The following is a 56803-nucleotide window of genomic DNA, read 5'->3' as shown; positions in this document are numbered from 1 at the left end:
GAAGGTCATCGGCAGCGATCCCGAAACCGATCTCGCGGTGCTGAAGATCAACATGACGAACCTGCCGACGATCACGCTCGGCCGCTCCGACCAGTCGCGGGTCGGCGACGTCGTGCTCGCGATCGGCAACCCGTTCGGTGTCGGCCAGACGGTCACGATGGGGATCATCAGCGCGCTGGGCCGCAACCACCTCGGCATCAACACGTTCGAGAACTTCATCCAGACCGATGCACCGATCAACCCCGGCAACTCGGGCGGCGCGCTGGTCGACGTGAACGGCAACCTGCTCGGCATCAACACCGCGATCTACTCGCGCTCGGGCGGCTCGCTCGGCATCGGCTTCGCGATCCCCGTGTCGACCGCGCGCACGGTGCTGGAAAGCATCATCACGACGGGCTCGGTCACGCGCGGCTGGATCGGCGTCGAGCCGCAGGACGTCACGCCGGAGATCGCCGAGTCGTTCGGGCTGACGCAGAAATCGGGCGCGATCGTCGCCGGCGTGCTGCAGGGCGGCCCGGCCGACAAGGCCGGCATCAAGCCGGGCGACATCCTGATCTCGGTCAACGGCGACGAGATCACCGACACCACGAAGCTGCTGAACACCGTCGCACAAATCAAGCCGGGCACGTCGACCAAGGTGCACGTGGTGCGCAAGGGCAAGGCGTTCGACCTGAACGTGGTGATCGGCAAGCGCCCACCGCCGCCGAAGCAGGCGCTCGACGAGCAGGACAGCGATACCGAGTAACGTCGGGCGAGCGGCGCACGGCCGCATGCCCGGCACCGTCGGAAATGAAAAAGGGCAGCCGGTTGGCTGCCCTTTGTTTTGTTCGAAAGACCCTTGTCGCCGGGCAGACGGCCCCGCCATCCGCTTTCCGACCGACTACGCCACCGGGTTTTGCTCAAGCCCGGTCGCCGCCATCAACTGGCGGCTTCGCCGTTCTCCGCCTCGCCTTCCTCGGCCGGCTTCTTCGGCACGAAGAAGCGCGCCGCCAGCAGCCCGATCTCGAACAGCACGACCAGCGGCAATGCGAGCATCAGTTGCGAGAACACGTCCGGCGGCGTGACGACCGCCGCGACGACGAACGCGCCGACGATCACGTACGGACGCATCTCCTTCAGCTTCTTCAGCGACAGCACGCCCATCCGGACGAGCAGCACGACGACGATCGGCACCTCGAACGTGACCCCGAACGCGATGAACATCCCGAGCACGAAGCTCAGGTAATTGTCGATGTCGGTGGTCATTTCCGCGCCGAGCGGCGCGTTGTAGTGCGCCATCACGCGGAAGATCGTCGGGAACACGAGGAAGTACGCGAACGCCATCCCGCACAGGAACAGCAGGTAGCTGCTGCCGACGAGCGGCGCGACGAGCTTCTTCTCGTGCTGGTACAGCCCCGGCGCGACGAACGCCCAGATCTGGTACAGCACGATCGGCAGCGCGATCACCAGCGCGACGAGCATCGTGACCTTCATCGGCACGAAGAACGAGCCGGTGACGTCGGTGACGATCATCTTGCCGTCCTTCGGCAGGTTCTCCATCAGCGGCCGCGCGAGCAGCCGGAAGATGTCGGGCGCCCAGTAGACGAGCCCGAGGAACACGACGATCACAGCCGCGCCCGCGCGAATGATGCGATCGCGAAGCTCGACGAGATGGGAAATGAAGGTTTCTTCCGGGGCGTCGCCCGGGTTCTGCTGGGGGTCGCTCACACCGGCCCTCGGTAGGATTGACGAGCGAGCATGCGCTCGGCTCAGAAGAAGCGCGTCGGCCGGCGCAGGCTGGCCGGCTGGTGGCGCGCGACACGCGCGGCGCCCGACTGCACGTGCGTACGGCGGGTGGTCGCGCGCTTGTACCAGGCAGGCGCAGCCGCCTGCTTGACGCGCCAGTTGCGGCGCTTCGGCGCGAGCGCGGCCGCACCGCTGCGCCACGACGGCGCGGCGGGCGTGTCGGAACCCGTCGAACCGGCGTCGCCCGCCGCTTCGTTGAGACCGCCGACCGCGGAATGCCACGTGTCGTTCAGGTCCTTCTCGTGCTCACGCAGGTTGTCGTGAATCGTCGTCTCGACATTGCGCGCAGCCGCCTCGAAATCGGTCTTCATCGTGCGCAACGCGTCGAGTTCGATTTCGCGCGAGACCTCGGCCTTCACGTCGTTGATGTACCGCTGCGCACGGCCGAACAGCGCGCCTGCCGTACGCGCAACGCGCGGCAGGCGCTCGGGGCCGAGCACCACGAGCGCGACGACGCCGATCAGCGCCATCTTCGAAAGACCGAGATCCAGCATCGCGAATGCCTGTCAGCGTACCGGCGTTACGCCTTGTTCGAGTCGGAACGCGTCGTTTCCTTCGCGTTGACGTCGACCGAGCCCGAGCGCGGCAGTTGCTGCGCGTCCGCCGGTGCTTCGCCGTCCTTCATGCCGTCCTTGAAACCCTTCACGGCGCTGCCGAGATCGTTGCCGATGTTGCGCAGCTTCTTCGTACCGAAAACCAGCGCGACGATCAGCAGCACGATCAGCCAGTGCCAAATGCTCAATCCACCCATGATGAAACCTCTCCTCAACCACGCCGCGATGCGGCGTAAATCGCCGGCAACGCGCCGGCTTCGACAATCGATGCGGGGAAACGCCCCGCGCCGTCAACCCATCCGATGCCAGGGGCGCGGGCCGGCCAGGATATGCGCGTGCAGGTGGTAGACCTCCTGCCCGCCGCCCGGGCCCGTGTTGATCACCGTACGGAAACCGGTTTCGCCCCCCGTATACGCGACGCCGAGCTGGCTGGCCAGACGCGACACGAGCAGCATCAGCCGGCCGAGCATCGGTGCATCGGCGTCGCTCGCCGCCGACAGCGTCGGCAGATGCTGGCGCGGAATCACGAGCACGTGTGTCTCGGCCGCTGGGCGGATGTCGCGGAACGCGACGAATTCGTCATCCTCGTGCACCTTCGTGCTCGGGATCTCGCCTGCCGCGATCTTGCAGAACAGGCAATTCGGATCGTGACTCATGTTGCTCCTGCAGACGCCCGCCCGCGGCCGGTCAGAACCAGGCCTGCGGATCGAGCGGCTTGTTGTCGTTCAGGTACAGCCAACCCTTGATGATACGGTACAGCGTCCAGATCCATGTGACAAACATGATCGCGAATCCCACCACCACGAAGGCCAGCGCGAACCCGATCACGTAAGCGATCAGCGCGCGCCAGAACGTGCGGATCTGCCACTCGAAGTGATCGGCGTACGGCGTGCCGGCCACGTCGCCGCGCTTCACGTAGTTGATGATGATCGCGATGATGCCCGTGACACCGCCCGTCAGCCAGTGAATTGCATAAAGGCCGTACAGCACGTGGGTCAGCGTGCGCAGCCCGTTCAGGCGTTCGGCATCCGCTGCCCCCGGCACCGCCGGCGTCGGGAACTGGTTCGACGTATCGTTCATGATGCTACCCCCGTTAGATGACAATTCTTACAGCTTACCGCACTGTTGCCACCGCGGCGGGGTCTGCCTGTCAACCGCCGTTTTCCTCGCGCTCGCGACGCTTGCGCAGGGCCTTCTCCTCGATACCCGACAGCCCCTCGCGGCGCTCGAGCTCGGCGATCACGTCGGCCGGGCTCAGGTCGAAATGCGACAGCATCACGAGGCAGTGGAACCACAGGTCGGCCACCTCGCCGACGAGCGCGGTCGGCGCGCCGCCCTGGCGCACGTCCTTCGCGGCCAGCACGACTTCCGTCGCCTCTTCGCCGATCTTCTTCAGCACCGCGTCGTCGCCCTTGTGGAACAGGCGCGATACGTACGATTGATCGGGATCGCCGCCCTTGCGGCTATCGATTACGGCCGCGAGGCGCAGCAGCGTGTCTTCGGTCGATTGCGTCATTTGTAGATGTGTTCGGGGTCTTTCAGCACCGGTTCGACCGCGACCCAGTCGCCGCTGTCGACGGTACCTTCGAATTTCTGGAAGAAGCACGAATGCCGACCGGTGTGGCACGCGATGCCCGACACCTGCTCGACCTTCAGCAGCACGACGTCCTCGTCGCAGTCGAGCCGCACCTCGTGCACGTGCTGCACGTGGCCCGACTCCTCGCCCTTGAACCACAGGCGCTTGCGCGAGCGCGAATAGTAGACCGCGCGCTGCGTCTCGATCGTCTTCGCCAGCGCCTCGCGGTTCATCCACGCGAACATCAGCACGTCGTTCGTCGACGCCTCCTGCGCGATCACCGGCACGAGGCCGTTGTCGTCCCAGCGGACCTTGTCGAGCCACGCGGGCAATGCATTCGTTTCCGTATTCATCACAGCCTCACCGGGATGCCCTGGTCGGCCATGAAGCGCTTCGCCTCGCCGACCGTGTGCTCGCCGTAGTGGAAGATACTCGCGGCCAGCACCGCATCGGCGCGGCCGTCCTTGATGCCGTCGGCCAGGTGCTGCAGCGAGCCGACACCGCCCGACGCGATCACCGGCACCGGCACCGCATCCGACACGCCGCGCGTGAGCGCGAGGTCGAAGCCCGACTTGGTGCCGTCGCGGTCCATGCTCGTGAGCAGGATCTCGCCGGCGCCGAGCTCGGCCATCTTGCGCGCCCATTCGATCGCGTCGAGGCCCGTGTTCTTGCGGCCGCCGTGCGTGAACACTTCCCAGCGCGGCGTCTCGCCGTCGGCCGACACGCGCTTCGCGTCGATCGCGACGACGATGCACTGCGAGCCGTACTTGTCGGCCGCGTCGCGCACGAGCTGCGGGTTCGCGACCGCCGACGAATTCATGCTGACCTTGTCCGCGCCCGCGTTCAGCAGGCGCCGCACGTCCTCGACGGCGCGCACGCCGCCGCCGACGGTCAGCGGAATGAAGACCTGCGACGCGACGGCTTCGATGATCGGCAGGATCAGGTCGCGCTGGTCGGACGTCGCGGTGATGTCGAGGAAGGTCAGTTCGTCGGCACCCTGGTCGTCGTAGCGGCGGGCGATTTCGACGGGATCGCCGGCGTCGCGCAGCTCGACGAAATTGACGCCCTTGACGACACGCCCGGCAGTCACGTCCAGGCAGGGGATGATGCGTTTAGCTAGAGCCATGATGTTGCGCCAAATGCCGCGATGGGACGGCCGGTTGCGGAAAGCCTCGCGCGAGGCTTCCGGTCGGGGCCGCCTGCAGGCAGCCCCGGCGAGCGGGACAACCGCGCTTACGCGTTGTCGAGTTCGCCGTTCAGTTCGTCCGCGCGCTTTTGCGCGGCCGCGAAATCGAGATCGCCGGAGTAGATCGCACGGCCGCAGATCACGCCTTCGACGCCGTGCTCTTCCACTTCGCACAGGCTCTCGATGTCCGTGAGGTTCGACAGGCCGCCGCTCGCGATCACCGGGATGCCGACCGCCTGCGCGAGCTTCACGGTCGCGTCGATGTTGATGCCCTGCAGCATCCCGTCGCGGCCGATGTCCGTGTATACGATCGATTCGACGCCGTAGTCCTCGAACTTCTTCGCGAGATCGATCACTTCGTGGCCGGTCAGCTTGCTCCAGCCGTCGGTCGCGACCTTGCCGTCCTTCGCGTCCAGCCCGACGATGATGTTGCCGGAGAACGCGGTGCATGCGTCCTGCAGGAAGCCCGGGTTCTTGACGGCCGCCGTGCCGATGATCACGTAGGACAGGCCGGCGTCGAGATATTTCTCGATCGTCTCGAGGCTGCGGATGCCGCCGCCGAGCTGTACGGGGATTTCGTCGCCGACTTCGTCGAGGATCGCTTCGATCGCCTCGAGATTCTTCGGCTTGCCGGCGAATGCGCCGTTCAGGTCGACGAGATGGAGCCGCCGGGCGCCGAGATCGACCCACTTGCGGGCCATCGCCGCCGGGTCCTCGGAAAAAATCGTGGCCTGGTCCATATCGCCCTGTTTGAGGCGCACACACTGACCGTCTTTGAGGTCGATGGCCGGAATCAGCAACATAGCAATCGGGTGTCGTCGTGGAAAATGAAAAGAATCAGGCGCGTACCGGCCAAACCGGTGCCGCGCCGTCTCGCTAGTTTAGTACAACTCTTTCGGCGCTTAAGCGCGAGCGCGCCACGCGACAGGCCGTTCGGCCAGATCGACTGTGGCTCGCGCACCACGTTTTACGGTTTCCAGTGTACGAAGTTGCGATACAGACGCAACCCGACTTCCGCGCTTTTCTCCGGGTGGAATTGGGTCGCGAAGATGTTGTCCCGCGCGACCGCGGACGTAAACGGCGCGCCGTAGGCCGTTTCGCCAACCGTATGCGCCGGGTTGTCCGGCGTCACGTAATAACTGTGCACGAAGTAGAAATACGCGTCGTCGGGCACGCCGTCCCACAGCGGGTGCGGCTGCGACTGGCGCACGCGGTTCCAGCCCATCTGCGGCACCTTGAAGCGCGAGCCGTCGTCCTGCAGACGGCCGTCGAGCGCGAAACGCACGACCTTGCCGGGCAACAGGCCGAGGCCCTTCGTGTCGCCTTCCGCGCTCCAGTCGAACAGCATCTGCTCGCCGACGCACACGCCGAGCAGCGGCTTCGTGCGCGAGGCCTCGATCACGGCCTCCTGCAGGCCCGAATCACCGAGGCTGCGCATGCAGTCGGGCATCGCGCCCTGGCCGGGCAGCACGACACGGTCGGCCGCGCGGATCGCGGCCGGCGTGTCGACGATCGCCACGTCGGCGGCCGGTTCGGCCTTCCTGAGCGCCTGCGCGACCGAGCGCAGGTTGCCCATCCCATAATCCACAATCGCAATCGAAGTTTTCATCTCAGTGCAGGCAGTAGCGCCCTCAGTCCATTGACGATGAATTCCACCGCCAGCGCCGACAGCATCAGACCCATCAGCCGCGTGGCGATGTTGATGCCCGTGCGGCCGATCCAGTTCGCGATCGGCTCGGCGAGCCGCATCGCGACGAAACACAGAAAAGCCAGGACCGCGCCGATCGCGACCAGCCCGGCCCGCTCATACCAGTGATGCGAGTTCGCCGCATAGATGATCACCGTGCTGATCGAGCCGGGGCCCGTGAGCAGCGGAATCGCCAGCGGCACGACCGCTATGTTGTCCTTCAGCTCAGCCTCGTGGCGCTCCTCCGGCGTCGATCGCGTGTTGCCGATCTGCGCGTTCAGCATGTTGATCGCCATCAGCAGCATGATGATCCCGCCGCCCACTTCGAGCGACCCGACCGAAATGCCGAAGAAGTTGATGATCTGCTGCCCGAGCAGCGTCGTCACCGTGATCACGCAGAACACCGATACCGACGCGATCCGGATCGTGCGCCGCCGCTCGGCATCCGTCTGCTGCGCCGTCAGGCTCAGGAAGAACGGCACCGCGCCGACCGGGTTGATCAGCGCCAGCAGCGAAATGAACGATTTGAGCAGATCCATCGCAAGCCGGCGCCGCGCGCCGAAGCCGTGAGGTTGTCCTTGACGCTCCGTCCGGTCAGTTCAGGTTCAGAGACTGCCCTTCGTCGACGGGATCTGCCCCGCCGCCCGCTCGTCCAGTTCCACCGCCGCACGGAGCGCACGGCCGAAGGCCTTGAACACCGTTTCGAGCTGATGGTGCGCGTTGATCCCGCGCAGGTTGTCGATGTGCAGCGTGACGCCCGCGTGGTTCACGAAACCGCGGAAGAATTCGATCGACAGGTCGACGTCGAACGTGCCGATCCGCGCCCGCGTGAACGGCACGTGGAATTCGAGGCCCGGCCGGCCGGAGAAGTCGATCACGACGCGCGACAGCGCCTCGTCGAGCGGCACGTACGAATGGCCGTAGCGGCGGATGCCCTTGCGGTCGCCGATCGCCTTCGCGACGGCCTGGCCGAGCGTGATGCCGACATCTTCGACCGTGTGGTGGTCGTCGATATGCGTATCGCCATGCGCTTCAACCTCGAGATCGACCAGACCGTGTCGAGCGATCTGGTCGAGCATATGGTCGAGGAACGGCACGCCGGTGGCCAGCTTCTGCTGGCCCGTGCCGTCGAGATTGAGCTTCACACGGATCTGCGTTTCGCTGGTATTGCGAACGACTTCCGCCACACGCATGGCAATTCCTTGACTGAGTCGATGTAAATGGGGATTGATCGTTTCGCGCTGCGGCGCCCAGAGGCTCAACCGGGCAGTGCGAGTTTCAAAGCGGCCAGCAGGCGCGCGTTTTCGTCGGGAGAACCGACGGTCAGCCGCACGCATTCAGCCAGCAACGGATGCATTTTACTCACGTTTTTGACCAAAACCCGCTCGGTGAGCAGCGCGTCGAACACGGCGGCCGCGTCCGGCACGCGCACCAGCAGGAAATTGCCGGCGCTCGGGAACACCGTCGTGCCCGGCAGCGCGGCCACTTCCTGGGCGAGACGCGTGCGTTCCGCTCGCAGGTCGGCCGCCTGCGCGTCGAGCACGTCGAGGTGGTCGAGCAGGAAATCGGCGGTCGCCTGGGTCAGCACGTTGATGTTGTACGGCGGGCGCACCTTGTCGAATTCGGTCAGCCACGCGGGCGAACCGACCAGATAGCCGAGGCGGATGCCCGCGAGGCCGAGCTTCGACACCGTGCGCATCACGACGACGTTGTCGAATTCGGCGGCGCGCGGCAGCCACGAGCGAACGGCGAACGGCTGGTACGCCTCGTCGATCACGACCAGGCTGTGCCGTGCGGCCGCGACGATCCGTTCGATGTCGGCATCGTCGTACAGCGTGCCGGTCGGGTTGTTCGGGTACGCGAGATAGACGAGCGCCGGACGATGCTCGGCGACAGCCGCGAGCATCGCGTCGACGTCGAGCGTCAGGTCGGCCTTCAGCGGCACGCCGACGAATTCGAGCTGCGCGAGCTTCGCGGACAGTTCGTACATCACGAAGCCCGGCACCGGCGCGAGCACCTTCGCGCCCGGCTTCGCACAGGCCATCGACATCATGCTGATGATTTCGTCCGAGCCGTTGCCGAGCAGCACGTCGCAGCCGGCCGGCACGCCCATCGCATGGCGCAGCTTGTCGAGCAGCGCGGCCGGGCGCGGCGCCGGGTAGCGGTTCAGCGCGACCTGCGCGAGACGCTCGCCGAGCGCCGCGGCGAGCGGTTCGGGCAGCGGGTACGGGTTCTCCATCGCGTCGAGTTTCACGAACCCGCTCGCGTCCGGCACCGGGTAGCTCGTCATCGCGAGCACGTCGCGGCGGATGATGTCTTGTGGCGTCGTCATGGTCTCAAGCCGGCGTACGTCGCGCCGGCGTCAATGGGTCGACAGGGCGGCGGCTGCCGCCCTGCACAGGTGTCTCCAGCCCCGGCCTTCGGGGGCGGCCCGGGCCGCACATCGGCGCCAGCCGCGGCCCCGCGCGGCGTGCGGTCAGTGCTTCATCCGGAACTCGGCGCTCTTCGCGTGCGCCTGCAGCCCTTCGCCGTACGCGAGCTCGGATGCGATCTCGCCGAGCGTCTGCGCGCCTTCCGCGCTGACCTCGATCACGCTCGAGCGCTTGATGAAGTCGTACACGCCGAGCGGCGACGAGAAGCGTGCGGTGCGCGACGTCGGCAGCACGTGGTTCGGGCCCGCGCAGTAGTCGCCGAGGCTCTCGCTCGTGTAGCGGCCGAGGAAGATCGCGCCCGCATGGCGGATCTGCTGGCCCCATTGCTGCGGCTCCAGCGCGGAAATTTCCAGGTGCTCGGGCGCGATGTCGTTCGCGATCCGGCAGGCCTCGGCCATGTCGCGCACCTTGATCAGCGCGCCGCGGCCTTCGAGCGACGCGCGGATCACGTCCTGGCGCGGCATCGACGGCAGCAGCTCGTCGATCGCCTTTTCGACGCGCTCGAGGAACGCACCGTCCGGGCACAGCAGGATCGATTGCGCGAGTTCGTCGTGCTCGGCCTGCGAGAACAGGTCCATCGCGACCCAGTTCGGGTCGGTCGTGCCGTCGCACAGCACGAGGATTTCCGACGGCCCGGCGATCATGTCGATGCCGACCGTGCCGAACACGCGGCGCTTCGCCGACGCGACGTACGCGTTGCCGGGGCCGCAGATCTTGTCGACGGCCGGCACCGTCGCCGTGCCGTATGCGAGCGCGCCGACCGCCTGCGCACCGCCGATCGTGAACACGCGATCGACCCCGCCGAGCAGCGCCGCGGCGAGCACGAGGTCGTTCTTCACACCGTCCGGCGTCGGCACGACCATCACGATCTCGCCGACGCCCGCGACGCGCGCGGGAATCGCGTTCATCAGCACCGACGACGGATACGCGGCCTTGCCGCCCGGCACGTACAGGCCGACGCGGTCGAGCGGCGTGATCTTCTGGCCGAGCACCGTGCCGTCTGCTTCCGTGTATTGCCAGCTATGCGTGCCGCACTCGATCTTCTGCTTCTCGTGGTACGCACGCACCCGCGCCGCAGCGGCTTCCAGCGCCGCGCGCGCCTTCGGCGCGAGGCCGTCGAGCGCCGTCTGCAGCGCGTCCTGCGGCAGCTCCAGCGCGGCGACGCTGTTCGCGTTCAGCCGGTCGAAGCGGTTCGTGTACTCGAGCACCGCGGCGTCGCCGCGCGACTTCACGTCGGCGAGGATCTGCGCGACCGATTGCTCGATCGCCGCGTCTTCGCCCGCCTCGAATGCGAGCAGCGCGCGCAGCTCGGCGCCGAAGCCTTCGCTCGTCGAATCGAGCTTGCGGATGGTGATGGACATGGGAGTTCCGTTACGGTGATGCGCTCAACCGCCATTCTGCGACGCGCGTTCGAACGCGTCGAGGATCGGCTTGAGCGCCGTGCGCTTCAACTTCAGCGCAGCCTGGTTCACGACGAGGCGCGACGAGATCGCCATGATCTCCTCGACCTCGACCAGATTGTTCGCCTTCAGCGTGCCGCCCGAGCTGACGAGGTCGACGATCGCGTCGGCCAGCCCGACCAGCGGCGCAAGCTCCATCGAGCCGTACAGCTTGATCAGGTCGACGTGCACGCCCTTCGCGGCAAAGTGTTCGCGTGCGGTTTCGACGTACTTCGTCGCGACGCGCAGTCGCGCGCCCTGCCGCACGGCGCTCGCATAGTCGAAACCGGCCGACACGGCCACCGACATCCGGCAGCGCGCAATGTTCAGATCGATCGGCTGGTACAGGCCCGAGCCGCCGTGCTCGACCAGCACGTCCTTGCCGGCCACGCCGAAATCGGCCGCGCCGTATTCGACATAGGTCGGCACGTCGCTCGCGCGCACGATGATCACGCGCAGGTCGGGGTTCGTCGTCGGCAGGATCAGCTTGCGCGACGTTTCCGGATCCTCGGTCACCTGCACGCCGGCCGCGGCCAGCAGCGGCAGGGTTTCCTCGAAAATCCGGCCCTTCGACAGGGCAAGGGTCAGCGGCGCGGTCATGCTTGGCTCCCGGAAAGGCGGCGCACGTTCGCGCCGACGGCGGTCAGTTTGGCTTCCATGCGGTCGTAGCCGCGGTCCAGGTGATAGATGCGGTCGACCAGCGTTTCGCCGTCGGCGCGCAGCCCGGCGATCACGAGGCTCGCCGACGCACGCAGGTCGGTCGCCATCACGTTCGCGCCCGACAGCTTCTCGACCCCCGTCACGAGCGCGGTATTGCCGTCGATCGTGATGTTCGCGCCGAGCCGGTTCAGTTCCTGCACGTGCATGAAACGGTTCTCGAAAATGGTTTCGACGACTTGCGCGGTGCCCGTCGCGACCGTATTGAGGGCCATGAACTGCGCCTGCATGTCGGTCGGGAACGCCGGGTATTCCGACGTGCGGATCGTCACCGCCGACGGGCGGCGGTCCATCTTCACGCGCAGCCAGCTGTCGCCTTCCTCGATCGACACGCCGGCTTCGCGCAGCTTGTCGATCACCGCGTCGAGGATGTGCGGGCGCACGCCCGTCAGCATCACGTCGCCGCCCGCCGCCGCGACCGCGCACAGGAACGTGCCGGCCTCGATGCGGTCGGGGATCACCGAATGGCGTGCGCCGTGCAGCCGCTCGACGCCCTGGATCACGAGGCGATCGGTGCCGATGCCGTCGATTTTCGCGCCCATCGCGACCAGCAAGTGTGCGAGATCGCTCACTTCCGGCTCACGCGCGGCGTTTTCGATCACCGTCTCGCCGTCGGCGAGCGTCGCGGCCATCAGCAGGTTTTCCGTCCCCGTCACCGTGATCATGTCGGTCACGATGCGCGCGCCCTTCAGGCGCTTCGCGCGGGCTTCGATGAAGCCGTGCTCGATGCTGATCTCGGCGCCCATCGCCTGCAGGCCCTTGATGTGCTGGTCGACCGGACGCGCGCCGATCGCGCAGCCGCCCGGCAGCGACACCTTCGCCTCGCCGAAGCGCGCGAGCAGCGGCCCGAGCACGAGGATCGACGCACGCATCGTCTTCACGAGCTCGTACGGCGCGACGAGGTTGTCGACGCGCGACGCGTCGAGCTGCACGCGGCAGCCGTCGGTCTCGCTCTTCACGCCCATCTGGTTCAGCACCTTCAGCGTGGTCCGCACGTCCTTGAGATTCGGCACGTTGTCGAGATCGACCGGGTCACCGGTGAGCAGCCCCGCGCACAGGATCGGCAGCGCGGCATTCTTCGCGCCCGACACGACGATCTCGCCCGACAGGCGGTGGCCGCCTTCGATCACGAGCTTGTCCATCCCATGGCCATGCGCTTCCCCGTTGGCGGCCGGGTGTGCCGTGGCGACGCTCTGGACGGCGTCGCGCTCGTTGACGGTGACTTGCACTCAGTGATTTCCGTTTATGCGTTCTGCCATTCGGCGGGCGTCAGCGTTTTCATGCTGAGCGCGTGAATTTCCTGTTTCATGCGATCGCCGAGCGCCGCATAGACGAGCTGGTGCCGCTGGATCGGCCGCTTGCCTTCGAAGGCCGCCGACACGATCGTCGCGAAGAAATGCTGGCCGTCGCCTTCGACTTCCAGATGCGTGCAGGCGAGACCGCCGGCGATGTATTGCTTGACCTGTTCGGGAGTCGGCAACATGGTGTAAGGCTCCTGTCGGCGCGCGCCGCCCGGATGGCGGCCGCTGCCTGTCGATATCAATGACGCAGTTTGTAGCCGGTCGCGAGCAGCCGCATCGCAATCAGCGCGAGCAGCACGAAGAAACCGGTGACGATCGCGAGGCTCGCGAACGGGTTGATGTCGGACGCACCGAAGAACCCGAAACGAAAGCCGTCGATCATGTAGAAAAACGGATTGAGACGCGAGATCTCGCGCCACACGGGCGGCAGCGAGTGCGTCGAATAGAACACGCCGGACAGGAACGTCAGCGGCATGATCAGGAAGTTCTGGAACGCGGCGAGCTGGTCGAACTTCTCGGCCCAGATCCCGGCGATCAGGCCGAGCGTGCCGAGGATCGCCGAGCCGAGCAGCGCGAATGCAATGATGAACAGCGGCGCCGCGAAATGCATCGGGATAAACCAGATCGTCACGACGAACACGCCCGTGCCGACCGCGAGGCCGCGCACCACGGACGCGAGCACGTACGCGCCGAAGATGTCGCGATACGACAGCGGCGGCAGCAGCATGAACACGAGGTTGCCGGTGATCTTCGACTGGATCAGCGACGACGAGCTGTTCGCGAACGCGTTCTGCAGCACGCTCATCATCACGAGGCCCGGTACGAGAAAGCTCACGTACTCGACGCCCGGATAGACCTCGACGCGGCCCGACAGCGCGTGGCCGAAGATCGTCAGATACAGCAGCGCCGTGACGATCGGTGCACACACCGTCTGGAACGACACCTTCCAGAAACGCAGCAGTTCCTTGTAGAACAGCGTTTGAAACCCGCTCATGCCAATCCCTCGATGACCTCTGCCCCGTTCATCACCTGGACGAACACATCTTCGAGGTCAGCCTTGCGGACCTCGATCTCGTCGAACGTACAGCCCGCCGCGCGGCATTGCGCGAGGATGCGCTCGACATCGTCGTAGCTCGTCAGGCGCAGCAGGTGCTCGCCCGGCGCGCGGGCAGCCGGGTCGGACTCCAGCCCGCGCAGCTCGGACGGCAGCGCGCCGGTCGCGAGGCGCAGGTAGAGCTGCAGCCCCGCGAAGCGGCGCAGCAGCGCATCGGTGCGGTCGAGCGCGACCACCTCGCCACGGCGCAACATCGCGATGCGGTCGCACAGCGACTCGGCTTCCTCGAGGTAATGGGTGGTCAGCACGATCGTGTGGCCTTCGCGGTTCAGGCGCGAGATGAATTTCCACAGCGTCTGGCGCAATTCGACGTCGACGCCGGCGGTCGGTTCGTCGAGCACGATCACGGGCGGCCGGTGCACGAGCGCCTGCGCGACCAGCACGCGGCGCTTCATCCCGCCCGACAGCGCGCGCATGTTCGCGTCGGCCTTCTCGGTGAGGTCGAGATTGGCCATCACTTCGTCGATCCAGTCGTCGTTGCGGCGCAGCCCGAAATAGCCGGACTGGATCCGCAGCGTCTCGCGGACGGTGAAGAACGGATCGAACACGAGTTCCTGCGGCACGACGCCGAGTGCGCGGCGCGCGCCACGGAAGTCCTTGACGACGTCGTGACCACGCACCGAGATACTGCCTTCGTCGGCCCGGGCGAGCCCGGCGAGGATACTGATGAGCGTGGTCTTGCCTGCGCCGTTGGGGCCGAGCAGACCGAAAAACTCGCCTTCCTCGACCGACAGGCTGACGCCCTTGAGCGCCTGAAGCGACTTGTAGCGCTTCTTGACGTGACGGATTTCTATGGCTGACATGACTGTGCGCGACGCAAGGGCCGCGACGCCTATTCTGTGCTTGCTGCGAATGAAAATGGGGGCCGGACGCCGATTGGCTGCCCCGCAAAACGCTTGATTATAGGGCAAACCGGCTGGGGGAGCCGGTGCCGGAGGCACGCGGCCTGAAGCGTGCGCGCGCCGGGCGGCGCGGCAGGCTCCGGTCGGACAGGGTCAATGTCGCCCGGTGCCGTCGATGAGCGCGTCGACGCCGTAGGCGCGCGCGAGACTGGCGAGCTTCGGGGGGAGATTGTGGATGTCGAGGGTCGCGCCGCGCGCTTTGGCGGCACGTTGCCATGCGAGCAGCACGGCGAGCGCGGACGAGTCGAACTGCGTCAGCGCCGCGCAATCGACGGCGGTTGCGCCCGCGCCGATGCGCGCAAGACCGTCCGCGAGCGCGGACTTCGCGCTCGCGACGGTCAGCGAGGAGCCGGCTTCGAAGCCGCTCACGACGCTTGCTTGCCGGCGGCAAGTTGCTGGTTGCGCTGCGTGAGGAACTGGATCAGGCCTTCCACGCCGCTTTGCTGGATCTTCTCGTTGAACTGCTGCTGGTACGTCTGGATCAGCCACGCGCCGAGCACGTTCAGGTCATACACCTTCCAGCCGTTCGCCGTCTTGTACAGGCGGTAATCGATCTGGACCGGCTGGCCGTTGTTCATCGCGACCGTCTTGACCACGACGTCGGTATCGGCCGGATCGGCGCGGAACGGCGGGTACTGGATCTGCTGGTCCGGCTTCAGCTGCGCGAGCGCGCCCGAATACGTGCGGATCAGCAGCAGCTTGAACTGCTCCTGAACCTGCTGTTGCTGCTCGGCCGTCGCCGTGCGCCAGTTGCGGCCCATCGCGAGCTGCGTGGTGCGGCGGAAATCGGTGTACGGCAGGATGTCCTTGTTGACGATCGTGATGATGCGGTTGGTGTCGCCCTGCTTGATCGTCTGCTGCTTGACTTCGTCGAGCACCTGCTGCGTCGCCGTCTTGATCAGCGCCTGCGGGTTCGACTGGTCGACTTGCGCGTGAGCTGCGCTGCCGAACGAGAACAGCGCCGCGAAAACGGGGATCAGGAACAGTTTTTTCATCATAGTAGCCTGCATGAATGAGTCGATGCGAAGGTTGGAGCAGGTAGCTTACGCGCAAGTTCGCATACGCTACCGACTGAATCGTTTCCGGCTGTAACGAATGTAAATCCGTCAGTGCAGCCGGATGCTCGGGAACCGGAACCCGCCCGGCGACGGCGGCGCCACCTGCATCGCCGGCACGTTCGTCTCGCTGGCCGGGTTCGGCGATTCGGCCGTGCCCGAGGCCGGCGCAGCAACCGCCGCGCCCGATGCCGGCGCGGGCGCCGGCGCCGCGCCGCCCACCGCCGCCGCGCCCGCCGTACCGGCCGCGCCGGCTGCCGCCGGTGCCGCACCGTCTTCCGGCAGGTCGTACTTCGGCAGCGCGTCGTTGCTCGACGTCGCGGCGGCCTCGCCGCGCGCGTTGCTGATCAGCATCTGGCGGCGTTGCAGGTACGCGTTGCGCACGAACGAATACTTGTCGAGCGCCGCGGCATCCAGCACGTCGCCCGCGCCGAGCAGGTTCGAACGCGTGTTGACCAGGTTGACGCCGAACAGGCCCCAGCTCAGGCCGTCCGGCTTCACGTACGTGAGCGGGTTGCCGACGTAGTCGACGCCCAGGCCAGCCGTGTCGCGCAGCGTGCTCGGCCCGAGCAGCGGCAGCACGAGGTACGGGCCCGACGGCATGCCGTAGCGGCCCATCGTGATCCCGAAGTCGGCCGTGTGCTTCGGCAGCTTCGCGATCGTCGCGACGTCGAACAGGCCGCCGACACCGAACACCGTGTTGATCACGACGCGCATGATGTCGCCGACGCCGTCCGCGATCCGCAACTGCACGATGTTGTTCGCCGCGATGTAGACGTCGCCGATGTTCGAGAAGAAGTTCGTCACGCTGTCGCGCACCGGCTGCGGCACCACGTACTGGTAGCCCTTCGCGACCGGCTTCAGCGCATACGTGTCGACCGTGTCGTTGAACTTGTACATCGACCGGTTGAAGCCTTCGAGCGGATCGCCCTTGGTCGGCGTCTGCACGGTCGCGCAGCCGCTCAACGCGGCGACTGCCGCTACCGCCAGCGCCGCCTGCCTGATGCGGATCGTGTGCATGGTCATTCCCTCTTGTTTTCTCTCGTGTGGTTATTGGCCGGCCGAACCGGACACCGCCGACGCCGGCACCGCCACCGGTGCGGGCGCGGCGGGCGCGGTGGCCGATGCGCCGGCTGCCGGCTTCGCACCGCCCGCATCGGCGGCCTTGCTGTACAGGAACTGGCCGATCAGGTTCTCGAGCACGATCGCCGATTGCGTCATCGTGATCGTATCGCCCGACTTCAGCATTTCGGTGTCACCGCCCGGATCCAGGCCGATATATTGCTCGCCGAGCAGGCCCGACGTCAGGATCTTCGCCGACGAATCCTTCGGGAACTGATACTGGCCGTCGACATCGATCGTGACAAGCGCCTGGTACGTATTCGTGTCGAAGCCGATCGACTTCACGCGGCCGACCACGACGCCCGCGCTCTTCACGGCCGCGCGCGGCTTCAGACCGCCGATATTGTCGAATTTCATCCTCACCGAATAGGTCGGCTGAAACGACAGCGAGCTCATGTTGCCGACCTTCAGCGCCAGGAACAGCACCGCAAGGAAGCCCACCACCACGAACAGGCCGACCCAGAAGTCGAGAGCAGTCTTTTTCATCGTCATCCCAAAATTTGGCTTGGCTGAGGCTTAGCTGAACATCAGCGCGGTCAGCAGGAAATCGAGGCCGAGTACGGCGAGCGACGCGAACACGACCGTCTTGGTGGTCGCGCGCGACACGCCTTCGGGCGTGGGCTTCGCTTCATACCCTTGAAACAGTGCAATGAAGGTCACGGCGAACCCGAACACGATGCTCTTGATCACGCCGTTGCCGACGTCGGCCCAGACCTGGACCCCGCCCTGCATCTGCGACCAGAACGCGCCCGGATCGACGCCGATCAGCACGACGCCGACGAAGTAACCGCCGAGCACGCCGACCGCGTTGAAGATCGCGGCCAGCAGCGGCATCGCGATGATGCCCGCCCACATGCGCGGCGCGATCACGTTCTTGATCGGGTCCACCGCCATCATCTCGAGCGCGGTGAGCTGCTCGCCGGCTTTCATCAGGCCGATCTCGGCCGTGAGCGACGTGCCCGCTCGGCCCGCGAACAGCAGCGCGGTGACGACCGGCCCGAGCTCACGCACGAGCGACAGCGCGACCAGCAGGCCGAGCGCCTGCTCGGAACCGTAGCGGTTCAGCGTGTAATAGCCCTGCAGACCGAGCACGAAGCCGACGAACAGCCCCGACACGGCAATGATCACGAACGAATAGTTGCCGAGGAAGTGGATCTGCTTCGTGACCAGCCGCGGCCGGCGCAGCAGCGGGAAGAATTCCAGCACGAGGCGCACGAACAGCCGCGTGCCGTAGCCCGCGCGCTCGAGGCCGCCGATGACGTAACGTCCGATCGCGCTGATCATGCGCGCCCTCCGCCGAGCCCGAAATCCGCTGCGAGCGGCGGGCTCGTGTAATGAAATTTGAACGGGCCGTCCGGCGCGCCGTCGATGAACTGCCGCACGCTCGGATCGGTCGACGCGCGCAGCTCGTCGGGCGTACCCTGCGCGAGCACGCCGCCGTTGGCCAGGAAATACACGTAGTCGGCGATCGCGAACGATTCCGGCACGTCGTGCGTGACGAGGATCGACGTCGCGCCCAGCGCCTGGTTCAGCGTGCGGATCAGGTTCGCGGTGATGCCGAGCGAGATCGGATCGAGGCCCGCGAACGGCTCGTCGTACATGATGAGCTGCGGATCGAGCGCGATTGCGCGTGCCAGCGCGATGCGGCGCGCCATCCCGCCCGATACCTCGGACGGCATCAGGTCGCGCGCGCCGCGCAGCCCGACCGCGTTGAGCTTCATCAGCACGAGGTCGCGGATCAGGTCTTCGGGCAGGTCGGTGTGCTCGCGCAGCGCGAATGCGACGTTCTCGAACACCGACATGTCGGTGAACAGCGCGCCGAACTGGAACAGCATGCCCATCTTGCGGCGCAACGCGTACAGGCCGTCGCGCGTTTGCGCGCCGACATCGGCGCCGTCGAACAGCACCTGGCCGCGGCGCGCGCGCACGAGGCCGCCGATCAGGCGCAGCACGGTCGTCTTGCCGCAACCCGACCCGCCCATGACCGCAACAACCTGCCCACGCCCGAAGCGCAGGTTCAGGTTGGACAGGACGAGGCGGTCGCCGTAGCCAAAGTCGACGTCGCGAAGTTCCAGCAGTGTCTCGGTAGGAGTGGGGCTCACGGAGCTGACAGTCCTTTTACGCAGAACGCCGAATTATAGGGCCTGCATTGGAATGATGTCGTGAAGCCGTTCCGGGCCCGGCGGTCAATGATTGTCAAATTGTCCGGGAAAGCATTGCTGCAACGCAGCAATGGCGGCCCGATAGTCGGTCGCGCCCGTCACCGCACTGACCACCGCGACACTGCCGACGCCCGTTGCCAGTACGGCCGGCAGCGCGTCGAGCCCCACCCCGCCGATCGCGACGAGCGGCGCCTGGGTGCCCGCGAAGCGCGCATAGCGGGTGATCCGCGCGAGGCCCTGTGGCGGCGCAGCAACGGCCTTGGTCGCGGTCGCGTACACGGGGCCGAGCGCGAGATAGCTCGGGCGCTCGTGCAATGCCCGCAACATTTCGTAATAACCGTGGCTCGAAAGTCCGAGCCGCAGGCCCGCGCGCGCGATCGCGGCCAGATCGGCCGTTTCGAGGTCTTCCTGGCCCAGATGAACGCCGTACGCCCCCGCTTCTGCAGCGATCTGCCAGTGATCGTTGATGAATACGCGTGCATCGGGATAGCGACGTCCGGCCGCGACCGCGCGGGCGATTTCCCGCCGCAAGGTGTCCGGCGTCGCGCCTTTCACACGCAGCTGCACGGTCCGCACGCCGCAATCGAGCACGCGCTCGACCCATTCGGCGTCCGGCACGACCGGATACAGGCCGAGTTGCGCGGGGCACGGCGCGAACGCGGGTTCGGGCGCGGCCGGCAGCCCGGCGACCCGCGGGAACCGCGCGGCGTCGACCGGCCACGCATCGGCGGCGCGGGTTTCATCGCCGTCGCGCCAGGCCAGCGCCAGCACCAGCGCGTCGATCGGCGCAAAGCCGCAATCGAGGAACGCCGCGAGCGCGGCGATCCAGTCGTCCCCGAGCGGATGCGCGGCGTCGAGCGCGTAACGCGCGCCCGCCGTGTGCAGTACCGCGCCCTGCTCGTCGAATTCGATCGCGACCGCGCCCGGCGCCGCGGGCCGCGATGCGGCCGACGCGCGCGCCTGCGCGGCGCGGTCGCCAGCCGAGACGATCAGCACGTCGCCATCGGCCGGCAGATCGGGCACCGCGACGCAGAGCCGCCACGGCGCCGCCCCGCCGGGCCAGTCGCCGAGCCGCGCGCGAATCCGTTCGGCCGCTTCGGCCAGTTCGTCGGCCGGCGGCCAGAATGCATCGGCGAAACGCGCGCTCATGCGCCGCCTCCGTCCTGGTGCCAGAACGGCATCCCGACGACCGGCGTGCTCGCATGCGCGGTCTCGCGCGCATCCATCGGCCCGGCAAGATACGCGGCACGGCCGGCCTCGACGCCCTGCGCAAACGCGCGCGCCATGATTTCGGGGTGCGTGGCCTGCGACACGGCCGTGTTCAGCAATACGCCGTCGAAGCCCCACTCCATCACCTGGCATGCATGCGACGGCACGCCGAGGCCCGCGTCGACGATCAACGGCACGTCCGGCAGCCGCTCGCGCAGCACGCGCAGGCCGTACGGGTTCACGACGCCCTTGCCCGTGCCGATCGGCGCGCCCCACGGCATCAGCGCCTCGCAGCCGACGTCGAGCAGGCGTCGGCCGATCACCAGATCCTCGGTGCAGTACGGCAGCACCTTGAAACCGTCCTTGACCAGTTGCGCGGCCGCTTCGATCAGGCCGACCGGGTCGGGCTGCAGCGTGTAGTCGTCGCCGATCAGTTCGAGCTTGATCCAGTCGGTGCCGAAGACCTCGCGCGCCATGTGTGCGGTCGTCACGGCTTCGGCGACGGTCTGGCAGCCGGCCGTGTTCGGCAGCAGCGGCACCGCGTGGCGCTTGAGCAGGTCGAAGAAGCCGGCTTCGGCCGTGCCGCCCGTCATCTGGCGGCGCAACGCGACCGTCACCATCCCCGGCCGCGACGCGGCGATCGAATCGGACAGCGACTGCAGCGACGGATAGCGCGACGTGCCGAGCAGCACGCGGCTTGCGAAGGTTTCACCGTACAGCGTCAACGCGTCGGCGGAAGTGAGGGACGTCATGTCGTTTTCCTGAAAGAGCGGGGACGAAGCGTGAACAACACGGCGGCGCTCAGCCGCCCGCGACCGGGTGCACGACGTCGAGCTTGTCGCCCGCCGCGAGTGCACGCGCCGCGTGCTGCGTGCGCGCGACGAAGTTGCCGTTCAGCGCGACCGCGTACGGCGGACGCGCGCCGTACGCGGCGAGCGCGTCGGCCACCGTTGCGCCGTCGGGCAACGTCAGGTTCTGTTGGTTGATCTGGATATCCATGAGGCTTCGTCGAATTCGGTCGGCAGCGCGCGTCAGGCCGGCTGGCGCGCGTCGTTGCGGTGATGAAGGAGCGTCGGCCAGCGCGCGGCGTCGCGCCACGCGGCGAACGCATCGGCGTCGCCGAACGCGCCGCCGAGCGCGGCTTCGGCGACCGCGACCGCCGCGTGCGCGACTTCCGGCGCGATCATGAAGCCGTGCCGGTACAGGCCGTTGACGGCGAGCGTCGACGCGCCGTCCCAGATCACCGCCGGGCGATGATCGGGCAGCGTCGGCCGGCACTGCGCATTGAGTTCGAGGATGCGCGCCTCGCCGAACGCCGGATGCACGGAGAACGCCGCGCTCAGCAGTTCGAGCGCGGAGCGCACGCTGACGGGCGACATGTCCTCGCCCTCCACCTCGGTCGCGCCGATCACATAGAGATCGTCCTGCTTCGGCGCGATATACAGCGGGTAGCGCGGATGCAGCAGCCGCACGGGCCGGGTGAGCCCGATGCCGGGTGCACGCACGCGCGCGACTTCGCCGCGGATGCCGCGCAACGCGGGCAGCGCGGGTTTCGCGCCGAGCCCGCGGCAATCGATCGTGAAATGCGCGGCGGGCAGGTTCGCATCGTCGATGGTGACGTGCCAGTGCAGGTCGACGCCGCGTTCGACGAGGCCGGCCGCGAGCGCACGCAGCGCCTGGCGATTGTCGAGCTGGCCTTCGTTCGGCAGCAGCAGGCCGCGCGCAAAGCGGCCCGCGAGCACCGGCTCGGCCGCGTCGACCTGCGCGCCGGCGAGCGTCACGAAACCGCGGTCGAACAGGTCGGCCGGCGCGTTCGCGCGCACGCGCCGCTCGAACAGCGGCGCCTCCGCGCGATCGGCGTGATGCCAGACGACGAGCGTGCCGTGATGCTGGAAGAAGACGGGTTCGGGCAGTTCCGCGAGCCACTGCGGCCAGCGCGCGAGCGACGCGGCGCCCAGCTCGGTGATCAGCAGCTCCGCGCTCGCGGCTTCCGCGAGCGGCGCGAGCATCGCGGCCGCGATCCATGCGGCCGACTGCTCGCCGTCCGGGCCGCCGCGCTCGTAAAGCGCGACGCGATGCCCGTCGCCCGCGAGCCGCCAGGCGATCAGGCGGCCGACGAGGCCGCCGCCGAGCACCGCGAAATCGGGTCGGGAATCCCGGGCGTTCATCGCGCGCCCTCCGCGCGAGCACGCACGACGAGCGTCGACGCGCACGCGCCGCCGCACGCGAACGCACGCGGCATCGGACCGGGAACCATGCAAAAGACTGAAGATTGTGCGGTCATCATTCCTTCCGTAACGCGCAAAGCGCGTACCCAAAAGGACGAAACCGGCAGCAAAGGCCGGCCGGGCGGGACAAGGGCGCTGACCATGTGGGATGGCAGCCAGCGCGACCCGGCGGGATCAGAAACTTCCCTCGCCGGTATTACCCGGATCGGGTGCGAAGGGTCTTTCTCAGCCTCATCGCGCTGCCCGGAACATCTGCCGGCCGCGCCACGAAGCACCCCTGTTTCGTCGACGGCCATTAGACCATAAAAGCGGAAAGCGCCGCAAACTGTCCCCCTTGCGGCAAATTCGCCGTCGCGCCGCGCCGCTCTGGCACAATGCCCGCAGGCCGGCCGCGCGAGCGGCCGGTTGCCGCGTCACCGCCGGCCTTAAGTGCCGTTTAAGACGCGCGGGCGACCATCCGGACGCCCGCCGTCAGTCGGCGCCGCGTCCCGGCATGCCGTATCGCGGCGCGCGCCCGGCTTCGCCCGGCCCGCGCGCCGGCTACTCATCAGGAAGCACATGACCCAATCGATCGATCCCGTCCGCTCCGCCTCCGACGCGCCGCAGGACGAGCGCCCGGTATCCGCATGGAGCCTCATCAAGCCCTACTGGGTATCGTCCGAATGGAAAATCGCATGGGGCCTGCTGGTCACGATCATCGCGATCAACCTCTGCGTGGTCTGGATCAACGTCCGGCTCAACAAGTGGAACGCGGAGTTCTACAACGCGCTGCAGTCGAAGGACGTCCACGACTTCCCGAACCTGCTGATGCAGTTCTCCGCGCTCGCGTTCGCCTTCATCATCCTCGCCGTGTACGGCCGCTACCTGCGGCAGATGCTCGGCTTCCGCTGGCGCCAGTGGCTCACCGACCGCTTTCTCGGCCAGTGGCTCGGCGATCGCGCGTTCTACCGGATCGAACGTGACCGCCTCGCCGACAACCCCGACCAGCGGATCACCGACGATCTCCAGTCGTTCGCGACGACCACGCTCGCACTGTCGCTCGACCTGCTGTCGACGGTCGTCACGCTCGTGTCGTTCATCACGATCCTTTGGTCGCTCGCCGGCGCGCTGACGATTTCGCTCGGCGCGACGCCGATCGCGATCCCCGGCTACATGGTGTGGGCGGCCGCGCTGTACGCGGTGGTCGGCTCGCTGATCATCCAGAAGGTCGGCCATCCGCTCGTGTCGATCAACTACCAGCAGCAGCGCGTCGAGGCCGACTTCCGCTTCGGGCTGATCCGCGTGCGCGAAAACGCCGAGCAGATCGCGTTCTACGACGGCGAGAAGACCGAGACCGGCAACGCGCAAAACCTCTTCATGCGCATCCGCGACAACTGGTGGCGCGTGATGAAGTACACGAAGCGGCTCACGTTCGTGCTGAGCTTCTACGGGCAGATCGCGATCATTTTCCCGCTCGTCGTCGCCGCGCCGCGCTATTTCGCGGGTGCGTTCTCGTTCGGCGTGCTGATGCAGATCTCGTCCGCGTTCGGCACCGTCAGCGACTCGTTCTCGTGGTTCATCAACAGTTACTCGACCCTCGTCGAATGGCGCGCCACCGTCAACCGTCTGCGCGAATTCAAGCGCGTGATGGGCACGTCGCACCTGAAGGAAAGCCTGTCGCCCGCGACCGAGCACGGCGGCATCAACCTGCACTACGTCGACGGCGCGAAGCTGTCGACGTCGTCGCTCAAGCTCGCGCTGCCGAACGGCAACGCGCTCGCGAACATCGGCAGCGTCACGATCGAGCCCGGCTCGCGCTGGCTCGTGATCGGCAAGTCGGGTTCCGGCAAGAGCACGTTCATGCGCGCGCTCGCGGGCCTGTGGCCGTTCGGCGACGGCGCGATCGACGCGCCGGTCGGCGCGCGAATGATGTTCGTGCCGCAGACGAGCTACTTGCCGATCGGCACGCTGAAGGCCGCGCTCACCTATCCGGCGACAGCCGACGCGTTCAGCGACGAAGCCTGCCGCGACGCGCTGCGCGCATGCCGCCTCGAGGATTACGTCGACCGCCTCGACGAAACCGCGCACTGGACCCGCGTGCTGTCGCCCGGCGAGCAGCAACGCCTGGCCGGTGCACGCGTGCTGCTGCACAAGCCCGACTTCCTGTTCCTCGACGAAGCGACGAGCGCGCTCGACGCCGACAACGAAGCGCGCCTGTACCACCTGTTCGCGGAACGGCTGCCGAAGGCCGCGATCGTCAGCATCGCGCACCGCGAATCGCTGGCCGCGTTCCACGTCGGCACGATCAACGTCGAGCGCGTGAACGACAGCGACAAGGTCGCGGCTTGAGCGCACGCGCCGCGCACATCGCACGAATCGCGCTGATCACCGGCGCGGGTTCGGGGATCGGCGCGGCGCTCGCGCGGCAGCTCGCGGCGCCCGGCATGGCGCTGGCCCTGCACGCGCGCGGTGCGGACGACGCGGCGCGCGCCCGGCTCACCGAAGTGGCTCACGCGTGTACGGCGGCCGGCGCGGCGTGCGTCACGCTCACCGGCGATCTCGGCGAGCCGGGCGTCGCCGCGTCGCTCGTCGAAGCAACCGCGTCACGCTTCGGCGGGCTCGATCACCTGGTCGCCAACGCGGGCTTCGCCGCCCGGCAATCCTTTTCCGGTCTGTCGGCGGACGCGCTCGCGTCCGCCTTCGCGGCGATGCCCGGCGCGTTCTCCGCGCTCGCGGGCCGCGCACGGCCGCTGCTCGAAGCGTCGGTTGCGCCGCGGATCGTCGCGGTCAGTTCGTTCGTCGCACACCGCTACCGCGCCGACGCACCGTTCGCGGCCACCGCCGCTGCGAAGGCCGCGCTCGAATCGCTCGTGCGCACCGCCGCCGCCGAATTCGCCGCGCGCGGCATCACCGTCAACGCGGTCGCGCCGGGCTTCACGCGCAAGGACCACGGGCCGAGCGCCGGCAATGCCGCCGCATGGGCGCAGGCCGAACAGGCGACACCGCTCGGCCGGATCGCCGAACCCGACGACGTCGCCGCGCTGATTGCGTTCCTGCTGTCGGACGCCGCGCGGCAGATCACCGGGCAGGTCGTGCATGTCGACGGTGGCCTGACGCTCTGAAGCATGTGCCTGCCTGTCGCCCAGGCGCGATCGGATCGGCCATCACGCGTTCCCCGGACGAACGCCCACCGCCCTCACCGTTCACCGCGCCGCCACGCACCGGCACTCACCTTTTTGGCACCCCGCATCCCGCCCGTAAAATAGCCGCCAGACGGCAGCGCGGCACGAGACAAAAGAGGGGGCGGCAAGCATGCAGGCATTCCAGTGGTTCAACGAACTGTCGACGCGCGAGCGCAGGACGCTGTACGCCGGCTTCGGCGGCTACGCGGTCGATGCGTTCGACTTCATGATCTATTCGTTCCTGATTCCGACGCTGATCGCCACCTGGGGCATGACGAAGAGCGAGGCCGGGATGATCGCGACGAGCTCGCTGATCTCGTCGGCGCTCGGCGGCTGGGTCGCCGGCATCCTCGCCGACCGCTACGGCCGCGTACGCGTGCTGCAATGGACCATCGCGACGTTCGCGCTGTTCACCTGCCTGTCCGGCTTCACCCATTCGTTCTGGCAGCTGCTCGCGACGCGCACGCTGCAGGGCTTCGGCTTCGGCGGCGAATGGTCGGTCGTGACGATCATGATGGCCGAGACGATCCGCTCGCCCGAGCATCGCGGAAAGGCGGTCGGCACCGTGCAGAGCAGCTGGTCGTTCGGCTGGGGCGCGGCCGCGATCCTCTACTGGGCGTTCTTCGCGCTGCTGCCCGAGCAGGTCGCATGGCGCGCGTGCTTCTGGATCGGCATCTTGCCCGCGCTGTGGATCCTGTACATTCGCCGCAACGTCAGCGATCCGGACATCTACACGGCCACCCGCCGCGCACGCGACGAAGGCCGCGTGTCGGGCCACTTCCTCGAGATCTTCTCGCCGCCGCACCTGCGCGCGACGCTGTTCGGCAGCGCACTGTGCACCGGGATGCTCGGCGGCTACTACGCGATCACGACGTGGCTGCCCACCTACCTGAAAACCGTCCGCCACCTGTCGGTGTTCAACACGAGCGGCTATCTCGTCGTGCTGATCGTCGGCTCGTTCGTCGGCTACGTGGTCGGCGCGATCCTGTCCGACCGGCTCGGCCGCCGCGCGTCGTTCGTCCTGTTCGCGATCGGCTCGTTCTCGCTCGGCATGGCGTACACGATGCTGCCGATCACCGACACCGCGATGCTGCTGCTCGGCTTCCCGCTCGGCATCGTCGTGCAGGGGATCTTCGCGGGCGTCGGCGCGTATCTGTCGGAGCTGTATCCGGGTGCGATCCGCGGTTCGGGCCAGGGCTTCTGCTACAACCTCGGCCGCGGGCTCGGCTCGTTCTTCCCGATCCTCGTCGGCGCGCTGTCGCAGTCGATGTCGCTCGTGAAGGCGATCGGCCTCGTCGCGGGCGGCGGCTACCTGCTCGTGATCGTCGCCGCGCTCGTGCTGCCGGAAACGCGCGGCAAGTCGCTCGTCGACGATCCGGCCGTCGCGTCGTGAGCGGCCTCTTCGTTCGGGAAACCGCATGCACGTGATCGTTCTCGGCGCCGGCGTGATCGGCGTCACCACGTCCTGGCACCTGCGCGAAGCAGGCTGCGACGTCACCGTGATCGAACGCGAAGCCGATGTCGCGCAGGCGACGAGCCTCGGCAACGCGGGCGTGATCGCCCCCGGCTACGTGACGCCGTGGGCCGCGCCCGGGATGCCGGGCAAGATCCTCAAGTACCTGTTCAAGCCCGCTTCGCCGCTGATCTTCCGGCCGACGCTCGACGCCGCGCAGTGGCGCTGGATCGCACGCTGGCTGCGCGAATGCGAATTCGAGCGGTTCCGTGTGAACAAGCAGCGGATGCAGCGCATCGCGTATTACAGCCGCGCGTGCCTGCACGCGTTTCGCGACAGCCATCCGTTCGACTACGGCGCGAGCCGCGGCTACCTGCAACTGCTGCGCGGCGCGTTCGACGTCGAGATGGTGCAGCCCGCGCTGAAGGTGCTGCGCGACGCCGGCATCACGTTTCGCGAACTCGACGCGGCCGGTTGCACGGCGATCGAGCCGGGCTTGCGCTGGGCGCGGCAGGCGCCCGTCGGCGGCATCTACCTGCCCGACGACGAAGCCGGCGACTGCGCACGCTTCACGCGCGAACTGCGGGCACTGTGCGAAGCCAACGGCGTGACGTTCCGCTTTCGCACGGCAGTGCGGGCGCTCGACGTTGAAGCCGGCCGGGTGCGCGGCGTGCGGATCGTCGGCAACGGCGACGAGGATGGCGGACCGAATCCGCATGCATCGAACCCCGGCGGCAAGCGCCGCGACGTGCGGCTCGCCGCCGATGCGATCGTCGTCGCGCTCGGCGTCGACAGCGCCGGCCTGCTGCGGCCGCACGGCATCGGCGTGCCGCTGTATCCGGTGAAGGGCTACTCGGCGACGCTCGCCGTCGTCGACGACGAAAAATCGCCGCACGCCGCGCTGATGGACGAATCGCTGAAGACGGCGATCACGCGTTTCGGCCCGACGCTGCGCGTCGCGGGTACCGCGGAACTCGGCAACCGGCACGCCGCGCTGCGCCAGCAGGCGCTCGATACGCTGATGAAGGTGCTCGACGACTGGTTCCCGCACGCGGCCGATCGCGCGTCGGCGCGCTTCTGGGTCGGCCGCCGGCCGATGACGCCCGACGGGCCGCCGCTGCTGGGTGCGAGCGGGATTGACGGACTCTGGCTGAACGTCGGCCACGGTTCGACGGGCTGGGCGATGTCGATGGGGTCGGGGAAGGTGGTGGCGGATCTCGTCACGGGGCGGGAGCCGGAGATCGATCTGTCGGGGTTGACGCTCGCGCGCTACGCCCGCTACGCCCGCTACGCCCGGTAGGCCCGGTAGGCCCGGTAGGCCCGACGATATCGTCGACGCGATGCGCTGACGCGATACACATGGCGGCCGGCAATCGCGACGCAGCTCACAAGCCGCTCACTGCGCCGCCTGATCGCCCACCTCGCCGTCCGCCCGCGCAATCGGCGCGGACACGATCGGCCGATGCGACACGCCTTCGTGCGACAGCCGGCTTTCGAACAGCGTGAGCGCGTCGAACCGCAGCGCGACCGGCCGCTTCACCGCACCGCCGTGCGCCGGCTGCCCGACCGCATCGTGCGGCAGCCGCGCGAGCGTCACATGCGGGCGGAACGGCCGCCGGTCAGCCGGCACACCGAGTTCGCGCAGCTTCGCCGACAGCGCGGCATTCAACGCCGCGCACGCCGGCTCGGCGGCCAGCTCGGCGACGATCAGCCGCGCGCGCGGCAGGCTCGGCCACCACGCGATCCGTTCGACCGGCATCAACGGCAGCGCATGTGCGGCCGCGAGCGCCGGCAGGCACGCGGCCAGCTCGTCGCAGCACACCCGCTCGATCGCGCCGACGAACGCGAGCGTCACATGCAGCTGCGCGGGCAGCGGACGCCGCGCGCCCCGGGTAACCGGCAACGCGTGCAGCGCGTCGCGCGATGCCGCATCGGGCATCAGCGCGACGAACACGCGCAGCCGGTCGCCGTTCATGACTCGCGCACCACCGCGCGCGGCACGTTTGCGGCATCGGCCGCGGCCGGACGTTGCGGCAGCGGGCCATGCTCGCCCCACACGTCGGTCGGCAGCACGTTCGCGAGTTCCGGAATCGTGTTGCGCGTGAACACCGGATCGGCCACGCCTTCCGCGCGCTGGCGGCGATAGTCCCGCCAGGCCGCGTGCGCGTACTTGCCGAGCGCGAGAATCGCGATCAGGTTGATGATCGCCATCAGCCCCATGCTCGTATCGGCCATCGCCCACATCAGCGGCAGTTGCCCGACGCTGCCGAACATCACCATCGCGAGCACCGCGACGCGGAACAGCGGCAGCACGCCGCGCCGCTTCGTGATGAATTCGACGTTGCCTTCCGCATACGCGTAGTTGCCGATCACCGACGAGTACGCGAAGAAGAAGATCGCGAACGCCATGTAGATGCCGCCCCAGTCGCCGACGTGGCTCGCGATCGAGCGCTGCGTGAGCGCCGCGCCTTCCATGCCGGTGCCCAGTTCGTACTGGCCCGACAGCAGGATCACGAAGGCGGTCGCGCTGCAGATCACGATCGTGTCGACGAACACGCCGAGCATCTGGATCAGCCCCTGCACGACCGGATGCCGCGTGCTGGCGGTTGCCGCCGCATTCGGCGCGCTGCCCATGCCGGCCTCGTTCGAGAACAGCCCGCGCTTCACGCCCATCGCGACTGCCTGGCTGACCGCATAGCCCGTCAGGCCACCCGCCGCCTGCTCGAGACCGAACGCGCTCTTCACGATCAGCGCGATCACGCCCGGCACCAGCGCGATATGCGTCGCGACCGCATAGACCGCCAGCGCGAGGTAGCCGATCGCCATCAGCGGCACGATCACCTGCGCAACCGCCGCGATCCGGCGAATCCCGCCGAAGATGATCGGCGCGGTCAGCAGCACGAGCCCGAGACCGACCGTCGCGCGGCTCCAGCCGAACGACGTGTCGAACGCATCGGCGATCGCGTTGGCCTGCACCGCGTTGAACACGAAGCCGAACGCGAGGATCAGCGACAGCGAGAACAGCACGCCGAAGCCGCGCGAGCGCAGGCCCGTCTGGATGTAGTACGCGGGGCCGCCGCGATAGCTGCCGTCCGCGTGCGACACCTTGAAGATCTGCGCGAGCGTCGCCTCGACGAACGCGGACGACATCCCGACGAGCGCCGTCATCCACATCCAGAAGATCGCACCCGGCCCGCCGACGGTCAGCGCGACCGCGACGCCAGCGATGTTGCCGGTGCCGACGCGGCTCGCCAGCCCGGTCGCGAACGCCTGGAACGACGAGATGCTGCCCGGCTCGCCCTTGCTGCCGACCAGCTTCACGCTGAGCAACAGCGCCTTCAGCTGGATCATCCGGAACCGCAGCGTGAACCAGAGACCCACGCCGAGCAGCAGCGCAATCAACACGTAGTTCCACAACACGCCGTTGACGGCGTCGATCAGCCCTTGCACGAGTGCTTCCATCCAGAATCCTTGTAAATAGGGTCAGTCATATGCAGCCACCGCGAATGCGGCCCGAGGGGCGACATGATATGACAGTTTTCAAGGATTATTACAAAACGAAAGGTTTGGGATGACGGGAAATTGCGGCCGGATGTGATCAGATTAGGCGACGCTTCGCGAAATTGCGGGAGCGCCAGGATCGTGAAGCAGCGACACGGGGCCGTGTCGGGATGCGCCCTGTGGCAGTGGCTGACGCGCCGAAACGCCGGTCGGTCGCCCGATACGGAACACGCAGCGCACGCGCGGCACGTCATCGAATCGCATGCGCAAAAAAAACCGGGCGCCCTTTCGGACGCCCGGTTTCCACGACGGCTACCGACCTACGCTTATCGCGGCAGGTTCGAATGCCCCATCAGGTACGCATCGACCGAGCGCGCGCACTGGCGACCTTCGCGGATCGCCCACACCACGAGCGACTGGCCGCGGCGCATGTCGCCCGCCGCGAACACCTTGTCGACCGACGTGTAGTACGAACGATCGCCTTCGGTCGCCGCACGCGCGTTGCCGCGCGCATCCTTCGCGACGCCGAATGCCTCGAGCACGGGGGCTGCCGGCTGCGTGAAGCCCATCGCGAGCAGCACGAGGTCGGCCTTCATTTCGAACTCGGAGCCCGGCACTTCCTGCATCTTGCCGTCCTTCCACTCGACGCGCACCGCGATCAGCTTCTCGACCTTGCCGTTCTTGCCTTCGAGACGCTTCGTCGCGACTGCCCAGTCGCGCTCGCAACCTTCGTCATGCGACGACGACGTGCGCAGCTTGATCGGCCAGTATGGCCACACGAGCGGCTTGTTTTCCTCTTCCGGCGGCTGCGGCAGCAGCTCGAACTGCGTGACCTGCTTCGCGCCGTGACGGTTCGATGTGCCGACGCAGTCCGAACCCGTGTCGCCACCACCGATCACGATCACGTGCTTGCCCTTCGCGAGCAGCTGGTCCGTGAGCTTGTCGCCCGCGTTCACGCGGTTCTGCTGCGGCAGGAAGTCCATCGCGAAATGCACGCCCGCGAGCTCGCGGCCCGGCACCGGCAGGTCGCGCGGCGTTTCCGAACCGCCGGCGATCACGACCGCGTCGAATTCTTCCTTCAGCGTGTCGGGCGAGATGGTTTCCTTCGCTAGGCTGCCGATCGACTCGGGCAGCGGATCCTTGCCGATGAATACGCTGGTGCGGAACGTCACGCCTTCCGCTTCCATCTGGCGCATGCGGCGGTCGATCAGCCACTTCTCGAGCTTGAAGTCGGGAATCCCGTAGCGCAGCAGGCCGCCGACGCGGTCGTTCTTCTCGAACACCGTCACGTCGTGGCCCGCGCGCGCGAGCTGCTGCGCGGCGGCGAGGCCCGCGGGGCCCGAACCGACGACCGCGACCTTCTTGCCCGTCTTGTGCTCGGCCGGCAGCGGCTTCACCCAGCCTTCCGCCCAGGCCTTGTCGATGATCGCGTGCTCGATCGACTTGATGCCGACCGGGTCGTCGTTGATCCCGAGCGTGCAGGCGGCTTCGCACGGCGCCGGGCAGATGCGGCCCGTGAATTCAGGGAAGTTGTTGGTCGAATGCAGGACTTCGATCGCCTGCTGCCAGTCCTGGCGGTAAACGAGATCGTTGAAGTCCGGAATGATGTTGTTGACCGGGCAGCCGTTGTTGCAGAACGGGATGCCGCAATCCATGCAGCGCGCGCCCTGGATCTTCGCGTCCGCGTCGGTCAGCGCCGCGACGAATTCCTTGTAGTGCTTCACGCGCGTGAGCGGTGCTTCGTACGCCTCGTGGCGGCGTTCGAACTCCAGAAAACCGGTTGCCTTGCCCATAAGGTGCTCTTCTGTTCGGTGTATCGGGTGGGGGAGCCGCGCGCGGCAATCATGCGCGCGGCATTCGCTATGTCGTTCGTCGCTCAGGCGGCCAGCTCTTCCTTCGCCGCCTTCTTCGCACCGATCTCGTCCAGCGCGCGCTTGTATTCGTGCGGGAACACCTTCACGAACTGGCGGCGCGCCGCGTCCCAGTTTTCCAGCAGCGACTTCGCGCGCGGCGAACCCGTGAACTGGAAATGACGCTCGACGAGCCCCTTGAGCAGCGCTTCGTCCGTCGTGCCTTCGTGCCAGAGCGCGCGGTCGACCGTGCGCTCCTGCTCGGCCTGCTGCAGCACCGGCTCGAGCGCGACCATCGACTTGTTGCACTTCGCCGCGAACGTGCCTTCCGGATCGTAGATGTACGCGAGACCGCCCGACATGCCGGCCGCGAAGTTGCGCCCGGTCTCGCCGAGCACAACGACCGTACCGCCCGTCATGTATTCGCAACCGTGGTCGCCCGTGCCTTCGACGACCGCCGTCGCACCCGAGTTGCGCACGCAGAAGCGCTCGCCCGCCACACCGCGGAAGAACGATTCGCCTTCGATCGCGCCGTACATCACCGTGTTGCCGCAGATGATGTTTTCCTCGGACTTGCCGCGGAAGTCGTTGGTCGGGCGGATGATGATCCGGCCGCCCGACAGCCCCTTGCCGACGTAGTCGTTGCCGTCGCCGACGAGGTCGAGCGTGACGCCCTTCGCGAGGAACGCGCCGAAGCTCTGGCCGGCCGTGCCCTTCAGCTGGATGTGCACCGCGTCGTCGGCCAGGCCGTCGTGGCCGTGCTTCTTCGCGATCACGCCCGACAGCATCGCGCCGACCGTCCGGTTCACGTTGCGCACCGGCTGGATGAACGACACATGCTCGCCGTTCTCGATCGCGGCCTTCGCCTTCTCGATCAGCACGTGGTCGAGCGCACGCTCGAGGCCGTGATCCTGTACGTCGACGTGACGCGGCGCGACGTCCTCGCACTCTTCCGGCTGGTAGAACACGCGCGAGAAGTCGAGGCCCTTCGCCTTCCAGTGCTCGATGCCCTTGCGGGTGTCGAGCAGGTCGGCGCGGCCGATCAGGTCGTCGAACTTCGCGACGCCGAGCTGCGCCATGATCTCGCGCACTTCCTCGGCGACGAAGAAGAAGTAGTTCACGACGTGCTCGGGCTGGCCCTTGAACTTCGCACGCAGCACCGGATCCTGCGTCGCGACGCCGACCGGGCACGTATTCAGGTGGCACTTGCGCATCATGATGCAGCCTTCGACGACGAGCGGCGCCGTCGCGAAGCCGAATTCGTCCGCGCCGAGCAGCGCGCCGATCACGACGTCGCGGCCCGTCTTCATCTGGCCGTCGGCCTGCACGCGGATGCGGCCGCGCAGGCGGTTCAGCACCAGCGTCTGCTGCGTTTCGGCCAGGCCGAGTTCCCACGGCGTGCCTGCGTGCTTGACCGACGACAGCGGCGATGCGCCCGTGCCGCCGTCATGGCCGGCGATCACGACGTGATCGGCCTTCGCCTTCGCGACACCGGCCGCGACCGTGCCGACGCCCACTTCCGACACGAGCTTCACCGAGATGCTCGCGCTCGGGTTCACGTTCTTCAGGTCGTGGATCAGCTGCGCCAGATCCTCGATCGAGTAGATGTCGTGGTGCGGCGGCGGCGAGATCAGGCCGACGCCCGGCACCGAGTAACGCAGCTTGCCGATGTATTCCGACACCTTGTGGCCCGGCAGCTGGCCGCCTTCGCCCGGCTTCGCGCCCTGCGCCATCTTGATCTGGATCTGGTCGGCCGACGCGAGGTACTCCGCGGTGACGCCGAAACGGCCCGACGCGACCTGCTTGATCTTCGAGCGCAGCGAATCGCCGTCCTGCAGCGGAATGTCGCTGACGATTTCATCGCCGATGACCGACTTCAGCGTCTCGCCCGACTTGATCGGAATGCCGCGCAGCTCGTTGCGGTAGCGCTTCTCGTCCTCGCCGCCTTCGCCGGTGTTCGACTTGCCGCCGATCCGGTTCATCGCGATCGCGAGGGTTGCGTGCGCTTCCGTGCTGATCGAACCGAGCGACATCGCGCCCGTCGCGAAACGCTTGACGATGTCCTTCGCCGGCTCGACGTTCTCGATCGGGATCGCCTTGGTCGGCTCGACCTTGAACTCGAACAGGCCGCGGAACGTCATGTGACGCTTGGTCTGGTCGTTGATCAGGTGCGCGTATTCCTTGTACGTCTGGTACGAGTTGCTGCGCGTCGCGTGCTGCAGCTTCGCGATCGAATCCGGCGTCCACATGTGGTCTTCGCCACGCACGCGGTACGCGTACTCGCCGCCCGCGTCGAGCATGTCGCGCAGGACCGGGCTGTCGCCGAATGCGTCGCGGTGCAGGCGGATCGCCTCTTCCGCGACTTCGAACAGGCCGATGCCGCCCACCTTCGACGCGGTGCCCTTGAAGTACTTCTCGACCAGGTCGCTCGACAGGCCGAGCGCTTCGAAGATCTGGGCGCCCGTGTACGACATGTACGTCGAGATGCCCATCTTCGACATCACCTTCTGCAGGCCCTTGCCGACTGCCTTCGTGAAGTTGTAGACGGCCTTCTCCGGCGACAGGTCGCCCGGCAGCCCTTCCGCCATCTTCGCGAGCGTTTCCATCGCGAGGTACGGGTGCACGGCTTCCGCGCCGTAGCCCGCGAGCAGCGCGAAGTGGTGCGTTTCACGAGCGGAACCCGTCTCGACGACGAGGCCCGTGCTCGTGCGCAGCCCTTGCTGGACGAGGTGCGAGTGGATCGCCGACGTGGCGAGCAGCGCCGGAATCGCGACATGCTCGGCGTCCGTCTTGCGGTCCGACACGATCAGCATGTTGTAGCCCGACTTCACCGCGTCGACGGCTTCCGCGCACAGCGACGCGAGGCGCGCTTCGATGCCTTCCTTGCCCCAGGCGACCGGGTAGCAGATGTTCAGCTCGTACGCGCTGAACTTGCCGCCCGTGTACTGGTCGATCGCGCGGATCTTCGCGATGTCCTTGAAGTCGAGCACCGGCTGCGACACTTCGAGACGCATCGGCGGGTTGATGTTGTTCGTGTCGAGCAGGTTCGGCTTCGGGCCGATGAACGACACGAGCGACATGACCATGTTCTCGCGGATCGGGTCGATCGGCGGGTTCGTGACCTGCGCGAACAGCTGCTTGAAGTAGTGATAGAGCGTCTTGTTCTTGTTCGACATCACCGCCAGCGGCGAGTCGTTGCCCATCGAACCGACGGCTTCCTCACCCTGCTGCGCCATCGGTGCCATCAGGAACTTCAGGTCTTCCTGCGTGTAGCCGAACGCCTGCTGGCGGTCGAGCAGCGCGGCGCCCTGCGTGCGGCCGGCCGCGACTTCCTCGGCCTTCGGCTCGATCTCGTCGAGCTTGATGCGCACGGCATCGATCCAGCTCTTGTACGGCTTCGCGTTCGCGAGGTTGTCCTTCAGTTCCTTGTCGTCGATGATGCGGCCGTGTTCCATGTCGATCAGGAACATCTTGCCCGGCTGCAGGCGCCACTTCTTGACGATCTTCGATTCGGGGATCGGCAGCGTGCCGGCTTCCGACGCCATGATGACGAGATCGTCGTCGGTGACGATGTAGCGGGCCGGACGCAGGCCGTTACGGTCGAGCGTCGCGCCGATCTGGCGGCCGTCGGTGAACGCGATCGCGGCCGGGCCGTCCCACGGCTCCATCATCGCTGCGTGATATTCGTAGAACGCGCGGCGGTTCTCGTCCATCAGCGTGTGCTGTTCCCACGCTTCCGGGATCATCATCATCACCGCGTGCACGAGCGGGTAGCCGGCCATCACCAGCAGCTCGAGACAGTTGTCGAACGACGCGGTATCCGACTGGCCCGGGTAGATCAGCGGCCACAGCTTCGGCAGATCGTCGGCGAGCACGTGCGACGCGATCGCGCCGGTACGCGCGTTTAGCCAGTTCACGTTGCCCTTCACGGTGTTGATCTCGCCGTTGTGCGCGATCATCCGGTACGGGTGAGCCAGCTCCCACGCCGGGAACGTGTTGGTCGAGAAGCGCTGGTGCACGAGCGCGAGCGCCGACACGACGCGCGTGTCCTGCAGGTCGCGGTAATACACGCCGACCTGGCCCGCGAGCAGCAGCCCCTTGTAGACGATCGTGCGCGCCGACATCGACGGCACGAAGTATTCCTTGCCGTGCTTGAGCTTCAGCGCCTGGATGCGGTGGCTCGCCGTCTTGCGGATCACGTACAGCTTCCGCTCGAGCGCGTCCGTCACCATGATGTCCTTGCCGCGGCCGATGAAGATCTGGCGGATCAGCGGCTCGCTCGCCTTCACGGTCGGCGAAATCGGCATCGCATGGTCGACCGGCACGTCGCGCCAGCCGAGCACGACCTGGCCTTCGGCCTTCACCGTCCGCTCGAGCTCCTGCTCGCATGCGAGACGCGACGCGTTTTCCTTCGGCAGGAAGATCATGCCGACCCCATATTCGCCGGCCGGCGGCAGATTCACGCCCTGCTTCGCCATTTCCTCGCGGTAGAACGCGTCCGGAATCTGGATCAGGATGCCCGCGCCATCGCCCATCAGCGGATCGGCGCCGACCGCGCCACGGTGATCGAGGTTCTCGAGGATCTTCAGACCCTGCTGAATGATCTCGTGGCTCTTCTTGCCCTTGATGTGAGCGACGAAGCCGACGCCACAGGCGTCGTGTTCGTTTTGCGGGTCATACAGACCTTGTGCGGCGGGCACCGCGGCGAGCGGCTGCTGGTGGTCGTTCATGGGGACACCGTCGTAAAGGGGGCCTGGAGGCCGTTGAACCATTTTCTTGTTGCCGTCGATCCCGCTCCCGACGGGAGACGGCACGGCCGACAGTGGATGGGCATGCTTCGCCCGGGCCACCGGAATTCGGAATATACGCGACGAATCAAAGGAATAGCAACAAAAACCGCTTGATCGAACCCTAATTAAACGCATGCCTCGATCTGGTGCCGTTTTATTGGGGTCGTATCGTTTTGGTGCAAAAAGAAGCGGCGCCCGCAGCGCCGCCTCCTGAACCGCCGGTCCTGCGTTACTGCTGGATCGGCGGCGTGTTTTCACGCACCTTTCTGGGGCGTCCGCGCGGCAGCGGCGACACGCGCCGGTTCGCGGTACGCGCCGCCCACTCGCGATAATTCTCGCCGCCGAGCACCCAACCCTTCAACGTCGCCTGCTGCAGCTGGTCGGCCTGCCGCTCGTCGAGCGGCTGCTCGCACAGCTCCTTGTACGCGCGCTGGCGGTCGAACGGCGTATTGCCGAGCGCCCAGTAGAGCGGATGGTCGGTGATCAGGCTGTCGACGGTGAGCCCGACGTGGTGCCGGTAGCTCGACCAGCGATAGGCCTCGGGCGTCGCGACGAGCTGCGCGCGCACCGGGCTCATCTCGACCACACGGCTCGCGAGCAGGAAATAGCGCTCGCCTTCGATCACGGTCGCGCGATAGCGCCCTTCCCACAGGGTGCCGCGCCGCGAGTAGCGCCGGTTGAAATGCGCGACGTAGCGGCGACCGACGGCCTGCATCGCTTTCGGCAGGCTTGCTTCGTCGCTCGGCGTCACGAGCAGTTGCACCTGGCGGGGCAGCAGCACGTAGGCGTGCACCGACAGGTGATGATCGCGCGCGGCGGCCTTCAGGCAATCGATGAAGAGTTCGTAGTCCTGGTCGTCGACGAACGCGGGTTGCTGATCCAGGCCGCGCAGTATCACGTGCTGCGGCTGGTCGGGAACGTAGAGTCGTGCTAACCGTGCCATGCTGAATGTCCGTTTGAACGCGTTAGGAAATACCCGGGGGTCCGAAAATGCGCACCTGCGTAGAATGCCTGTCCCCGCTGGGCGCGAAAGCGTACGGTCGTACGAAACCTAGGGAGAAAACTCTAACTTACGAGCTTGTTTGGTTTTAAACGCAGTCGTCATAATGAGCACGCCTTTGATCGGAGGAGACACAATGAAACGAAAACTGGCCATTACGGGGGCCGCGGCACTCGCATTCTCATTGGCGGGCGCTACGGCACATGCACAATCCGCAGGTGATTTCTACGTCAGCACCGGCTGGCTGCACCTTGCGCCGCAGGACAGCAGCGACCCGCTGTTCCTCTACCGCGTCGGCGGCACGCCCATCAACCAATCGATTCCCAACACGGGCGCCGGCATCAACGACGCCGATACGCTGGGGCTCGCAACGGGCTACTTCGTCACCGACCACATCTCCACCGAGCTCGTGATGGGGATACCGCCGAAGTTCGACATCACCGGCAAGGGTCAGTTCGAAAAGTTCGGCGTCCTCGGCCGTGCGTACCAGTGGAGCCCCGCCGTATTGCTTCGCTACCACTTCAACGACGCCAACGCGAAGTTCCGTCCGTATGTCGGCGTCGGCGCGACGTATGTCTGGTTCACCGGCGCGAAGATCACGAACAGCAGCTTCGAGAACGGCGTGCTCGGCGGCTCGACCAGCGCGACGACCAGCAACCAGTGGGCGCCCGTGTTCAACGCCGGCTTCACGTACAACTTCACGAAGCACTGGTTCGCGGGCCTGTCGCTCTCGTACATCCCTGTCAGCGTGACTGCGACCTTCACGACGGCCCGCCGGACGCCGGTCGGCACCCTGACCGAAACGTCGAAAGCGAAGATCTCGCTGAACCCGATCGTCACGTACCTGAACGTCGGCTACCGCTTCTAAGCGTAGTCGAATATTTGGGGAATGGTTAATCCTGCTGCAATTTGTAGCGGATTTTTCCTGACGTAACGTCTCCACGATGCGAAACGCCCCGGCGGGAATCCCGTCGGGGCGTCTTTTTTCGCGTCAGGCACGTTCCCGGCACGGGTTTCGCCGGCCGTCAGTGCGGCCCTCAGGGAATGGCGATGTCGTCCAGCGCAGCCGGGCCGATCAGGTCGATCCGGTCCGTGCAGACCGCATCGACGCCCCAGCGCGCGAGTTCGCGTGCCCGTTCGAGGTCGTTTACCGTGTAAACCAGGATGCGCAGCCCGGCCGCCTTGATCGCGCGCACGAGCGGCTCGTCGAGCTGTTTGTGGTCTGCATGCAACGAAACGCAGCCGAGCGCGCCGACGACTTGCGCATGCCAGTCGTCCGGCACGGCCTCATAGAGCATCCCGCGCGGCAGTGCAGGCGCCGTCGCGCGTGCCTGTTGCAGCGCGTCGAACGAGAACGACGACAGGAGCGGCGGAACCGCGGCATCGCGCCAGTACACGGCCGCGTCGGCCGCCACGCGCTGCCCCGTCTCGCGCTCGCGCCCCGGGCATGGCTTGATCTCGACATTCGCGGCCAGTCCGTGGGCGAGGCAGCGCGCCGCCGCTGCCTCGAGCGTCGGCATCCGCTCGCCCGCGAAGCGCGCGTCGCGCCACGCGCCCGCATCGAGCGCGGCCAGCGCGTCATAACGCATGCCCGCCGCCGCGCCGTGACCGTTCGACGTGCGGTCGACCGTATCGTCGTGCAGCAGGAACGTCACGTCGTCGGCCGACAGCTTCGCGTCGAACTCGACCATCCGGTGGCCACGGCGCGCGCCCTCGTCGAGCGCGGCGAGCGTGTTCTCCGGCGCGAGCGTGCCGCCGCCGCGATGGGCGACGACGCGCGGATAAGGCCACCAGTCGGTACGGGTCGTCATCGTCGGTCTCTCGGCAAGGTCAGCAGGTTCAGCCGGCACGCTTGCCGGTCTCGGGATCGAAGAAATGCAGCCGGTGCGCCGGCAGCGAGGCCGCCAGCGCCGTGCCGCGCGCGGGACGGTCCGCGTGCGGCAAGCGTACCGCGACGTCGTGATTGCCCCAGCGGCCGTGCGCGAGATTGTCCGCGCCGAGCAGCTCGCACGAGTCGACCGGCAGCGTCGCCTGCGCGACGCCCGGCTGCGGCGTCATGTGCTCGGGACGCACGCCGAGCACCCAGTCGCGCCCGGTGGCGATCGCCGCGCCGATACCGGGGGCGCCTGCGACCGGCAGCGCAGGGCCGCCACCCGCGACCGTAAACGTCGCGCCGTCGTCCGACAGCCGGCCGTGCATCAGGTTCATCGCGGGCGAGCCGATGAAGCCCGCGACGAACACCGTCGCCGGCTTCTCGTACACGTCGACCGGCGCGCCGATCTGCTCCGCGTAGCCGCGGTTCATCACGATCACGCGCTGCGCGAGCGTCATCGCCTCGATCTGGTCGTGCGTGACGTAGACGCTCGTCGTCGCGAGCCGCGCATGCAGCCGCTGGATCTCGAGCCGCATCTGCACGCGCAATTTCGCGTCGAGGTTCGACAACGGCTCGTCGAACAGGAACACCGACGGCTCGCGCACGATTGCGCGCCCCATCGCGACGCGCTGCCGCTGGCCGCCCGACAGCTCGCGCGGCCGCCGCGCGAGCAACGGCTCGAGCTCGAGGATCTTCGCGGCCGCGGCCACCCGCGAATCGATCGTTGCGCGCTCGATCCCGCGGATCTTCAACCCGTAGCCCATGTTCTGCGCGACCGTCATGTGCGGGTACAGCGCATAGTTCTGGAACACCATCGCGATGTCGCGATCCTTCGGCTCCAGCGTGTTGACGACACGCTCGCCGATCGCGATCTCGCCGTCCGTCACCGTCTCGAGCCCCGCGATCATCCGCAGCAACGTCGACTTGCCGCAGCCCGACGGGCCGACCAGCACGATGAATTCGCCGTCGGCGATCTCCACGTCGATGCCATGCAGCACGTGCTGCTTGCCGTCATAGGATTTCCTGACGCCCTTCAAGCTCAGCGCAGCCATTCTTGGTCTTTCTCCCGGTTGCCGTCCGTCATTTATTTCTCGGAATCGACGAGGCCGCGCACGAACCAGCGCTGCATCGCCAGTACGACGACGAGCGGCGGGATCATTCCCAGCAGCGTCGCCGCCATCACGTATTGCCATTCGGTCGCGGCGTCGCCGCTCGCGATCATCGTCTTGATGCCCACCACCGCCGTCGACAGCGACGCTTCCGTCGTGATCAGGATCGGCCACAGATACTGGTTCCAGCCGTAGATGAACGTGATCACGAACAGCGCCGCGATGCTGGTCTTCGACAGCGGCAGCACGACGTCCCAGAAGAACCGCAGCGGCCCCGCGCCGTCGATGCGCGCGGCGTCCATCAGCTCGTCGGGCAGCGTCATGAAGAACTGGCGGAACAGGAACGTCGCGGTCGCCGACGCGATCAGCGGCAGCGTGAGCCCCGCATAGGTGTTCGTCAGGTGCAGCGTCGACACGACCTGCACGGTCGGGAAGATCCGCACCTCCACCGGCAGCATCAGCGTGATGAAGATCAGCCAGAACGCCGTGTTGCGAAACGGGAAGCGGAAATAGACGATCGCGTACGCGGACAGGATCGACACCGCGATCTTGCCCACCGCGATGCCGAGCGCCATCGCGAAGCTGTTCACGAGCAGGCGGCCGAACGGCGCGGTCGTGCCGCCGCTGCCGTGCCCCCAGATGTACGCGACGTTCTCGAACAGGTGCGTGCTCGGCACGAGCGACAGCGGCACCGTGAACACTTCCTGCGCATTCATCGTCGCCGCGCAGAACGCGACATAGACGGGAAACACGATCAGCACGACGCCCGCGATCAGCACCGCGTGGCAGAACAGGTCGAAGCCCTTGCGATTTTCGATCATGCGTATTGCACCCTGCGTTCGACGAAGCGGAACTGGATCACCGTGAGCCCGACGACGATGATCATCAGCACTACCGACTGCGCGCCCGAGCTGCCGATGTCGAGCCCCTGGAAGCCCTCCGCGAAGATCTTGTAGATCAGCGTCTTCGTGCTCTGCGCCGGGCCGCCGCCGGTGGCCGCGTCGATCACCGGGAACGTGTCGAAGAACGCGTAGACGAGGTTCACGACCAGCAGGAAGAAGCTGGTGGGCGACAGCAGCGGCAGCACGATGTTGAAGAAGCGCCGCACCGGCCCGGCACCGTCGATCGCGGCCGCCTCGATCAGCGAGCGCGGGATCGCCTGCAGGCCCGCGTAGAAGAACAGGAAGTTGTAGCTCACCTGTTTCCACACCGATGCAAGCACGACCAGGAACATCGCCTGGTCGTCGTTCAGCGCGTGGTTCCACACGATGCCGCTCTTCGCGAGCGCATAGGTGATCAGGCCGATGCTCGGGTTGAACAGGAACGCCCACAGCACGGCGGCGATCGTCGGGGCAACCGCGTACGGCCAGATCAGCAGCGTGCGGTACACGCGCGCGCCGCGGATCACGCGATCGGCGCACGCGGCGAGAATCAGCGACACGACCAGCCCGCTCACAGTGACGAGCGAACTGAACACGAGCGTCGTGCGGAACGAATCGAGATACAGCGGATCGGCGAACAGGTGCGTGAAGTTCGCGAGGCCGACGAATTCGCTCGACGTGCCGAACGCGTCCTGCATCTGCGTCGACTGCCATAGCGCGACGCCGGCCGGCCACAGGAAGAACACGGCGGTGATCGCGAGCTGCGGCGCGATCAGCAGGTACGGCAACAGGCTCGTACCGAAACGGGAACGGGATTGCATCGCGGATATCCGGTCAGGCGCAACGGAAAGGGAGTCGTGCCGCCGGCCGGCACGCGCATCCGTACAGGATGCGACGCGGCCGGCGGCACGGTGCGATGCGGGCTCAGCCGCCCGACTTCTCGAAGCGGCGCAGCAATTCGTCGCCGCGCGACGCGGCCGAATCGAGCGCGTCCTTCGGCGACTTCTTCTGCGCCCAGACCTGTTCGAACTCCTCGTCGACCACCGTGCGGATCTGCGGCATGTTGCCCAGGCGCAGCCCCTTCGTGTACGGCAGCGGCGGCTTGTTCAGCATCTGCTTGATCGCGGTTTCGGCGCTCGGGTTCTTCGCGTAGAAGCCCTGCTGGCGCGTGAGGTCGTACGCCGCGGTCGTCACGGGCAGGTAGCCCGTGTCCTGGTGCCACTTCGCGGCGACAGCCGGCGAGGCCAGGTACGCGAGGAATTTCGCGACGCCCTTGTAGGTCGCCGGATCCTTGCCCGCCAGCACCCACAGGCTCGCGCCGCCGATGATCGCGTTCTGCGGGGCGCCCTTCACGTTCGCGTCGTACGGCATCATGCCCGTGCCGTAGCTGAACTTCGCGAACTTCTGCACGTTCGCGAGCGCGCCCGACGACGTCGTCAGGATCCCGCAGTCGCCGCTGTAGAACTTCGCCGACGCTTCGTCCTTGCGGCCCGCGTACGTGAACGTGCCGTCCTTCGCCATCTGCTGCAGGAACGAGATGTGCGCGATCTGCTGCGGCTTGTTGAATTCGAGCACCGCGTCGGTACCGTCGAAGCCGTTGTTGCGGCTCGCGAACGGCAGCCCGTGCCACGCGCTGTAGTTCTCGAGCTGGATCCAGCCCTGCCACCCGGTCGTGAAGCCGCATGCCATCCCCGACTTGCGCAGCTTCTCCGCGTCGGCCTGCACGTCGGCCCACGTCTTCGGCGGCTGGTTCGGGTCGAGCCCGGCCTTCTTGAACGCGTCCTTGTTGTAGTACAGCACCGGCGTCGAGCTGTTGAACGGCATCGATACGAGATGGCCCGTCTTCGCGTCGCTGTAGTAGCTCGCGATGGTCGGCACGAACGCCTTTTCGTCGAGCGGCACGCCCGCCTGCTTGAACACGTCGTAGACGGGCACGACGGCCTTCTTCGCCTGCATCATCGTGGCCGTGCCGACTTCGTAGACCTGGAGGATCGCCGGCGCGTTGCCGCTGCGATAGGCGGCGATGCCGGCCGCGAGCGCCTGGTCGTAGGTGCCCTTGAAGACCGGCACGATCTTGTAGTCGCTCTGCGACGCGTTGAACTGGTCGGCGATCGCGTTGACCCGCTCGCCGAGCGCGGCTTCCATCGCATGCCAGAACTGGATTTCCGTCGCGGCGAGCGCCACGTGCTGTACCCCGAACATCAGCGCGCCGCCGAGCGCGATCGAACGAACCAGTGTCCCCGCAGGCTTCTTCTTCATCGACCTCTCTCCTATGAAAACGTTACCAACAGCGTGTGCAACATTCCCGTCGCCATTGAACCGGCGAAGTCTAGTGATCGTTTGTGACAGTCAGTTGTCGTTGATGACGAACAGGCGCTGATACTCCTTCAGCGCGAAGCGGTCGGTCATGCCGGCGATGTAGTGCGCGACGAGGCGCGGCTGCTGCGCGGCATCGTCGGACTGGTACGGCGGCGGCAGCAGGCGCGGATCGTCGATGAACGCGTCGAACAGACCGGTGACGACGCGCTGCGCCTTGCTCGCCATGCGCATCACCTTGTAGTGGCGATAGAGGTTCTTGAAGAGGAAACGCTTGAGGGCGGCCGCCTGCGCGGCAACCGTTTCGCTGTGCGACACGAGCGGCGGCGCGGCGCGCACGTCGTCGAGCGACGCGGGGGCGACACGCGCGAGATTGCGCGTCGTCTCGTCGATCAGGTCGACGATCAGCGTGTTGATGATGCGGCGCACCGTCTCGTGCACGAGACGGCGGCCTTCGAGGTGCGGGAATTCGGCGAGCGCCGCCTCGTAGTGGCGCTGCCACAGCTCGACTTCCGCGAGCTGTTCGATCGTGATCAGGCCGGAACGCAGGCCGTCGTCGACGTCGTGGTTGTTGTACGCGATCTCGTCCGCAATGTTGGCGAGCTGCGCTTCGAGCGACGGCTGGCGGCCCTGCAGGAAGCGCTCGCCGAGCGCGCCGAGCTTGCGCGCATTCTCGCGCGAGCAGTGCTTCAGAATGCCTTCGCGCGTCTCGAAGCACAGGTTCAGCCCGTTGAACGCGCCGTAGTGCTCCTCGAGCTCGTCGACGACCGCCAGGCTCTGCAGGTTGTGCTCGAAGCCGCCATGCTCGCGCATGCAGGCATTCAGCGCATCCTGCCCGGCATGGCCGAACGGCGTATGGCCGAGGTCGTGCGCGAGCGAGATCGCCTCGACAAGATCCTCGTTCAGGCGCAGGTTGCGCGCGACCGAGCGCGCGATCTGCGCGACTTCGAGACTGTGCGTGAGGCGTGTGCGGAACAGGTCGCCTTCGTGATTGACGAAGACCTGCGTCTTGTATTCGAGCCGGCGAAATGCGGTCGAATGGACGATGCGGTCGCGGTCGCGCTGGAATTCGGTGCGCGCCGCCGGCGGTGCCTCCGGATGGCGACGGCCGCGCGACTGCGACGCGTGTGCGGCATACGGAGCGAGATGGGCTTCCAGCGCCGCCAGCGTCGGCGGCTCGGCCACCGGCGCAGCAGATGCGCGGCCGGCTTCGGGCAGTGTGCTGCTGGATGTCTCGCTCACGTCTCCTCCATGTCAGGGGCGCCGGGGCATCCGGGCCGCCGTTAGCGGGTAGTCTGCGCCAGTGTGGCGAACACGGCTTCGTCCGGCGCCTGCGTGATCAGCGTATCGCCGAATCGCTTCAGCAGGATGAACTTGATCGCGCCGGCCTCCGCCTTCTTGTCGACGCGCATCAGGTCCATGTAGCGCGCGTCGCCGAGCGCGGGCCCGCGGGTCGGCAGGTGCGCGGCCGCGATCACCGCATCGAGACGCTGCCGCGATGCTTCGTCGAGCAGGCCGAGCCGCACCGACAGGTCGCCCGCCATCACCATCCCGCAGCCGACCGCCTCGCCATGCAGCCACTCGCCGTAGCCGAGGCCGGCCTCGATCGCATGGCCGAACGTGTGGCCGAAATTCAGGATCGCGCGCAGGCCGCCTTCGCGTTCGTCGGCCGCCACCACGCTCGCCTTGATCTCGCACGAGCGCTTCACCGCATGCGCGAGCGCGGCCGGGTCGCGACGGTTCAGCGCGTCGACGTTCGCCTCGATCCAGTCGAAGAATTCCGCATCGGCGATCGCGCCGGTCTTGATGATCTCGGCGACGCCGGCCGCCAGTTCGCGGTCGGGCAGGGTCGTCAGCGCGCCGATGTCCGCGATCACGGCCTGCGGCTGGTAGAACGCGCCGATCATGTTCTTGCCGAGCGGGTGGTTGATGCCTGTCTTGCCGCCGACCGACGAATCGACCTGCGACAGCAGCGTCGTCGGCACCTGGATGAACGGCACGCCGCGCATGTAGCACGCGGCCGCAAAGCCCGTCATGTCGCCGATCACGCCGCCGCCGAGCGCCACGAGCGTCGTCTTGCGGTCCGCGCGGTCGGTCAGCAGGCCGTCGAAGATCAGGTTCAGCGTTTCCCAGTTCTTGTACGCCTCGCCGTCCGGCAGCACGACCGTCGACACGCGCTTGCCGAGCGGCGCAAGCGCCGCGCGCAGCGCGTCGCCGTAGAGCGGATCGACCGTCGTGTTCGTGACGATCGTGACGGACGAGCCCTTGATATGAGGCGCGAACAACTCGGCGCGGCCGATCAGGCCGGCGCCAATATGAATCGGATAGGCGCGGTCGCCCAGATCGACGTTGACAGTAATCATGCTTGTAGCGGCTTGGCGATGACGCCCGCCAGTTCGAGTTGCATCAGCACCATGTTGACGAGACCGTTGACCGACGGACGGCCGGTCTCGATGACGAAATCCGCGCATTCGCGGTACAGCGGGTCGCGTACCTCGTACAGCGCTTCGAGACGCCCCTTCGGATCTTCGGTCTGCAGCAGCGGGCGGTTCTTGTCCTTGCGCGTGCGCAGCCACAGATCGTGCGGATTGGCGCGCAGGTAGACGACGATGCCGTGGCTTTTCAGGCAGTCGCGGTTTTCCGGGCGCAGCACCGCGCCGCCGCCCGTCGCGAGCACGATGTTCTCGCGCTGCGTGAGATCGGCGATCACCTGCGTTTCGCGATCGCGAAACCCGGCCTCGCCCTCCATCTCGAAGATCACCGGAATGCGCGCGCCCGTGCGGGCCTCGATTTCGTGGTCGGAGTCGAAGAACGTCCTGTCGAGACGACGCGCGACCGCACGGCCCACGGTGGTCTTACCCGCTCCCATAAGGCCGACGAAAAATACGTTTGCATGTGGGTCCCGCGCTTGCAACGGCTTCCTCTGCTTCAATCTTGCTGGTGTGTGGCGCAGCTTACTGGCAAAGCGGCTGCCTTGTCGAGCCTGCGCCGGCGGCTTCCGGCCCCGTTTTCTCGGCATCCGCGCCGCCCGCGCCGGGCGCATTGCAGCGCGCATCGACGACGGTCGGCGTGATGAAGACGACCAGTTCGTTACGCTGATCGCGTTGCGCGCGGTGCCGGAAAAGCGCGCCCAGAAACGGTATTTTGCCCAAGAGCGGCACGCGCGTCACATCGTTCCGGTTCAGTTGCTCATAGATCCCGCCAATCGCGACCGTCCCGCCGTTCTCGACCTCGACGCGCGTCTGGACGTGTTTCGTATGGATCGCCGGACCGGCCGCCGTCGGCTCGCCGATGCTGTCCTTCGTCACGTCCAGGTCGAGCACCACGCGCCCGTCCGGCGTGATCTGCGGCTCGACCTCGAGCTTGAGCGTCGCCCGGCGGAACTGCACGCCGCTCACGCCGTTGCCGACCTTCGCCTGGTACGGCAGCTCCGAGCCCTGTTCGACGATGGCCTTGACGCGATCGGCGGTCACCACACGCGGACTCGAAACGATCTGGCCCCGACCTTGCGCCTCGAGCGCGCTCAGTTCGACGTCGAGCACGCGGCTGAGCGGCGCGGCGAACAGCGTGAAGCCGGCGGTTGCCGCTTCGAAGCCGCCGAGCGGCCGCGCAGCCAGGTCGAGCGCGTTGCGGGCACCGGTCATAAACATGGCGCTCTCGCCCGACGGCGGCCGCTCCTGCGCCCGCAGCGCGACACGGGCGCCGAGATTGCGCGAAAAACCCTGCTCGCCCTCGACGATGCGGGCCTCGATCCGGACCTGCCGCGACGGCCGGTCGATCGCATCGATCAGGCTCGCGATCTGGTCGAGACGCGGCGCGAGATCGGTGACGAACAGCAGGTTCGTGCGCGGATCGGCAGCTGCCGCACCCCGCTTCGACAGCAGGCGCTGGCCGGTCGCGCCGGCCAGGAGCCGCTGCACGTCCTGCGCACGCGGGTAGTGCAGCGCGAACGTCCGGCTCGCAAGCGGCTCCAGATCGGCGGCCCGCGCGTGCATTTCGAAGCGCTCGCGTTCGCGCGCGGCCAGTTCGGTCGCCGGCGTGACCCATATCACGTTGCCCCGCCGGGACATCGCGAGCCCGTGTGTGTCGAGCAGCGTGTCGAAGGCATCGCGCCAGCGGACATTGTTCAGACGTAACGTGACGGTGCCACGCACCTGCTCGCTGACGACAATATTGAGTCCGGTGAACCGCGCGAACGCGTCGAACGCGGCTGCAAGCCCCGCGCCCTGCAGATTCAGCGAGATCCGCCGCGTGTCGTCCGCATCGCCCGGCTGCCGGGCCGCAGCGTCGCTCATCCGTGCCGGCGGCGCCAACGGGATCGGCGGCCCCTCCAGCCCGGGGGCCGGGGTGGCGGCCTCGGCCTGAAGCGCCGCGCGAGCCGCCTGGTCGAACGGCGGCGGGCCGGCCTCCGTCGATACGGTGTGATCCGCCCCGTCCACCACGCCTTGCGGCAACGGCAGGCCCGGCACCTGTGTATCCAACGATGCGGCAGGCCAGACGGCCGGCAGCGGCGGCAATGACGCGCTTGCACTGGCCGCGGTCAATCCGGCCCAAACGGCGAGCACCCGGCATCCGTGCTTGATCATGGCCGCCTCCCGTCGTCCAGCGTGACCCGGTACGCGCCGTCCGCTGTTGCCAGCGTCACGGCGACGGGATCGACGCGCACCACCCGCGCGGCCCCGACGGTATCGCCGGGGACCACGGCCGTGAACGCGCCGTCACCGTCGTCGAACAGCGCAAGACCTGCATGACCGTCGCGAATCGTGCCGGCCAGGCGGGCAGCCGCCCACTCCGCTTCGGACGAACCGGCCTCACCGAACGGATCGGCGCCGGGCGTGTCGGCCAGAACCGGCGCCTCCCCGCCCGTAGACGTTGGCGCCGGCAACGCCGGAAACACGTCGACGGACATTTCCACGCGCGCGGCCTCCTTTCCCCGTTCGACACGCAGTGCGGATGGCACCGCCAGCACCGGGAAACGGGCCAGCCCGCCGACCATCTGCAGCAACGCGCGAAAGCCGCCGTACGCGACGATACGCACCGAGCGCCTGCCGTCCGGCACCGCGCCATCGGCGCGCAGCGGTTCGATCGATACGTCGCGCAGCCCGCTCGACGCGGCGCGATCCGCCAGTTCCAGCATCAAAGCGGCCCATTCCGGCGTACGCGGCGAACGATCGCCGTGTGCCGCCGCCGGCTGCACGCCGCGTTGCCGTGCGGCGGCCACCAGGACACGCCGCGCGTCGGCCTCCCGCATCTGCGCCGCTGCGAGCAACGCGCGGCTATGCGCGAGCCCGCTCCAGTCGGCAGCATTCGCCAGATGAATGCCGCCCGCCAGCACGGCCGCGAATGCGAGCCCGCAGCCTGCGAAGTGCGCAGCCGCCGGCGACATGCGCCGCATGCCGCCCCGCCGTCCGTCGCCGCGCAGTGCGGACCGATGCGCGAGCGCCATCATGTGCCGCCTCCCGACGCTTTCCGGGACGCCATCGCGTCGTGCCAGCGCAGCTGGACCGAGAACCGGAACGGCATCCCGCCTGTAGCGACCGGCGCATCGGAAGCTGGCTTCAACGCATCGATATCGATCCGCCAGCCACGTTGCTCACGTGCCATCCCCGCGAGCCATCGCGCGGCCGCTCGGTAGCTCGCGGCACGCGCATCGATCACGGCACCGGCCGACGTCGTGCGCAGCGCGTCGAGCCGGACGGTGCCGTCGCGCACCTGCGCCAGCGTGGCCAGCAGCCCTGCGACGTGCCGAAAAGGCGCGGCAAGCGCGGCCGCCTGCGCATCGCGCTGCGCGGCAACGGCCGCCGCCCTGGCTGCGCGTGTCGCGGCCCCCACGTGCGGCTGCAACTGCCGCAGTCGCACCTCCAAGCTGGCACGCTCGGCATCCACACGCCACGCCGCCGCGGTGGCAGCGCCCGTCCACAGGCCGGCGCCGAGCACACCGAACAGAATCGCCGCACCGCACTGCGCGGCCCGGCGACGTCGCAACGCCTGCGCCAGCCGCACGCGGTACGGCAGCAGGTTGAAACCGCCCGGCTCCGCACGACAGGCCGTCATTCCCACACCCCGCGCAATGCCAGCCCGAATGCGACAGCCCATGCCGGGCCGCCCGGCATGCCGGTGGGCGGGCACGGTTGCCCGCTCCAGCCCGTGCAGTCGAACGACACCGCAACCGCGCCGAGCACATCGCCGATCTCGGCGACGGACGTATCGAAGCGGGCGATGCAACGCTCGTCCCCGGCCACGAGTACGCAACACACGGCCCCGAGCGCGCGCTGGCGCAATGCATCGGAAAACGCCCCCGGCACGGCGCCGGACAGCGTCAGCACCGGTACGGCCAACGGGCCGTCGATTCGCCAGCCGTGCACGCCCGAGTCATGAAACCAGAGCGCCGCGTAGGGGCCCGCCTGCGCGTCGGGTTCGAATTGCGCGGCATAGCGCAACGCACGCAGCGCCGCGGCCGACTCGCCGTCGACCACCGTCAGGTCGACACCGGCCTGGGCAGCCACGTCGATCCGCCGTTCGAGCAGCGCCAGCGGCGCCACGGCAACCTCGATCTCGCCCGCTCCCGCGCCGCCCTCCTGCCGCCAGTCGAACGCGAGACTGTCCGGCGCCAGCCCCGAGATGCGTTCGGCCGCCTGCCGCGCGGCGTCCTCGACGTCGGCCCGCCCGGCCAGGTCGAGCGTCGCGGTGCGCATCTCGTCATCGTGCAACGCCATCACGCCGCGCGCGTCGCACCGCACGCCGGCCGCCGACAGCCTCGACACGGCGGCGGCCAGCGCACGCGCAACAGCCGCCCAGCGCGCATCCTCCGGCCCGCCCGCCAACCCGACCGGCTCCCGCTCGAGTCCCTCGACGCACACCTCCGCACCCCGGCCGCGCCGGCTCAGCACGACCACCCTCACCTCATGCGCACCGACGTCGATTCCCGTCGACCGGTGCCCGCCCTGTGCAAACCGCGCTCGCCATCGTCCCGCCATCCCAGCCTCCCGAACTCGTCGCGGCCCATGCCGCGTTTCCGAGACCTGATTCTGCAAATCAGCGCGTGCGGCCGACAGTCAGCCTAATGGCCAGCATCCGCTCCCGACGACCATGCGCGGGCTATGCTGGAAGTACGCCAGGCCGCGTCTTCGCGGCGGGCGGCCCCCGCGTCAGGACCGGTCTTACCGGGCAGCTATAATCGCGGGACTGTTTTCCGGTATGCCTATGCAATCCACGACTCCTACGTCCCCGCCTCCCGCCCCGGAGCCGAAGAAGCGGCCCTGGTGGCAAAAAGTCCTGCTCGGATTCGCCACGATGTGCGTGGCGCTCGTCGTGGCCGGTGGCCTCGTGCTCGGCTACGCGCTCGTCGTTGCGTGGCCGAACATGCCGTCGCTCGACGCGCTGACCGACTATCGGCCGAAGGTGCCGCTGCGCATCTATACGTCCGATCACGTGCTGATCGGCGAATTCGGCGAAGAGCGCCGCGACGTCGTCCACTTCAAGGACGTGCCCGACTCGCTGAAGAAGGCGATCCTCGCGATCGAGGACGCGCGCTTCTACGATCACGGCGGTGTCGACCTCACCGGCATCGTCCGCGCCGGCTTCGTCGCGCTGACGAACGGCCATGCATCGCAGGGTGCGAGCACGATCACGATGCAGGTCGCGCGCAACTTCTTCCTGTCGAGCGAGAAGACCTACACGCGCAAGATCTACGAGATGCTGCTCGCGTACCGGATCGAGCGTGCGCTGACGAAGGATCAGATTCTCGAGGTCTACATGAATCAGATCTATCTCGGCCAGCGCGCGTACGGCTTCGCCAGCGCCGCGCGGGTCTACTTCGGCAAGGACCTGAAGGACATCTCGCTGGCCGAAGCCGCGATGCTCGCCGGGCTGCCGAAGGCACCGTCCGCGTACAACCCGGTCGTGAACCCGAAGCGCGCGAAGGTGCGCCAGGAATACATCCTGCAGCGGATGCTCGAGCTGAATTTCATCACGCGCGAACAGTACGACGAAGCTTCCGCTCAGCCGCTCGTCGTCAAGGGTCCGGGCCGCGATTTCAGCGTGCACGCCGAGTACGTCGCGGAAATGGTCCGACAAATGATGTACGCGCAGTACCGCGAGGAAACCTACACGCGCGGCTTCAACGTCGTCACGACAATCGACTCCGCGGATCAGCAGGTCGCGTACACCGCGCTGCGCAAGGGCATCATGGATTACGAACGCCGGCACGGCTATCGGGGGCCGGAAGGCTTCATCGAGCTGCCGGCCGGGGCCGACGACCGCGAACAAGCGATCGACGATGCGCTGCTCGAACACCCCGACAACGGCGAACTGATCGCCGCGGTCGTCACGGCCGCCAGCCCGCGCCAGATCACGGTCGCGTTCATCGACGGCAGCAATGCGACGATCGAAGGCGACAACCTGCGCTTCGCGTCGGGCGCGCTGTCGGCCAATGCGCAGCCGAATCGCCGCATCCGCCCGGGCGCGATCGTCCGCGTCGTGAAGAACGACGCCGGCAAATGGTCGATCACGCAGTTGCCGCAGGTCGAGGGAGCGTTCCTGTCGATCGTCCCGCAGGACGGCGCGATCCGCTCGCTCGTCGGCGGCTTCGACTACAACAAGAACAAGTTCAACCACGTCACGCAGGCGTGGCGGCAGCCGGGTTCGTCGTTCAAGCCGTTCATCTATTCGGCGTCGCTCGACAAGGGCCTCGGGCCGGCAACCGTGATCAACGACGGCCCGCTGTATTTCAGCGCCGCCGAAACGGGTGGCCAGCCGTGGGAGCCGAAGAACTACGGCGGCGGCTTCGAAGGCCCGATGTCGATGCGCACCGCGCTGCAGCGCTCGCGCAACCTCGTGTCGATCCGGATCCTGAACCACATCGGCACGAAGTACGCGCAGCAGTACATCACCCGCTTCGGCTTCGACGCCGAACGCCATCCGGCCTACCTGCCGATGGCACTCGGCGCGGGCCAGGTCACGCCGCTGCAGATGGCGGGCGCGTACTCGGTCTTCGCGAACGGCGGCTACCGCGTCAATCCGTACCTGATCGCCGAAGTCACCGATCCGAACGGCGCGATCGTCGTGCGCGCACAGCCGCTCGTCGCCGAGCAGAACGCGCCGCGCGCGATCGACCCGCGCAACGCGTACGTGATGAACAGCCTGCTGCAGAGCGTCGCGCAGCGCGGCACGGGCGCACGGACCAACGTGCTGAAGCGCACCGACCTCGCGGGCAAGACCGGCACGACGAACGACTCGCACGACGCGTGGTTCGCCGGCTATCAGCACACGCTCGCCGCGATCGCGTGGATCGGCTACGACAATCCGCGCAGCCTCGGCGATCGCGAAACGGGGGGCGGCCTGTCGCTGCCGGTCTGGATCGAATACATGGGCGCCGCGCTGAAGGGCGTGCCCGAATTCAAGCCGACGGTGCCGGACGGTGTCGAGTCGCTCGGCGGCGAGCTGTACTTCACCGAGTTCGCGCCGGGCCACGGCTTCGTGTCGACGGTCGGCGTACCGCAGGCGCCGGCCGCGCAGAACGTCGACGCCACCGTGCCGCACGTCGACGAGCAGGAAAAGCAGGACATCATGAACCTGTTCGCGCACTGACCACCGGCACGGACATGAAAAAAGCGCCCTGCGGGGCGCTTTTTCTTTGGTACGACGCGTCGAGGCGCGGCCCGGCTTCGGCCGGAGCGGTTACGGCGCGCTGAACGTGATCGGCAGGCCGGCCTGCTGCGTCGCGTATTCGGTGAGCGCCGAGAAAAACTCGGTGCCCGTGCGCGTATCGCGCCATTCGCCGTCGATGAAACGGTAGTGGAAGCCGCCCGCCCTCGCGGCGATCCACACTTCCTTCATCGGCGGCTGCAGGTTGACGATGATCTTCGAGCCGTTCTCGAACGTCAGCGTCAGGACGCTGCCGTTGCGCTCCAGATCGATGTCGTGATCGCCGTCGTTGGCGTCGTCGACGGTACGCTCGACGGCCGCCAGCACGGCCTCGGCACGGGTCAGGTATTCGGTATCGGACATGCTAAACTCTATTGGTTCAATTGTTCAGGGACGATCATGCGAGTCGTTTTCCGGATGAGCGCGATTGTAGCGGCTTTGGCGATTCTTGCCGGCTGCGGTCAAAGCGGCGCGCTCTATCTGCCCACCGTGCCTCCGATGCCCAAGCCACTCCAGCAGCAGGACACCCCGCCGTCGGACGTGAAGCCGACCGATGAAAACGCGTCGTCCGACAGTGTGCCCGATTCGTCCGGCACGCCACTCACGCTGTCACCCGAATTGTCGAGCAGCGCATCGTCCATGCCTGCACCGGCGTCGAGCCCGGCCGTCGCGAAGTAACGACGCGCCGCCTGCACGGCTCACGAAGCAAGGCGATGACTTCCCGGTCATCGCCTTTTGTTTTTTTCAGGCTGCGCCGTCACGCGCGCACGCGCCGCCATCCCCATGCGATGAGCCGCCAGCCGAGCAGCACGGCGACGATTGCCGCATACAGCTTCGGCTGCGCCAGATTGTGCTTGCCGGCCCTCATCCACCAGAAGTGCAGCACGCCGAACAGCGCGATCGCGTAGATCGCGCTGTGCAGCGTCGCCCAGTGGCGGCCGAGCCGGCGCACCATGGCGCGCGGCGACGTTGCCGCGAGCGGAATCAGCAGCACGAACGCGGCAAAGCCGACCGTGATGAACGGGCGCTTGCCGACGTCCTTCAGGATCGCGACGACGTCGAACCACTTGTCGAACCACAGGTAGGTCGTGAAGTGCAGCGTCGCGTAGAAGAACGCGAACAGCCCGATCATCCGGCGAAAGCGCAGCAGCGTCGCGAACCCCGTCATGCGCCGAAGCGGCGTGACGGCGAGCGTGATGCACAGGATCACGAGCGTCCAGAGCCCCGTCGAGCGCGTGATGAACTCGATCGGATTCGCGCCGAGCCGGTCGGTCAGCCCGAACAGCACGAGACGCGCGAGCGGATAAAGGCCAGCCGCGAAAACCAGCACCTTGACCGGCGCGAGCCAGCGCGGCGCGGCGGGACGGACCGCGCCGCTCCGTGCGGCACGTGCAGCCTGGCCGGCGCCGGCTGTGGGCGCGGCCGTCAGGGTCGAAGGAGGCAGGTCGTTTCTCACCGTCGCCCTCAGAAATTCTTCTTCAGGTCCATGCCCTGATACATCGACGCGACCAGATCGCCGTAGCCGTTGAACATCAGCGTCTTGCGCTTCGGCGTGAAAAAGCCGTCCTCGCCGATGCGCCGCTCGGTCGCCTGGCTCCAGCGCGGATGATCGACGTTCGGGTTCACGTTCGAATAGAAGCCGTACTCGTTCGACGCGTACGTGTTCCAGCTCGTCTTCGGCTGCTTGTCGACGAAGCGGATCTTCACGAGCGACTTCGCGCTCTTGAAACCGTACTTCCACGGCACGACGATCCGCACCGGTGCGCCGTTCTGGTTCGGCAGCACCTGCCCGTAGACACCCATCGTCAGTAGCGTCAGCGGATTCATTGCCTCGTCCATCCGTAGCCCTTCCGAGTACGGCCAGTCGAGCACGGGCGTCGAGAGACCGGGCATCTGCGACGGATCGGCCAGCGTGATGAACTGCACGTATTTCGCGTTACCGGTCGGCTGCACACGCTTGATCAGCTCGGACAGCGGCACGCCGACCCACGGAATCACCATCGACCATCCCTCGACGCAGCGCAGCCGGTATACGCGCTCCTCGAGCGGCGCGAGTTTCAGCAGTTCGTCGAGATCGAACACCTTCGGATGCAGCACCTCGCCCTCGACGCTCACACGCCACGGGCGCGGCCGCAGCGTGCCGGCGTTCTGCGCGGGGTCGCTCTTGTCGGTGCCGAATTCGTAGAAGTTGTTGTAGGTGGTGATGTCCTTGAACGGCGTCACCTTGTCGGCCGCGACGAACTTCGGATTCGTCTTCGCCGCAAGCTTCGCGGCCCGCGCATCGGGCGACGCATAGGCGGCCATTGCTGCGCCGCTGCCACCGAGCAGCCCGCCCGCCGCCGCGAGGCCGGCCGCCTGTAATACGCGCCGCCGGTTCTCGAACACCGCACGCGGCGTGATTTCGCCGGGTGCAATATCGCCGCCGGTCAGTACGTTCCGCAAAGGGCGTTTGATCCACATCGTGCTGCTCCTCCTGCCTGCGCCGCGCGCAGTTTCATGAGCGTTCGACCCGACCCGTCTTGCGCCGTTCGACGCCAGGACCGCCCGCCCGTTACAAAAGAAAACCGCCGGGCACGCAGTGCACCGGCGGTTTCATAGTCGGACGAACAGCGGAAATCTTACAGCTTGCCGTAGCTGTGCAGCCCGGACAGGAACATGTTGACGCCGAGGAACGCGAAGGTCGTCACGAGCAGGCCCGTGAGCGCCCACCATGCGGCCACCGTGCCGCGCAGGCCCTTCATCAGGCGCATGTGCA

The 56803-nt window shown here is 67.3% G+C and carries 57 protein-coding genes, 1 pseudogene and 1 riboswitch (1 of these 59 cut by a window edge); of the genes and pseudogenes, 8 read left to right on the top strand and 50 right to left on the bottom strand.

Annotation, left to right across the window (positions count from 1 at the left end; genetic code table 11):
* Positions 1-745: the 3' portion of a Do family serine endopeptidase gene (locus CFB82_RS02305; protein ID WP_089444832.1), read on the top strand. The gene continues 461 nt to the left of window position 1, outside the view; only the last 745 of its 1206 coding nucleotides appear in the window; the start codon falls outside the window, past its left edge; it ends in the stop codon at positions 743-745.
* Positions 746-918: 173 nt separating this feature from the next.
* On the opposite strand, the gene tatC is transcribed toward CFB82_RS02305, so the two are convergent.
* The 29 genes from tatC to CFB82_RS02160 form a co-directional block, all read right to left on the bottom strand.
* Positions 919-1707, bottom strand: a complete 789-nt coding sequence (gene tatC, locus CFB82_RS02300; RefSeq protein ID WP_046544799.1) for a twin-arginine translocase subunit TatC — start codon at positions 1705-1707, stop codon at positions 919-921.
* Positions 1708-1748: 41 nt separating this feature from the next.
* Positions 1749-2279 (bottom strand): Sec-independent protein translocase protein TatB, encoded by a 531-nt coding sequence (gene tatB / locus CFB82_RS02295; RefSeq protein ID WP_089483329.1) that lies wholly within the window; start codon positions 2277-2279, stop codon positions 1749-1751.
* Positions 2280-2305: 26 nt separating this feature from the next.
* A complete protein-coding gene (gene tatA, locus CFB82_RS02290) occupies positions 2306-2536 on the bottom strand; it encodes a Sec-independent protein translocase subunit TatA (protein ID WP_021161850.1) in 231 nt (76 codons plus the stop codon).
* Positions 2537-2629: 93 nt separating this feature from the next.
* Positions 2630-2995 (bottom strand): histidine triad nucleotide-binding protein, encoded by a 366-nt coding sequence (locus CFB82_RS02285; RefSeq protein WP_089483328.1) that lies wholly within the window; start codon positions 2993-2995, stop codon positions 2630-2632.
* 31 nt (positions 2996-3026) lie between these two features.
* A complete protein-coding gene (locus CFB82_RS02280) occupies positions 3027-3419 on the bottom strand; it encodes a DUF4870 family protein (RefSeq protein WP_069246968.1) in 393 nt (130 codons plus the stop codon).
* A 70-nt stretch (positions 3420-3489) separates the two neighbouring features.
* Positions 3490-3855 carry a phosphoribosyl-ATP diphosphatase gene (locus CFB82_RS02275; RefSeq protein ID WP_006485344.1) on the bottom strand — a complete coding sequence of 122 codons (366 nt, stop codon included), beginning with the start codon at positions 3853-3855 and terminating at the stop codon, positions 3490-3492.
* A complete protein-coding gene (hisI, locus tag CFB82_RS02270; RefSeq protein ID WP_039366640.1) occupies positions 3852-4268 on the bottom strand; it encodes a phosphoribosyl-AMP cyclohydrolase in 417 nt (138 codons plus the stop codon). Before hisI ends, CFB82_RS02275 begins: the two co-directional genes overlap by 4 nt.
* On the bottom strand, positions 4268-5041 hold the full coding sequence (hisF, locus tag CFB82_RS02265; RefSeq protein WP_011350732.1) for an imidazole glycerol phosphate synthase subunit HisF: 774 nt from the start codon (positions 5039-5041) through the stop codon (positions 4268-4270). The genes hisI and hisF overlap by 1 nt, the downstream gene beginning before the upstream one ends.
* Positions 5042-5148: 107 nt before the next feature.
* Positions 5149-5904 (bottom strand): 1-(5-phosphoribosyl)-5-[(5-phosphoribosylamino)methylideneamino]imidazole-4-carboxamide isomerase, encoded by a 756-nt coding sequence (hisA, locus tag CFB82_RS02260; protein WP_069246967.1) that lies wholly within the window; start codon positions 5902-5904, stop codon positions 5149-5151.
* A 164-nt stretch (positions 5905-6068) separates the two neighbouring features.
* The gene (hisH, locus tag CFB82_RS02255) at positions 6069-6710 is read right to left on the bottom strand and encodes an imidazole glycerol phosphate synthase subunit HisH (RefSeq protein WP_089483327.1); all 642 of its coding nucleotides are present in this window, start codon (positions 6708-6710) and stop codon (positions 6069-6071) included.
* Positions 6707-7327: a YchE family NAAT transporter gene (locus CFB82_RS02250; RefSeq protein WP_011350729.1), complete on the bottom strand. Its 621-nt coding sequence runs from the start codon at positions 7325-7327 to the stop codon at positions 6707-6709. Before CFB82_RS02250 ends, hisH begins: the two co-directional genes overlap by 4 nt.
* Before the next feature lie 66 nt (positions 7328-7393).
* Complete coding sequence (gene hisB / locus CFB82_RS02245) at positions 7394-7981, bottom strand: imidazoleglycerol-phosphate dehydratase HisB (protein ID WP_011350728.1); 588 nt, start codon at positions 7979-7981, stop codon at positions 7394-7396.
* Positions 7982-8046: 65 nt separating this feature from the next.
* On the bottom strand, positions 8047-9120 hold the full coding sequence (gene hisC / locus CFB82_RS02240) for a histidinol-phosphate transaminase (RefSeq protein WP_089444828.1): 1074 nt from the start codon (positions 9118-9120) through the stop codon (positions 8047-8049).
* Between the two features lie 144 nt (positions 9121-9264).
* The gene (hisD, locus tag CFB82_RS02235) at positions 9265-10581 is read right to left on the bottom strand and encodes a histidinol dehydrogenase (RefSeq protein WP_089483326.1); all 1317 of its coding nucleotides are present in this window, start codon (positions 10579-10581) and stop codon (positions 9265-9267) included.
* Positions 10582-10605: 24 nt separating this feature from the next.
* Complete coding sequence (gene hisG, locus CFB82_RS02230) at positions 10606-11259, bottom strand: ATP phosphoribosyltransferase (RefSeq protein WP_011350725.1); 654 nt, start codon at positions 11257-11259, stop codon at positions 10606-10608.
* Complete coding sequence (gene murA, locus CFB82_RS02225; protein ID WP_069246963.1) at positions 11256-12605, bottom strand: UDP-N-acetylglucosamine 1-carboxyvinyltransferase; 1350 nt, start codon at positions 12603-12605, stop codon at positions 11256-11258. The genes hisG and murA overlap by 4 nt, the downstream gene beginning before the upstream one ends.
* Before the next feature lie 14 nt (positions 12606-12619).
* Positions 12620-12859 (bottom strand): BolA family protein, encoded by a 240-nt coding sequence (locus CFB82_RS02220; RefSeq protein ID WP_006477131.1) that lies wholly within the window; start codon positions 12857-12859, stop codon positions 12620-12622.
* 56 nt (positions 12860-12915) lie between these two features.
* Positions 12916-13671 (bottom strand): ABC transporter permease, encoded by a 756-nt coding sequence (locus tag CFB82_RS02215; RefSeq protein WP_011350723.1) that lies wholly within the window; start codon positions 13669-13671, stop codon positions 12916-12918.
* Positions 13668-14594, bottom strand: coding sequence for an ABC transporter ATP-binding protein (locus tag CFB82_RS02210; RefSeq protein WP_059522281.1), 927 nt, complete (start codon positions 14592-14594; stop codon positions 13668-13670). The genes CFB82_RS02215 and CFB82_RS02210 overlap by 4 nt, the downstream gene beginning before the upstream one ends.
* A 192-nt stretch (positions 14595-14786) precedes the next feature.
* Positions 14787-15062, bottom strand: a complete 276-nt coding sequence (locus CFB82_RS02205; protein ID WP_089424333.1) for an STAS domain-containing protein — start codon at positions 15060-15062, stop codon at positions 14787-14789.
* Positions 15059-15688, bottom strand: a complete 630-nt coding sequence (locus CFB82_RS02200) for an MlaC/ttg2D family ABC transporter substrate-binding protein (RefSeq protein WP_050013177.1) — start codon at positions 15686-15688, stop codon at positions 15059-15061. Before CFB82_RS02200 ends, CFB82_RS02205 begins: the two co-directional genes overlap by 4 nt.
* A gap of 111 nt (positions 15689-15799) precedes the next feature.
* Positions 15800-16768, bottom strand: a complete 969-nt coding sequence (locus CFB82_RS02195) for an MlaA family lipoprotein (RefSeq protein WP_069249204.1) — start codon at positions 16766-16768, stop codon at positions 15800-15802.
* 30 nt (positions 16769-16798) lie between these two features.
* Entirely contained in the window at positions 16799-17362 is a 564-nt protein-coding gene (mlaD, locus tag CFB82_RS02190) for an outer membrane lipid asymmetry maintenance protein MlaD (protein ID WP_069246961.1), read from the bottom strand.
* 24 nt (positions 17363-17386) lie between these two features.
* Positions 17387-18154: a lipid asymmetry maintenance ABC transporter permease subunit MlaE gene (mlaE, locus tag CFB82_RS02185; RefSeq protein ID WP_050013133.1), complete on the bottom strand. Its 768-nt coding sequence runs from the start codon at positions 18152-18154 to the stop codon at positions 17387-17389.
* Entirely contained in the window at positions 18151-18972 is an 822-nt protein-coding gene (locus CFB82_RS02180; protein ID WP_006477138.1) for an ABC transporter ATP-binding protein, read from the bottom strand. The genes mlaE and CFB82_RS02180 overlap by 4 nt, the downstream gene beginning before the upstream one ends.
* 84 nt (positions 18973-19056) lie before the next feature.
* On the bottom strand, positions 19057-20181 hold the full coding sequence (gene thiE / locus CFB82_RS02175; protein WP_069246959.1) for a thiamine phosphate synthase: 1125 nt from the start codon (positions 20179-20181) through the stop codon (positions 19057-19059).
* A complete protein-coding gene (locus tag CFB82_RS02170; RefSeq protein WP_034183640.1) occupies positions 20178-20993 on the bottom strand; it encodes a thiazole synthase in 816 nt (271 codons plus the stop codon). Before CFB82_RS02170 ends, thiE begins: the two co-directional genes overlap by 4 nt.
* 49 nt (positions 20994-21042) lie before the next feature.
* Positions 21043-21240: a sulfur carrier protein ThiS gene (thiS, locus tag CFB82_RS02165; protein WP_011350713.1), complete on the bottom strand. Its 198-nt coding sequence runs from the start codon at positions 21238-21240 to the stop codon at positions 21043-21045.
* A 32-nt stretch (positions 21241-21272) separates the two neighbouring features.
* A complete protein-coding gene (locus CFB82_RS02160) occupies positions 21273-22409 on the bottom strand; it encodes an FAD-dependent oxidoreductase (RefSeq protein WP_089483325.1) in 1137 nt (378 codons plus the stop codon).
* A 225-nt stretch (positions 22410-22634) separates the two neighbouring features.
* Positions 22635-22758, bottom strand: a riboswitch (TPP riboswitch).
* A gap of 269 nt (positions 22759-23027) precedes the next feature.
* Between CFB82_RS02160 and CFB82_RS02150 the strand changes: the two genes are divergently transcribed.
* The 4 genes from CFB82_RS02150 to CFB82_RS02135 all read left to right on the top strand — a co-directional run bounded on the left by CFB82_RS02150 (position 23028) and on the right by CFB82_RS02135 (position 28383).
* Positions 23028-24797: an ABC transporter ATP-binding protein/permease gene (locus CFB82_RS02150; protein WP_069246956.1), complete on the top strand. Its 1770-nt coding sequence runs from the start codon at positions 23028-23030 to the stop codon at positions 24795-24797.
* Entirely contained in the window at positions 24794-25570 is a 777-nt protein-coding gene (locus tag CFB82_RS02145; protein WP_089483324.1) for an SDR family NAD(P)-dependent oxidoreductase, read from the top strand. Before CFB82_RS02150 ends, CFB82_RS02145 begins: the two co-directional genes overlap by 4 nt.
* 190 nt (positions 25571-25760) lie before the next feature.
* Positions 25761-27023 carry an MFS transporter gene (locus CFB82_RS02140; RefSeq protein WP_089483323.1) on the top strand — a complete coding sequence of 421 codons (1263 nt, stop codon included), beginning with the start codon at positions 25761-25763 and terminating at the stop codon, positions 27021-27023.
* A gap of 25 nt (positions 27024-27048) precedes the next feature.
* The gene (locus CFB82_RS02135) at positions 27049-28383 is read left to right on the top strand and encodes a D-amino acid dehydrogenase (RefSeq protein WP_089483322.1); all 1335 of its coding nucleotides are present in this window, start codon (positions 27049-27051) and stop codon (positions 28381-28383) included.
* Between the two features lie 96 nt (positions 28384-28479).
* Here CFB82_RS02135 and thpR read toward each other — a convergent pair whose 3' ends face one another.
* From thpR to CFB82_RS02105, 5 genes are all read right to left on the bottom strand, one after another.
* Positions 28480-29058: an RNA 2',3'-cyclic phosphodiesterase gene (gene thpR / locus CFB82_RS02130; RefSeq protein ID WP_089483321.1), complete on the bottom strand. Its 579-nt coding sequence runs from the start codon at positions 29056-29058 to the stop codon at positions 28480-28482.
* Positions 29055-30545 carry an alanine/glycine:cation symporter family protein gene (locus CFB82_RS02125; RefSeq protein WP_089483320.1) on the bottom strand — a complete coding sequence of 497 codons (1491 nt, stop codon included), beginning with the start codon at positions 30543-30545 and terminating at the stop codon, positions 29055-29057. The genes thpR and CFB82_RS02125 overlap by 4 nt, the downstream gene beginning before the upstream one ends.
* A gap of 365 nt (positions 30546-30910) precedes the next feature.
* Positions 30911-32377: a glutamate synthase subunit beta gene (locus CFB82_RS02120; RefSeq protein WP_089483319.1), complete on the bottom strand. Its 1467-nt coding sequence runs from the start codon at positions 32375-32377 to the stop codon at positions 30911-30913.
* A gap of 83 nt (positions 32378-32460) precedes the next feature.
* Positions 32461-37164 carry a glutamate synthase-related protein gene (locus CFB82_RS02115; RefSeq protein WP_089483318.1) on the bottom strand — a complete coding sequence of 1568 codons (4704 nt, stop codon included), beginning with the start codon at positions 37162-37164 and terminating at the stop codon, positions 32461-32463.
* A 289-nt stretch (positions 37165-37453) separates the two neighbouring features.
* Positions 37454-38167, bottom strand: coding sequence for a transposase (locus CFB82_RS02105; RefSeq protein WP_006477151.1), 714 nt, complete (start codon positions 38165-38167; stop codon positions 37454-37456).
* Positions 38168-38360: 193 nt separating this feature from the next.
* On the opposite strand from CFB82_RS02105, the gene CFB82_RS02100 reads away from it, so the two are divergent.
* Positions 38361-39092 carry an OmpW/AlkL family protein gene (locus CFB82_RS02100; RefSeq protein ID WP_089483317.1) on the top strand — a complete coding sequence of 244 codons (732 nt, stop codon included), beginning with the start codon at positions 38361-38363 and terminating at the stop codon, positions 39090-39092.
* Between the two features lie 169 nt (positions 39093-39261).
* On the opposite strand, the gene ugpQ is transcribed toward CFB82_RS02100, so the two are convergent.
* From ugpQ to CFB82_RS02040, 12 genes are all read right to left on the bottom strand, one after another.
* Complete coding sequence (gene ugpQ, locus CFB82_RS02095) at positions 39262-40035, bottom strand: glycerophosphodiester phosphodiesterase (RefSeq protein WP_089444815.1); 774 nt, start codon at positions 40033-40035, stop codon at positions 39262-39264.
* Between the two features lie 28 nt (positions 40036-40063).
* Positions 40064-41149, bottom strand: coding sequence for a sn-glycerol-3-phosphate import ATP-binding protein UgpC (locus CFB82_RS02090; RefSeq protein WP_069246945.1), 1086 nt, complete (start codon positions 41147-41149; stop codon positions 40064-40066).
* Between the two features lie 32 nt (positions 41150-41181).
* Positions 41182-42027, bottom strand: coding sequence for a sn-glycerol-3-phosphate ABC transporter permease UgpE (gene ugpE / locus CFB82_RS02085; RefSeq protein WP_089444814.1), 846 nt, complete (start codon positions 42025-42027; stop codon positions 41182-41184).
* Positions 42024-42908 (bottom strand): sn-glycerol-3-phosphate ABC transporter permease UgpA, encoded by an 885-nt coding sequence (ugpA, locus tag CFB82_RS02080; RefSeq protein ID WP_089483316.1) that lies wholly within the window; start codon positions 42906-42908, stop codon positions 42024-42026. The genes ugpE and ugpA overlap by 4 nt, the downstream gene beginning before the upstream one ends.
* 103 nt (positions 42909-43011) lie before the next feature.
* Positions 43012-44346 (bottom strand): sn-glycerol-3-phosphate ABC transporter substrate-binding protein UgpB, encoded by a 1335-nt coding sequence (gene ugpB, locus CFB82_RS02075; RefSeq protein WP_069246942.1) that lies wholly within the window; start codon positions 44344-44346, stop codon positions 43012-43014.
* Positions 44347-44436: 90 nt separating this feature from the next.
* A complete protein-coding gene (locus CFB82_RS02070; protein WP_069246941.1) occupies positions 44437-45645 on the bottom strand; it encodes a deoxyguanosinetriphosphate triphosphohydrolase in 1209 nt (402 codons plus the stop codon).
* Positions 45646-45686: 41 nt separating this feature from the next.
* Positions 45687-46766, bottom strand: a complete 1080-nt coding sequence (aroB, locus tag CFB82_RS02065; protein WP_089439053.1) for a 3-dehydroquinate synthase — start codon at positions 46764-46766, stop codon at positions 45687-45689.
* Positions 46763-47317, bottom strand: a complete 555-nt coding sequence (aroK, locus tag CFB82_RS02060; RefSeq protein ID WP_039366741.1) for a shikimate kinase AroK — start codon at positions 47315-47317, stop codon at positions 46763-46765. The genes aroB and aroK overlap by 4 nt, the downstream gene beginning before the upstream one ends.
* 40 nt (positions 47318-47357) lie before the next feature.
* Positions 47358-48989, bottom strand: a complete 1632-nt coding sequence (locus CFB82_RS02055; RefSeq protein ID WP_089483315.1) for a type IV pilus secretin PilQ — start codon at positions 48987-48989, stop codon at positions 47358-47360.
* Positions 48986-49852 (bottom strand): pilus assembly protein, encoded by an 867-nt coding sequence (locus tag CFB82_RS02050; protein WP_089483314.1) that lies wholly within the window; start codon positions 49850-49852, stop codon positions 48986-48988. Before CFB82_RS02050 ends, CFB82_RS02055 begins: the two co-directional genes overlap by 4 nt.
* Positions 49849-50457: a fimbrial protein gene (locus CFB82_RS02045; protein ID WP_089483313.1), complete on the bottom strand. Its 609-nt coding sequence runs from the start codon at positions 50455-50457 to the stop codon at positions 49849-49851. Before CFB82_RS02045 ends, CFB82_RS02050 begins: the two co-directional genes overlap by 4 nt.
* Positions 50454-51380 carry a competence protein ComA gene (locus tag CFB82_RS02040; RefSeq protein ID WP_089483312.1) on the bottom strand — a complete coding sequence of 309 codons (927 nt, stop codon included), beginning with the start codon at positions 51378-51380 and terminating at the stop codon, positions 50454-50456. The genes CFB82_RS02045 and CFB82_RS02040 overlap by 4 nt, the downstream gene beginning before the upstream one ends.
* A gap of 226 nt (positions 51381-51606) precedes the next feature.
* Between CFB82_RS02040 and CFB82_RS02035 the strand changes: the two genes are divergently transcribed.
* Positions 51607-53991: a penicillin-binding protein 1A gene (locus CFB82_RS02035; RefSeq protein ID WP_089483311.1), complete on the top strand. Its 2385-nt coding sequence runs from the start codon at positions 51607-51609 to the stop codon at positions 53989-53991.
* Between the two features lie 90 nt (positions 53992-54081).
* On the opposite strand, the gene cyaY is transcribed toward CFB82_RS02035, so the two are convergent.
* Complete coding sequence (gene cyaY, locus CFB82_RS02030; protein ID WP_069246934.1) at positions 54082-54411, bottom strand: iron donor protein CyaY; 330 nt, start codon at positions 54409-54411, stop codon at positions 54082-54084.
* A gap of 36 nt (positions 54412-54447) precedes the next feature.
* Here cyaY and lptM point away from each other — a divergent pair, with 36 nt between their 5' ends.
* On the top strand, positions 54448-54726 hold the full coding sequence (gene lptM / locus CFB82_RS02025) for an LPS translocon maturation chaperone LptM (RefSeq protein ID WP_081421163.1): 279 nt from the start codon (positions 54448-54450) through the stop codon (positions 54724-54726).
* A gap of 79 nt (positions 54727-54805) precedes the next feature.
* On the opposite strand, the gene msrQ is transcribed toward lptM, so the two are convergent.
* From msrQ to CFB82_RS41895, 3 genes and pseudogenes are all read right to left on the bottom strand, one after another.
* Positions 54806-55492, bottom strand: a complete 687-nt coding sequence (msrQ, locus tag CFB82_RS02020) for a protein-methionine-sulfoxide reductase heme-binding subunit MsrQ (protein ID WP_089483376.1) — start codon at positions 55490-55492, stop codon at positions 54806-54808.
* 20 nt (positions 55493-55512) lie between these two features.
* Complete coding sequence (gene msrP / locus CFB82_RS02015; RefSeq protein WP_089483310.1) at positions 55513-56508, bottom strand: protein-methionine-sulfoxide reductase catalytic subunit MsrP; 996 nt, start codon at positions 56506-56508, stop codon at positions 55513-55515.
* A 158-nt stretch (positions 56509-56666) separates the two neighbouring features.
* A pseudogene (locus CFB82_RS41895) lies at positions 56667-56803 on the bottom strand (c-type cytochrome biogenesis protein CcsB); the annotation flags it as partial.

Origin of the sequence: Burkholderia sp. HI2714 (assembly GCF_002223085.1) — a bacterium.
GTDB lineage: Bacteria > Pseudomonadota > Gammaproteobacteria > Burkholderiales > Burkholderiaceae > Burkholderia > Burkholderia lata_D.
Note: the sequence above shows the minus strand (reverse complement) of the source record. Positions and strands in the feature narration are given on the sequence as shown.

Coding starts and splice junctions, on each gene's coding strand:
- cyaY (WP_069246934.1), bottom strand. CDS start 54,411: ATGTCCGATACCGAATACCTGACCCGTGCCGAGGCCGTGCTGGCGGCC.
- CFB82_RS02285 (WP_089483328.1), bottom strand. CDS start 2,995: ATGAGTCACGATCCGAATTGCCTGTTCTGCAAGATCGCGGCAGGCGAG.
- ugpA (WP_089483316.1), bottom strand. CDS start 42,908: ATGCAATCCCGTTCCCGTTTCGGTACGAGCCTGTTGCCGTACCTGCTG.
- CFB82_RS02280 (WP_069246968.1), bottom strand. CDS start 3,419: ATGAACGATACGTCGAACCAGTTCCCGACGCCGGCGGTGCCGGGGGCA.
- CFB82_RS02150 (WP_069246956.1), top strand. CDS start 23,028: ATGACCCAATCGATCGATCCCGTCCGCTCCGCCTCCGACGCGCCGCAG.
- CFB82_RS02045 (WP_089483313.1), bottom strand. CDS start 50,457: ATGACGGCCTGTCGTGCGGAGCCGGGCGGTTTCAACCTGCTGCCGTAC.
- tatA (WP_021161850.1), bottom strand. CDS start 2,536: ATGGGTGGATTGAGCATTTGGCACTGGCTGATCGTGCTGCTGATCGTC.
- hisC (WP_089444828.1), bottom strand. CDS start 9,120: ATGACGACGCCACAAGACATCATCCGCCGCGACGTGCTCGCGATGACG.
- thiS (WP_011350713.1), bottom strand. CDS start 21,240: ATGGATATCCAGATCAACCAACAGAACCTGACGTTGCCCGACGGCGCA.
- CFB82_RS02220 (WP_006477131.1), bottom strand. CDS start 12,859: ATGTTGCCGACTCCCGAACAGGTCAAGCAATACATCGCCGGCGGTCTC.
- CFB82_RS02050 (WP_089483314.1), bottom strand. CDS start 49,852: ATGATGGCGCTCGCGCATCGGTCCGCACTGCGCGGCGACGGACGGCGG.
- hisA (WP_069246967.1), bottom strand. CDS start 5,904: ATGTTGCTGATTCCGGCCATCGACCTCAAAGACGGTCAGTGTGTGCGC.
- ugpE (WP_089444814.1), bottom strand. CDS start 42,027: ATGATCGAAAATCGCAAGGGCTTCGACCTGTTCTGCCACGCGGTGCTG.
- hisG (WP_011350725.1), bottom strand. CDS start 11,259: ATGACCGCGCCGCTGACCCTTGCCCTGTCGAAGGGCCGGATTTTCGAG.
- CFB82_RS02195 (WP_069249204.1), bottom strand. CDS start 16,768: ATGCACACGATCCGCATCAGGCAGGCGGCGCTGGCGGTAGCGGCAGTC.
- CFB82_RS02160 (WP_089483325.1), bottom strand. CDS start 22,409: ATGAACGCCCGGGATTCCCGACCCGATTTCGCGGTGCTCGGCGGCGGC.
- CFB82_RS02275 (WP_006485344.1), bottom strand. CDS start 3,855: ATGACGCAATCGACCGAAGACACGCTGCTGCGCCTCGCGGCCGTAATC.
- hisB (WP_011350728.1), bottom strand. CDS start 7,981: ATGCGTGTGGCGGAAGTCGTTCGCAATACCAGCGAAACGCAGATCCGT.
- CFB82_RS02210 (WP_059522281.1), bottom strand. CDS start 14,594: ATGTCAGCCATAGAAATCCGTCACGTCAAGAAGCGCTACAAGTCGCTT.
- hisH (WP_089483327.1), bottom strand. CDS start 6,710: ATGAAAACTTCGATTGCGATTGTGGATTATGGGATGGGCAACCTGCGC.
- ugpB (WP_069246942.1), bottom strand. CDS start 44,346: ATGAAGAAGAAGCCTGCGGGGACACTGGTTCGTTCGATCGCGCTCGGC.
- ugpQ (WP_089444815.1), bottom strand. CDS start 40,035: ATGACGACCCGTACCGACTGGTGGCCTTATCCGCGCGTCGTCGCCCAT.
- CFB82_RS02125 (WP_089483320.1), bottom strand. CDS start 30,545: ATGGAAGCACTCGTGCAAGGGCTGATCGACGCCGTCAACGGCGTGTTG.
- thiE (WP_069246959.1), bottom strand. CDS start 20,181: ATGAGCGCGCGTTTCGCCGATGCATTCTGGCCGCCGGCCGACGAACTG.
- CFB82_RS02055 (WP_089483315.1), bottom strand. CDS start 48,989: ATGATCAAGCACGGATGCCGGGTGCTCGCCGTTTGGGCCGGATTGACC.
- CFB82_RS02115 (WP_089483318.1), bottom strand. CDS start 37,164: ATGAACGACCACCAGCAGCCGCTCGCCGCGGTGCCCGCCGCACAAGGT.
- CFB82_RS02215 (WP_011350723.1), bottom strand. CDS start 13,671: ATGAGCGGGTTTCAAACGCTGTTCTACAAGGAACTGCTGCGTTTCTGG.
- CFB82_RS02105 (WP_006477151.1), bottom strand. CDS start 38,167: ATGGCACGGTTAGCACGACTCTACGTTCCCGACCAGCCGCAGCACGTG.
- hisI (WP_039366640.1), bottom strand. CDS start 4,268: ATGAATACGGAAACGAATGCATTGCCCGCGTGGCTCGACAAGGTCCGC.
- hisF (WP_011350732.1), bottom strand. CDS start 5,041: ATGGCTCTAGCTAAACGCATCATCCCCTGCCTGGACGTGACTGCCGGG.
- CFB82_RS02040 (WP_089483312.1), bottom strand. CDS start 51,380: ATGGCGGGACGATGGCGAGCGCGGTTTGCACAGGGCGGGCACCGGTCG.
- CFB82_RS02140 (WP_089483323.1), top strand. CDS start 25,761: ATGCAGGCATTCCAGTGGTTCAACGAACTGTCGACGCGCGAGCGCAGG.
- CFB82_RS02170 (WP_034183640.1), bottom strand. CDS start 20,993: ATGACGTCCCTCACTTCCGCCGACGCGTTGACGCTGTACGGTGAAACC.
- CFB82_RS02200 (WP_050013177.1), bottom strand. CDS start 15,688: ATGAAAAAACTGTTCCTGATCCCCGTTTTCGCGGCGCTGTTCTCGTTC.
- thpR (WP_089483321.1), bottom strand. CDS start 29,058: ATGAACGGCGACCGGCTGCGCGTGTTCGTCGCGCTGATGCCCGATGCG.
- aroB (WP_089439053.1), bottom strand. CDS start 46,766: ATGATTACTGTCAACGTCGATCTGGGCGACCGCGCCTATCCGATTCAT.
- CFB82_RS02135 (WP_089483322.1), top strand. CDS start 27,049: ATGCACGTGATCGTTCTCGGCGCCGGCGTGATCGGCGTCACCACGTCC.
- hisD (WP_089483326.1), bottom strand. CDS start 10,581: ATGTCCATCACCATCCGCAAGCTCGATTCGACGAGCGAAGGCTTCGGC.
- CFB82_RS02090 (WP_069246945.1), bottom strand. CDS start 41,149: ATGGCTGCGCTGAGCTTGAAGGGCGTCAGGAAATCCTATGACGGCAAG.
- mlaD (WP_069246961.1), bottom strand. CDS start 17,362: ATGACGATGAAAAAGACTGCTCTCGACTTCTGGGTCGGCCTGTTCGTG.
- CFB82_RS02035 (WP_089483311.1), top strand. CDS start 51,607: ATGCAATCCACGACTCCTACGTCCCCGCCTCCCGCCCCGGAGCCGAAG.
- msrP (WP_089483310.1), bottom strand. CDS start 56,508: ATGTGGATCAAACGCCCTTTGCGGAACGTACTGACCGGCGGCGATATT.
- CFB82_RS02120 (WP_089483319.1), bottom strand. CDS start 32,377: ATGGGCAAGGCAACCGGTTTTCTGGAGTTCGAACGCCGCCACGAGGCG.
- mlaE (WP_050013133.1), bottom strand. CDS start 18,154: ATGATCAGCGCGATCGGACGTTACGTCATCGGCGGCCTCGAGCGCGCG.
- CFB82_RS02250 (WP_011350729.1), bottom strand. CDS start 7,327: ATGGATCTGCTCAAATCGTTCATTTCGCTGCTGGCGCTGATCAACCCG.
- tatB (WP_089483329.1), bottom strand. CDS start 2,279: ATGCTGGATCTCGGTCTTTCGAAGATGGCGCTGATCGGCGTCGTCGCG.
- lptM (WP_081421163.1), top strand. CDS start 54,448: ATGCGAGTCGTTTTCCGGATGAGCGCGATTGTAGCGGCTTTGGCGATT.
- CFB82_RS02100 (WP_089483317.1), top strand. CDS start 38,361: ATGAAACGAAAACTGGCCATTACGGGGGCCGCGGCACTCGCATTCTCA.